General features: G+C 69.8%; 51 protein-coding genes and 3 tRNA genes (2 of these 54 cut by a window edge). 33 read left to right on the plus strand and 21 right to left on the minus strand.

Features of this window, described 5'->3' with window-relative positions; genetic code table 11:
• From ACZ68P_RS08550 to ACZ68P_RS08560, 3 genes are all read left to right on the plus strand, one after another.
• Positions 1 to 377: the 3' portion of a PadR family transcriptional regulator gene (locus ACZ68P_RS08550; RefSeq protein ID WP_356887272.1), read on the plus strand. It extends 313 nt beyond the left edge of the window; only the last 377 of its 690 coding nucleotides appear in the window; its start codon lies off the left edge, out of view; its stop codon occupies positions 375 to 377.
• Positions 378 to 426: 49 nt separating this feature from the next.
• Positions 427 to 1509, plus strand: coding sequence for an inositol-3-phosphate synthase (locus ACZ68P_RS08555; protein WP_365713304.1), 1083 nt, complete (start codon positions 427 to 429; stop codon positions 1507 to 1509).
• Positions 1510 to 1581: 72 nt separating this feature from the next.
• The gene (locus ACZ68P_RS08560; protein WP_471004231.1) at positions 1582 to 2850 is read left to right on the plus strand and encodes an MFS transporter; all 1269 of its coding nucleotides are present in this window, start codon (positions 1582 to 1584) and stop codon (positions 2848 to 2850) included.
• 86 nt (positions 2851 to 2936) lie between these two features.
• Here ACZ68P_RS08560 and ACZ68P_RS08565 read toward each other — a convergent pair whose 3' ends face one another.
• Positions 2937 to 4379: a CCA tRNA nucleotidyltransferase gene (locus ACZ68P_RS08565; protein ID WP_471004233.1), complete on the minus strand. Its 1443-nt coding sequence runs from the start codon at positions 4377 to 4379 to the stop codon at positions 2937 to 2939.
• A 181-nt stretch (positions 4380 to 4560) separates the two neighbouring features.
• Here ACZ68P_RS08565 and ACZ68P_RS08570 point away from each other — a divergent pair, with 181 nt between their 5' ends.
• From ACZ68P_RS08570 to trxA, 7 genes are all read left to right on the plus strand, one after another.
• Positions 4561 to 6849 carry a DUF6049 family protein gene (locus ACZ68P_RS08570; protein WP_471004235.1) on the plus strand — a complete coding sequence of 763 codons (2289 nt, stop codon included), beginning with the start codon at positions 4561 to 4563 and terminating at the stop codon, positions 6847 to 6849.
• 45 nt (positions 6850 to 6894) lie between these two features.
• On the plus strand, positions 6895 to 9084 hold the full coding sequence (murJ, locus tag ACZ68P_RS08575) for a murein biosynthesis integral membrane protein MurJ (RefSeq protein WP_471004237.1): 2190 nt from the start codon (positions 6895 to 6897) through the stop codon (positions 9082 to 9084).
• A gap of 117 nt (positions 9085 to 9201) precedes the next feature.
• Positions 9202 to 10908, plus strand: coding sequence for a protein kinase family protein (locus tag ACZ68P_RS08580; protein ID WP_471004239.1), 1707 nt, complete (start codon positions 9202 to 9204; stop codon positions 10906 to 10908).
• A 25-nt stretch (positions 10909 to 10933) separates the two neighbouring features.
• Positions 10934 to 11638, plus strand: a complete 705-nt coding sequence (gene sigM, locus ACZ68P_RS08585; RefSeq protein ID WP_471004241.1) for an RNA polymerase sigma factor SigM — start codon at positions 10934 to 10936, stop codon at positions 11636 to 11638.
• Positions 11635 to 12534: an anti-sigma factor gene (locus tag ACZ68P_RS08590; RefSeq protein ID WP_471004243.1), complete on the plus strand. Its 900-nt coding sequence runs from the start codon at positions 11635 to 11637 to the stop codon at positions 12532 to 12534. The genes sigM and ACZ68P_RS08590 overlap by 4 nt, the downstream gene beginning before the upstream one ends.
• Before the next feature lie 126 nt (positions 12535 to 12660).
• Positions 12661 to 13635, plus strand: a complete 975-nt coding sequence (trxB, locus tag ACZ68P_RS08595) for a thioredoxin-disulfide reductase (protein WP_365713288.1) — start codon at positions 12661 to 12663, stop codon at positions 13633 to 13635.
• Between the two features lie 50 nt (positions 13636 to 13685).
• Positions 13686 to 14030, plus strand: coding sequence for a thioredoxin (gene trxA / locus ACZ68P_RS08600; protein ID WP_471004245.1), 345 nt, complete (start codon positions 13686 to 13688; stop codon positions 14028 to 14030).
• Between the two features lie 104 nt (positions 14031 to 14134).
• Here the strand turns inward: trxA and ACZ68P_RS08605 are convergent, their stop codons facing one another.
• The 9 genes from ACZ68P_RS08605 to rpmH all read right to left on the minus strand — a co-directional run bounded on the left by ACZ68P_RS08605 (position 14135) and on the right by rpmH (position 20911).
• Entirely contained in the window at positions 14135 to 14752 is a 618-nt protein-coding gene (locus tag ACZ68P_RS08605) for a GNAT family N-acetyltransferase (protein WP_471004247.1), read from the minus strand.
• A gap of 173 nt (positions 14753 to 14925) precedes the next feature.
• Positions 14926 to 16032: a ParB/RepB/Spo0J family partition protein gene (locus ACZ68P_RS08610; protein ID WP_471004249.1), complete on the minus strand. Its 1107-nt coding sequence runs from the start codon at positions 16030 to 16032 to the stop codon at positions 14926 to 14928.
• Positions 16029 to 17105: a ParA family protein gene (locus ACZ68P_RS08615; RefSeq protein WP_365713644.1), complete on the minus strand. Its 1077-nt coding sequence runs from the start codon at positions 17103 to 17105 to the stop codon at positions 16029 to 16031. Before ACZ68P_RS08615 ends, ACZ68P_RS08610 begins: the two co-directional genes overlap by 4 nt.
• A gap of 267 nt (positions 17106 to 17372) precedes the next feature.
• Positions 17373 to 18089 (minus strand): 16S rRNA (guanine(527)-N(7))-methyltransferase RsmG, encoded by a 717-nt coding sequence (rsmG, locus tag ACZ68P_RS08620; protein ID WP_365713280.1) that lies wholly within the window; start codon positions 18087 to 18089, stop codon positions 17373 to 17375.
• 118 nt (positions 18090 to 18207) lie between these two features.
• Complete coding sequence (locus ACZ68P_RS08625; protein WP_365713278.1) at positions 18208 to 18720, minus strand: Jag family protein; 513 nt, start codon at positions 18718 to 18720, stop codon at positions 18208 to 18210.
• 13 nt (positions 18721 to 18733) lie between these two features.
• On the minus strand, positions 18734 to 20050 hold the full coding sequence (gene yidC, locus ACZ68P_RS08630) for a membrane protein insertase YidC (RefSeq protein ID WP_471004252.1): 1317 nt from the start codon (positions 20048 to 20050) through the stop codon (positions 18734 to 18736).
• A 3-nt stretch (positions 20051 to 20053) separates the two neighbouring features.
• Positions 20054 to 20380, minus strand: coding sequence for a membrane protein insertion efficiency factor YidD (gene yidD / locus ACZ68P_RS08635; protein ID WP_053640024.1), 327 nt, complete (start codon positions 20378 to 20380; stop codon positions 20054 to 20056).
• Positions 20377 to 20748 (minus strand): ribonuclease P protein component, encoded by a 372-nt coding sequence (gene rnpA, locus ACZ68P_RS08640; protein ID WP_471004254.1) that lies wholly within the window; start codon positions 20746 to 20748, stop codon positions 20377 to 20379. Before rnpA ends, yidD begins: the two co-directional genes overlap by 4 nt.
• A gap of 25 nt (positions 20749 to 20773) precedes the next feature.
• Positions 20774 to 20911 carry a 50S ribosomal protein L34 gene (gene rpmH, locus ACZ68P_RS08645; RefSeq protein ID WP_018489831.1) on the minus strand — a complete coding sequence of 46 codons (138 nt, stop codon included), beginning with the start codon at positions 20909 to 20911 and terminating at the stop codon, positions 20774 to 20776.
• A gap of 382 nt (positions 20912 to 21293) precedes the next feature.
• Here rpmH and dnaA point away from each other — a divergent pair, with 382 nt between their 5' ends.
• The 11 genes from dnaA (at position 21294) to ACZ68P_RS08700 (ending at position 35877) form a co-directional block, all read left to right on the plus strand.
• A complete protein-coding gene (gene dnaA / locus ACZ68P_RS08650) occupies positions 21294 to 23114 on the plus strand; it encodes a chromosomal replication initiator protein DnaA (RefSeq protein WP_471004257.1) in 1821 nt (606 codons plus the stop codon).
• Between the two features lie 817 nt (positions 23115 to 23931).
• Positions 23932 to 25062, plus strand: a complete 1131-nt coding sequence (gene dnaN, locus ACZ68P_RS08655; RefSeq protein WP_365713270.1) for a DNA polymerase III subunit beta — start codon at positions 23932 to 23934, stop codon at positions 25060 to 25062.
• 100 nt (positions 25063 to 25162) lie between these two features.
• Positions 25163 to 26041: a phosphogluconate dehydrogenase (NAD(+)-dependent, decarboxylating) gene (gnd, locus tag ACZ68P_RS08660; protein ID WP_365713267.1), complete on the plus strand. Its 879-nt coding sequence runs from the start codon at positions 25163 to 25165 to the stop codon at positions 26039 to 26041.
• A gap of 55 nt (positions 26042 to 26096) precedes the next feature.
• Positions 26097 to 27218, plus strand: a complete 1122-nt coding sequence (gene recF, locus ACZ68P_RS08665) for a DNA replication/repair protein RecF (RefSeq protein ID WP_471004260.1) — start codon at positions 26097 to 26099, stop codon at positions 27216 to 27218.
• Positions 27215 to 27763, plus strand: coding sequence for a DciA family protein (locus tag ACZ68P_RS08670; RefSeq protein ID WP_471004262.1), 549 nt, complete (start codon positions 27215 to 27217; stop codon positions 27761 to 27763). The genes recF and ACZ68P_RS08670 overlap by 4 nt, the downstream gene beginning before the upstream one ends.
• Before the next feature lie 511 nt (positions 27764 to 28274).
• Positions 28275 to 30320: a DNA topoisomerase (ATP-hydrolyzing) subunit B gene (gene gyrB, locus ACZ68P_RS08675; RefSeq protein ID WP_471004264.1), complete on the plus strand. Its 2046-nt coding sequence runs from the start codon at positions 28275 to 28277 to the stop codon at positions 30318 to 30320.
• Positions 30321 to 30361: 41 nt separating this feature from the next.
• Positions 30362 to 32989: a DNA gyrase subunit A gene (gene gyrA / locus ACZ68P_RS08680; protein ID WP_365713259.1), complete on the plus strand. Its 2628-nt coding sequence runs from the start codon at positions 30362 to 30364 to the stop codon at positions 32987 to 32989.
• A gap of 105 nt (positions 32990 to 33094) precedes the next feature.
• Positions 33095 to 33667, plus strand: coding sequence for a DUF3566 domain-containing protein (locus ACZ68P_RS08685; RefSeq protein WP_365713256.1), 573 nt, complete (start codon positions 33095 to 33097; stop codon positions 33665 to 33667).
• Positions 33668 to 33764: 97 nt separating this feature from the next.
• A tRNA-Ile gene (locus ACZ68P_RS08690) sits at positions 33765 to 33838 on the plus strand.
• Positions 33839 to 34054: 216 nt separating this feature from the next.
• Positions 34055 to 34189, plus strand: a complete 135-nt coding sequence (locus ACZ68P_RS08695) for a DLW-39 family protein (RefSeq protein WP_003958712.1) — start codon at positions 34055 to 34057, stop codon at positions 34187 to 34189.
• 287 nt (positions 34190 to 34476) lie between these two features.
• Positions 34477 to 35877, plus strand: coding sequence for a hypothetical protein (locus ACZ68P_RS08700; RefSeq protein ID WP_471004266.1), 1401 nt, complete (start codon positions 34477 to 34479; stop codon positions 35875 to 35877).
• Between the two features lie 153 nt (positions 35878 to 36030).
• On the opposite strand, the gene ACZ68P_RS08705 is transcribed toward ACZ68P_RS08700, so the two are convergent.
• Both ACZ68P_RS08705 and ACZ68P_RS08710 read right to left on the minus strand, forming a co-directional pair.
• Positions 36031 to 37416 carry a serine/threonine-protein kinase gene (locus tag ACZ68P_RS08705; RefSeq protein ID WP_471004268.1) on the minus strand — a complete coding sequence of 462 codons (1386 nt, stop codon included), beginning with the start codon at positions 37414 to 37416 and terminating at the stop codon, positions 36031 to 36033.
• A 133-nt stretch (positions 37417 to 37549) separates the two neighbouring features.
• Positions 37550 to 38098 (minus strand): helix-turn-helix domain-containing protein, encoded by a 549-nt coding sequence (locus ACZ68P_RS08710; RefSeq protein WP_365713250.1) that lies wholly within the window; start codon positions 38096 to 38098, stop codon positions 37550 to 37552.
• Between the two features lie 129 nt (positions 38099 to 38227).
• Between ACZ68P_RS08710 and ACZ68P_RS08715 the strand changes: the two genes are divergently transcribed.
• Positions 38228 to 38300 (plus strand) — tRNA-Ala (locus tag ACZ68P_RS08715).
• A gap of 595 nt (positions 38301 to 38895) precedes the next feature.
• Positions 38896 to 39270, plus strand: coding sequence for a DUF6344 domain-containing protein (locus ACZ68P_RS08720; RefSeq protein ID WP_471004270.1), 375 nt, complete (start codon positions 38896 to 38898; stop codon positions 39268 to 39270).
• Positions 39271 to 39281: 11 nt separating this feature from the next.
• Here ACZ68P_RS08720 and ACZ68P_RS08725 read toward each other — a convergent pair whose 3' ends face one another.
• Together ACZ68P_RS08725 and ACZ68P_RS08730 are read right to left on the minus strand one after the other, a co-directional pair.
• Positions 39282 to 39503 carry a hypothetical protein gene (locus ACZ68P_RS08725; protein WP_471004272.1) on the minus strand — a complete coding sequence of 74 codons (222 nt, stop codon included), beginning with the start codon at positions 39501 to 39503 and terminating at the stop codon, positions 39282 to 39284.
• A 4-nt stretch (positions 39504 to 39507) separates the two neighbouring features.
• Positions 39508 to 40254 carry a DUF5324 family protein gene (locus tag ACZ68P_RS08730; protein ID WP_471004274.1) on the minus strand — a complete coding sequence of 249 codons (747 nt, stop codon included), beginning with the start codon at positions 40252 to 40254 and terminating at the stop codon, positions 39508 to 39510.
• 159 nt (positions 40255 to 40413) lie between these two features.
• On the opposite strand from ACZ68P_RS08730, the gene ACZ68P_RS08735 reads away from it, so the two are divergent.
• Positions 40414 to 40947, plus strand: coding sequence for a peptidylprolyl isomerase (locus ACZ68P_RS08735; protein ID WP_471004276.1), 534 nt, complete (start codon positions 40414 to 40416; stop codon positions 40945 to 40947).
• Between the two features lie 125 nt (positions 40948 to 41072).
• Positions 41073 to 41939 (plus strand): rhomboid family intramembrane serine protease, encoded by an 867-nt coding sequence (locus tag ACZ68P_RS08740; protein ID WP_471004278.1) that lies wholly within the window; start codon positions 41073 to 41075, stop codon positions 41937 to 41939.
• Positions 41940 to 42223: 284 nt separating this feature from the next.
• On the opposite strand, the gene crgA is transcribed toward ACZ68P_RS08740, so the two are convergent.
• Complete coding sequence (crgA, locus tag ACZ68P_RS08745; protein WP_471004280.1) at positions 42224 to 42478, minus strand: cell division protein CrgA; 255 nt, start codon at positions 42476 to 42478, stop codon at positions 42224 to 42226.
• A gap of 140 nt (positions 42479 to 42618) precedes the next feature.
• Between crgA and ACZ68P_RS08750 the strand changes: the two genes are divergently transcribed.
• The 6 genes from ACZ68P_RS08750 to ACZ68P_RS08775 are packed head-to-tail and all read left to right on the plus strand — an operon-like array spanning position 42619 to position 46931.
• Positions 42619 to 43386, plus strand: a complete 768-nt coding sequence (locus ACZ68P_RS08750) for a DUF881 domain-containing protein (protein ID WP_365713240.1) — start codon at positions 42619 to 42621, stop codon at positions 43384 to 43386.
• Positions 43387 to 43423: 37 nt separating this feature from the next.
• Positions 43424 to 44137, plus strand: coding sequence for a class E sortase (locus ACZ68P_RS08755; RefSeq protein ID WP_471004899.1), 714 nt, complete (start codon positions 43424 to 43426; stop codon positions 44135 to 44137).
• A gap of 55 nt (positions 44138 to 44192) precedes the next feature.
• Positions 44193 to 44363, plus strand: coding sequence for a hypothetical protein (locus ACZ68P_RS08760; protein WP_365713669.1), 171 nt, complete (start codon positions 44193 to 44195; stop codon positions 44361 to 44363).
• Positions 44360 to 44998, plus strand: a complete 639-nt coding sequence (locus ACZ68P_RS08765; protein ID WP_471004282.1) for an aminodeoxychorismate/anthranilate synthase component II — start codon at positions 44360 to 44362, stop codon at positions 44996 to 44998. The genes ACZ68P_RS08760 and ACZ68P_RS08765 overlap by 4 nt, the downstream gene beginning before the upstream one ends.
• Positions 44995 to 46224: a class E sortase gene (locus ACZ68P_RS08770; RefSeq protein ID WP_471004284.1), complete on the plus strand. Its 1230-nt coding sequence runs from the start codon at positions 44995 to 44997 to the stop codon at positions 46222 to 46224. Before ACZ68P_RS08765 ends, ACZ68P_RS08770 begins: the two co-directional genes overlap by 4 nt.
• A gap of 29 nt (positions 46225 to 46253) precedes the next feature.
• On the plus strand, positions 46254 to 46931 hold the full coding sequence (locus tag ACZ68P_RS08775) for a class E sortase (RefSeq protein ID WP_471004286.1): 678 nt from the start codon (positions 46254 to 46256) through the stop codon (positions 46929 to 46931).
• An 87-nt stretch (positions 46932 to 47018) separates the two neighbouring features.
• Here ACZ68P_RS08775 and pknB read toward each other — a convergent pair whose 3' ends face one another.
• The 6 genes from pknB to ACZ68P_RS08805 form a co-directional block, all read right to left on the minus strand.
• Positions 47019 to 48983: a Stk1 family PASTA domain-containing Ser/Thr kinase gene (pknB, locus tag ACZ68P_RS08780; RefSeq protein WP_471004288.1), complete on the minus strand. Its 1965-nt coding sequence runs from the start codon at positions 48981 to 48983 to the stop codon at positions 47019 to 47021.
• Positions 48984 to 49137: 154 nt separating this feature from the next.
• Positions 49138 to 50604 carry a peptidoglycan D,D-transpeptidase FtsI family protein gene (locus tag ACZ68P_RS08785; protein ID WP_471004290.1) on the minus strand — a complete coding sequence of 489 codons (1467 nt, stop codon included), beginning with the start codon at positions 50602 to 50604 and terminating at the stop codon, positions 49138 to 49140.
• Positions 50601 to 52031, minus strand: a complete 1431-nt coding sequence (locus ACZ68P_RS08790; protein ID WP_471004292.1) for an FtsW/RodA/SpoVE family cell cycle protein — start codon at positions 52029 to 52031, stop codon at positions 50601 to 50603. Before ACZ68P_RS08790 ends, ACZ68P_RS08785 begins: the two co-directional genes overlap by 4 nt.
• A 25-nt stretch (positions 52032 to 52056) precedes the next feature.
• Positions 52057 to 53538: a Stp1/IreP family PP2C-type Ser/Thr phosphatase gene (locus ACZ68P_RS08795; protein WP_471004294.1), complete on the minus strand. Its 1482-nt coding sequence runs from the start codon at positions 53536 to 53538 to the stop codon at positions 52057 to 52059.
• A 176-nt stretch (positions 53539 to 53714) separates the two neighbouring features.
• Complete coding sequence (locus ACZ68P_RS08800) at positions 53715 to 54236, minus strand: FHA domain-containing protein FhaB/FipA (protein ID WP_471004296.1); 522 nt, start codon at positions 54234 to 54236, stop codon at positions 53715 to 53717.
• Between the two features lie 10 nt (positions 54237 to 54246).
• Positions 54247 to 55089, minus strand: a complete 843-nt coding sequence (locus tag ACZ68P_RS08805) for an FhaA domain-containing protein (protein WP_471004298.1) — start codon at positions 55087 to 55089, stop codon at positions 54247 to 54249.
• 624 nt (positions 55090 to 55713) lie between these two features.
• Here ACZ68P_RS08805 and ACZ68P_RS08810 point away from each other — a divergent pair.
• Together ACZ68P_RS08810 and ACZ68P_RS08815 are read left to right on the plus strand one after the other, a co-directional pair.
• Positions 55714 to 55800: transfer RNA gene (locus ACZ68P_RS08810), tRNA-Leu, on the plus strand.
• A 322-nt stretch (positions 55801 to 56122) separates the two neighbouring features.
• A protein-coding gene (locus ACZ68P_RS08815; RefSeq protein WP_471004901.1) for a sensor histidine kinase crosses the window boundary here: on the plus strand, positions 56123 to 57671 show its 5' portion. 128 nt of this gene lie beyond the right edge of the window; only the first 1549 of its 1677 coding nucleotides appear in the window; the start codon lies at positions 56123 to 56125; its stop codon lies beyond the right edge, outside the window.

Consider the following 57671-nt stretch of genomic DNA (forward strand, 5'->3'; position numbering starts at 1 on the left):
GGGAGGACGAGCACTTCGCCGCCCGCTTCGCCTTCTTCGGGCAGACCGAGCGCGAGGTGCGGATGCGGGTACTGGAAGGCCGCCGCAGTCGGCTGGAGGAGCGCCTGGAGAAGATGCGCGCCTCTCTGGCCCGTACGCGCGAGCGCCTCGACGACTACACGCTTGAGCTGCAGCGCCACGGAATGGAGTCCGTGGAGCGCGAAGTGCGCTGGCTGAACGAGCTCATCGAGAGCGAGCGGGCGGGGCGGGATCAGCGATCCGGCCCCGACGCCCCCGAGGGCGCCGCTCAGCAGGACAACGATTCTGGAGAAACGGGCGGCCTGCCCCGGCACGGGGGCAGTACCCGGCCGGATCCGTCCGACGACACCGCCAAGTGAATCCCCGCGCTGTGCGGGGATTCCACGATCACACAGGGAGCAACCGGAAATGGGTTCGGTTCGCGTAGCCATCGTCGGCGTGGGCAACTGCGCCGCCTCGCTGGTGCAGGGCGTCGAGTACTACAAGGACGCCGACCCGGCGGCCAAGGTGCCCGGCCTGATGCACGTCCAGTTCGGCGAGTACCACGTCGGTGACGTCGAGTTCGTCGCCGCGTTCGACGTCGACGCCAAGAAGGTCGGCCTCGACCTCTCCGACGCCATCGGCGCCAGCGAGAACAACACCATCAAGATTTGCGACGTCCCGAACAAGGGCGTCACGGTCCAGCGCGGCCACACCCTTGACGGTCTCGGCAAGTACTACCGGATGACGATCGAGGAGTCCGCCGAGGAGCCGGTCGACGTCGTCCAGATCCTCAAGGACAAGCAGGTCGACGTTCTCGTCTGCTACCTGCCCGTCGGTTCCGAGGACGCCGCGAAGTTCTACGCGCAGTGCGCCATCGACGCCAAGGTCGCCTTCGTCAACGCCCTCCCGGTCTTCATCGCCGGCACCAAGGAGTGGGCGGACAAGTTCACCGAGGCAGGCGTCCCGATCGTCGGTGACGACATCAAGTCGCAGGTCGGCGCCACCATCACCCACCGTGTGATGGCGAAGCTGTTCGAGGACCGTGGTGTCCGTCTTGAGCGCACGATGCAGCTCAACGTCGGCGGCAACATGGACTTCAAGAACATGCTGGAGCGCGACCGCCTGGAGTCCAAGAAGATCTCCAAGACCCAGGCCGTCACCTCGCAGATCCCGGACCGCGAGCTGGGCGAGAAGAACGTCCACATCGGCCCGTCGGACTACGTGGCCTGGCTGGACGACCGCAAGTGGGCGTATGTCCGCCTCGAGGGCCGCGCCTTCGGTGACGTCCCGCTGAACCTCGAGTACAAGCTCGAGGTGTGGGACTCCCCGAACTCGGCCGGTGTCATCATCGACGCCCTGCGCGCCGCGAAGATCGCCAAGGACCGCGGCATCGGCGGCCCGATCCTCTCCGCGTCCTCGTACTTCATGAAGTCCCCGCCGGTTCAGTACTTCGACGACGAGGCCTACGCCAACGTCGAGAAGTTCATCAAGGGCGAGGTCGAGCGCTAAGCACCGCCCGCACGACGCGGAGGGTCCCCGGGCTGTGCCCGGGGACCCTCCGCGTATGTGAGTCTTGCTGCCATGCCCGTCGTACGTGATCTGCGCGTACTCCTGCGCCTGACGAACTTCCGCCGCCTGCTCGCCGTCCGCCTGCTCTCCCAATGCGCCGACGGCGTCTACCAGGTGGCCCTCGCCACGTATGTCGTGTTCTCCCCGGAGAAACAGACCTCCCCCGCCGCCATCGCCTCGGCCATGGCGGTGCTCCTGCTCCCGTACTCGCTCATCGGGCCCTTCGCCGGGGTCCTCCTGGACCGGTGGCGGCGTCGCCAGGTCTTCCTCTACGGGAACCTGCTCCGGACCGGCCTCGCCTGCGGGACGGCGGCCCTCATGCTGGCCTCCGTTCCGGACTGGCTCTTCTATGCCTCGGCCCTCTCGGTGACCGCCGTCAACCGTTTCGTCCTGGCGGGGCTCTCGGCGTCGCTGCCGCGAGTCGTCGACGCCGAGCGGCTGGTCGTGGCCAACTCCCTGTCTCCGACGGCCGGCACTCTGGCCGCGACCCTGGGCGGCGGGCTCGCCTTCGTGGTCCGGTTCGTCTCGGCCGATTCCGATGCCGCTGTGGTGGCACTGGGCGCCGTCCTCTACCTGTGTGCGGCGCTGGCCTCCCTGCGCATGCCCCGCGACCTCCTCGGGCCCGAACCGGAGCTGGTACAGCCGCGGCTCGCCGCCGCGCTCGCGTCGACCGCCCACGGCCTGATGAGCGGACTGCGGCACGTGGGTGAGCGGCGCGCTGCCGCCGACGCGCTGGCCGCCATGACCCTCGTCCGCTTCTGTTACGGCGCCCTGACGGTCACCGTCCTGATGCTGTGCCGGTACGCCTGGAGTTCCACCGAGTCGGAAGGACTCGCCCTGCTCGGGCTCGCTCTCGCGATCTCGGGGGCGGGCTTCTTCGCGGCCGCGGTGATCTCCCCCTGGGCCGTCGGGCGGTTCGGCCCCTTCGGCTGGATGACCGCCTGCGCGGGAGCGGCCACGTTCCTGACGCCGGCCCTGGGCCTGTCCTTCGAGCCGGCCCCGCTCCTGATCGCTGCCTTCGCTCTCGGACTCATCACCCAGGGCACCAAGATCGCGACGGACACGGTGGTCCAGACGTCCGTCGACGACGGCTACCGGGGGCGGGTCTTCTCGCTCTACGACGTGCTCTACAACGTCGCCTTCGTCGGCGCGGCCGGAGTCGCGGCGCTGATGCTGCCACCGGACGGCCGGTCGGTACCGCTCATCCTCCTGGTCGCAGGCGTCTACGCAGCGACCACGCTCCTGCTTCTGGGACGGCGGCGGCAACAGAGCGAGGGGTGATGTTTCACGTGAAACATCACCCCTCAGCGTCCGACGGTCGATGTTTCACGTGAAACATCGACCGTAGAACCTCGCCCCCGCACGACTCAGTCCTGAGCCGCCCACCATTCCTTGAGCGCGGCCACGGCCGCCTCGTGCTCCATGGGACCGTTCTCCAGTCGGAGCTCCAGCAGGAACTTGTAGGCCTGACCGACGGCAGGGCCCGGTCGGATGCCGAGCAGTTCCTGGATCTGGTTGCCGTCCAGATCGGGCCGGATGGCGTCCAGCTCCTCCTGGTCCTGAAGCTGCGCGATGCGCTCCTCCAGGCCGTCGTACGCGCGGGAGAGCGCACCCGCCTTGCGCTTGTTCCGCGTGGTGCAGTCCGAACGCGTCAGCTTGTGGAGCCGCGAAAGCAGGGGGCCGGCGTCCCGCACATAGCGACGCACCGCCGAGTCGGTCCACTCGCCGGTCCCGTACCCGTGGAAGCGCAGGTGCAGCTCCACCAGCCGCGAGACGTCCTTGATCATGTCGTTGGAGTACTTGAGCGCGGTCATGCGCTTCTTGGTCATCTTCGCGCCGACGACCTCGTGGTGGTGGAACGAGACCCGGCCGTCCTTCTCGAAACGGCGGGTCCGCGGCTTGCCGATGTCATGGAGCAGGGCGGCCAGACGCAGCACCAGGTCCGGCCCGTCCTCCTCCAGATCGATCGCCTGGTCGAGGACCGTCAGGGAGTGCTCATAGACGTCCTTGTGGCGGTGGTGCTCGTCACTCTCCAGTCGCAGCGCCGGCAGCTCGGGCAGCACGTGGTCGGCGAGGCCCGTGTCGACGAGCAGCCCCAGACCCTTGCGCGGGTGAGCCGAGATCAGGAGCTTGTTGAGCTCGTCACGCACGCGCTCGGCGGAGACGATCTCGAGCCGGCCGGCCATCTCGGTCATCGCCGTGACGACCTCCGGTGCCACCTCGAAGTCCAGCTGCGCGGCGAAGCGCGCCGCACGCATCATGCGCAGCGGATCGTCGGAGAAGGACTCCTCGGGCGTGCCCGGAGTGCGCAGCACCCGCTCGGAGAGATCCTCGAGCCCGCCGTGCGGGTCGATGAACTCCTTCGCCGGGAGCGCCACGGCCATGGCGTTGACCGTGAAATCACGTCGGACGAGGTCCTGCTCGATGGAGTCGCCGTAGGAGACCTCGGGCTTGCGCGACGTGCGGTCGTACGCCTCGGAACGGTACGTCGTCACCTCGATCTGGTAGCCGCTCTTCTGGCAGCCGACCGTGCCGAAGGCGATGCCGACCTCCCAGACCGCGTCCGCCCAGGGCCGGACGATCTTCAATACGTCCTCGGGGCGGGCGTCGGTCGTGAAGTCGAGGTCGTTGCCGAGCCGGCCGAGCAACGCGTCCCGTACCGAGCCGCCGACCAGCGCGAGGCTGAACCCGGCCTCCTGGAAACGGAGGGCGAGGTCGTCGGCGACAGGGGACACACGCAGCAGTTCACTGACCGCGCGGCGTTGCACCTGGCTCAGTGCAGTCGGGGTGTCTTCGTTGGCGTTCGGCACAACAGAAAAGGGTACGTGCCCCGGCTCCCCCTGGCGTCCCTGATTTCCCGGCGGCCCGCCCCTTCGCCGCGATCACCTGGAGCAGTCCCCGGCACTTGGCCACAGCGTGCCTCGTTACCATGCGTGGACACAGCAACCGGGAACCACCGACACCACTGATACGACGAGGACGGGCGAACGCGTGGCCGAGGCGGCAGACATCCAGGGGACCGGTCCCTCACCTGCCCGTCGCTGGCTGCGGCGAGCGGCCTCCCTGATCGCCGGAACGCCCCTGCTGGCCGGAGTGCTCCAGGGCCCCGTCGCGCCCCCCGCGACGGCGGCCGAGGAACCGAGCGGCTCCAAGACGGTCAGTGTGTCCCTCGACACGCTCGCCCCGAGCGCGCCGCTGGAGAGCGACACCCTGACGGTCTCCGGCACGGTCACCAACCAGAGCCGGCAGGCCGTCACGGACGCCACGGTGGATCTCCGCGTGGGCCCCCGGATGACCAGCCGCAGCCAGATCGAGCAGGTCTCCGATCGCTCCGGCTTCCGGCCCGGCAACGACCCGGCGGCCCTCGGCGGCACCTACGCCGTCAAGATCCCGAGGCTGGCGGCCGGACTCAGCCACGAGTTCACGCTCTCCGTGCCGGTCGACAAGCTCGGGCTCAAGGACGGGGGCGTCTACCAGCTGGGAGTGTCCCTCTCGGGCCGGACGCCGGCCCAGCCCGGCGGGCGGGTGCTCGGTATCGAGCGGACCTTCCTGCCGTACCAGCCGGAGGCCACGGAGAAGCGGACCCAGCTCACCTACCTCTGGCCCCTGATCTCCTCGGCCCGGGTGTCGGCGGAGACGGGTTCGGACGACCAGCAGACGCCGGTCTTCGAGAACGACGACCTGGCCGCAGAGCTCGGCCCCGGGGGACGCCTGGAGCAGATGGTCGCGCTGGGCAGGGATCTCCCGGTGACCTGGGTCATCGATCCGGACCTGCTCGCCACCGTCGACGCCATGACCGGCACCTACCGCGTCAAGAGCGGCACGGACACGGTGCCCGGCACGAACCAGGCGGTCGCCGAGCGGTGGCTGGACTCCCTGGAGAAGGCGGTGGCCGACCGGAAGGTCGTCGCCCTGCCCTTCGCCGACCCTGACATCGCCTCGCTGGCCCATCGCGGCAAGGACGTGCCCGGGTCACTCAGCCACCTCCGGCTGGCCACGGAGCTGGCGCGGACGACCGTGGAGACGACGCTCCATGTGACGCCCTCCACCGACTTCGCCTGGCCCGTCGACGGAGCCGTCGACCCGTCGATCATGGGTGTGGCTACCTCGGCCGGCGCGCACAAGGTCATCGCCCGAAGCGACAGCTTCCGTGACGACCTCCCGTTCACGCCCACGGCCGCACGCGCGGTCGGCGGCGGCACGACGGCCGTCGTCAGCGATGCCTCTCTATCGACCGCCTTCGACGGCGACCTGCTCGGTACGGGGACGTCCACGCTGGCCGTCCAGGAGTTCCTCGCCCAGTCGCTCGCCGTCACCCTGGAGCAGCCCGACGAGCAGCGCAGCGTCGTGGTCGCTCCGCAGCGGGTGCCGACGACCACCCAGGCGCAGAGCATGGCGACCGCGCTCCGCGGGCTGGCGGCCCAGCGCTGGACACAGCCGTCCGACCTCATCACGGCCGCCGCGGCGAAGCCCGACCCGGGCGTCGAGACCAAGGTGCCCAGCGCCTCCCGCTATCCGCAGCGGCTGCGGGACCAGGAACTGCCGGTCTCCGCCTTCCGCGACATGAAGGAGACGCGCGACGCGCTCGACGACTTCAAGGTCATCCTGACCCAGGCGGACCGCGTCGTGACCCCCTTCGGCAACGCGATCAGCCGTGAGATGTCGACGTCCTGGCGAGGCCAGGCACCGGCGGCCTCGCTGTACCGGATCGAGGTGCGCGACTACCTTCGGGACCTCACCGAGGAGGTCCAGCTGATCGACAAGTCGGATCTCATGCTCTCCGGGCGCAGCGCGACCATCCCCGTCACCGTGCAGAACAAGCTGCTGCAGGGTGTGGACCACCTGGTGCTGCGGCTGACCTCCGGGAACAAGACCCGCCTGCACGTGAACGGTGGCGGTGCCGTCGCCGAGCTCCCCGTCAAGATCAACGGCGGGCACAGCCAGTCGGTGAAGTTCACGGCCTCCGCCAACGCCAACGGTCCGGTCCCGATGACGGCCCAGCTCTTCACCGAGGACGGCACGCCGTACGGGAAGCCGATGACCTTCACCGTGAAGGTCTCCGAGATCACCTCGACCGTGATGCTCGTCATCGCCGGAGGTGTGCTGCTGCTCGTCCTCGCCGGCGTGCGGATGTACACCCAGCGCAAGCGCGCGGCTGCCAGGAACGCCGAAGCGGAGGCCGCGGAGGACGGCGATCCCGAGCAGCCGAGTGACCCGACCCCTGACACCGGTCCCGAAAGCGGCGACCCGTCGGGCACGGGTGAGAAAGTGGACCGTTGAGCGATGTCGTGGCCGGTCGGCCGGGGACGATGAGGTGGGGTAACCATGAACGCGCCGTACGACGGTGACCGCGGCCAGGGCGCGGGCGGCACCGAGCCGTCCGGCGGGACGCCCGCGGCGCCCCCGGGCCCCGGCCAGGCGCCGGTTCCGCCTCCCGAGCAGCCCGACCCCTATGCCCAGGACCCGTACGTCCAGGACGCCTACACCCACGACCCCTACCGCGCACAGGACCTCTCCGCCCAGGACCCGGTGAGCGAGGCGCTCTACGACCGCGCCGCGCACCCCCCGCCGCCACCGGGCACCTACCCGGAGCCACAGCCGCTCTACCAGCAGCCGGCCGCGCCCCCGTACGCCCCGGACCCGAGGGTCTGGGCGCAGACACCGGCGCCCGAGCCCGACGGTCCCTCCCGCCATCTGCCCTACGGCGACGACGCCCGCACGGTCCAGTTCACCGGTGTGGACGACCTGGTCACCCGGGCCGGCGAGGACGGTCCCGAGGAGCCGGACGCCTTCGCGCACCTCTACCGGGACCAGCAGGCCCCGGGGCAGGTGCCCCCGCCCGCTCCGGAGGCGAACCCCATGCCCGCCCCCGCCCCGAAGAAGTCCGGCCGCGCCTCGGGGCTGCTGAAGTCGAGCGCGGTGATGGCGGCCGGAACCCTGGTCTCCCGCCTCACCGGCTTCGTCCGCAGCCTCGTGATCACCGGTGCCCTGGGCGCCGCCCTGCTCGGTGACACCTTCACCATCGCGTACACCCTGCCGACGATGATCTACATCCTCACCGTCGGAGGTGGCCTCAACTCCGTCTTCGTGCCGCAGCTGGTCCGCTCGATGAAGAACGACGAGGACGGCGGCGAGGCCTACGCCAACCGCCTGCTGACCCTCGTGATGGTGGCCCTCGGCGCGATCGTGGCGATCGCAGTCTTCGCGGCCCCGCTGCTGATCCGGCTGATGTCCAACACGATCGCCGACGACGCCGCCGCCAACAGCGTCGCCGTGACCTTCGCCCGGTACTGCCTGCCCACCATCTTCTTCATGGGTGTGCATGTGGTGATGGGTCAGATCCTCAACGCACGCGGCAAGTTCGGCGCGATGATGTGGACCCCGGTCCTCAACAACATCGTCATGATCGTCACCTTCGGCCTGTTCATCTGGGTCTACGGCACCTCGGCCGAGTCCCACATGGGTGTGCAGACCATCCCGGAGGACGGCATCCGCCTGCTCGGCATCGGCACTCTGCTCGGTCTGGCCGTCCAGGCGCTGGCTATGATCCCCTACCTCCGCGAGACGGGCTTCCGGTTCCGCCCGCGCTTCGACTGGAAGGGCCACGGCCTCGGCAAGACGGTCAAGCTCGCCAAGTGGACCGTGCTGTTCGTCCTGGCCAACCAGGCCGGTGTGCTGGTCGTGACCCAGCTCGCCACCGCGGCCGGCGAGGAGTCCGGCAAGAGCGGAGCGGGCTTCCTGGCGTACTCCAACGCCCAGCTGATCTGGGGCATGCCGCAGGCCATCATCACCGTCTCGGTCATGGCCGCGCTGCTGCCCCGCATCTCCCGCGCGGCACACGACGACGACCCCGGCGCCGTCCGTGACGACATCTCGCAGGGCCTGCGGAACTCCGCCGTCGCGATCGTCCCGGTCTCCTTCGCCTTCCTGGCCCTCGGCGTCCCGATGTGCACCCTGCTGTACGCCTCCAGCGGCATCCAGGCCGCCCAGGGCATGGGCTTCATCCTCATGGCGTTCGGCCTCGGCCTGATCCCGTACTCGGTCCAGTACGTCGTGCTGCGCGGCTTCTACGCCTACGAGGACACGCGGACGCCCTTCTACAACACGGTCATCGTCGCCGCCGTCAACGCGGCCGCTTCGGCCGCCTGTTACTTCGTGCTGCCGGCCCAGTGGGCGGTCGTCGGCATGGCCGCCTCGTACGGCCTCGCCTACGCCGTCGGTGTCGGCGTCGCCTGGCGTCGGCTGCGCAACCGTCTGGGCGGCGACCTGGACGGCGCCCATGTCATGCGAACCTACGCACGGCTCTGTCTGGCTTCGCTGCCCGCCGCGGTCGTGGCGGGAGCGGTCGGCTTCGGGCTTCTGAAGCTCCTGGGCGAGGATGCTCTGGGCTCGCTCGTGGCTCTCGTCATCGGCGGCGCGGTCCTGCTCGGTGTGTTCTTCGTGGCGGCCAAGCGCATGCGGATCGCGGAGCTGAACTCCATGGTCGGTATGGTCCGTGGACGCCTCGGACGCTAGGAGAGGCGTCCCGCACAACCATCGTCGGCCGCCGTGTGTCGTGCATAGCGGCCGACTGTGGGCACAATTGGCTTGGCTGTTGGATGTGGCGCAACGGATGGGGAGGCAGGAACGACGGTGGCGGAACGTAGCACGGCTGCCGTCGACGTGGCCGACAACAGCGGTGACGACCCGCTGACCGCCAAGGCGGGCAAGGCCGCGACCGACGGGGTGGCGAAAGCGCAGGCGCAGGCGGAGAAGTCCGCCGAAGACGCGGAGAACAAGGCCGACGATCGGCAGAACGGCGAACAGCCCTCCATCGAGACACCCGAGCTGCACAGCGGCCACAAACTGGCCAGGCGCTACCGCCTGGAAGAGTGCGTCACCCGTCTGGACGGTTTCAGCAGTTGGCGTGCCGTCGACGAGAAACTGCGTCGTGCGGTCGGCGTGCACCTCCTGCCCGCGGACCACCCGCGGGCCCGTTCGGTCCTGGCCGCGGCCCGCTCCGCGGCGCTCCTCGGCGACCCGCGTTTCGTCCAGGTCCTCGACGCCGTCGAGGAGAACGACCTCGTGTACGTGGTGCACGAGTGGCTGCCCGACTCCACGGAACTGACCGCGCTGCTCGCGGTGGGCCCGCTGGAGCCGCACGACGCCTATCAGCTCGTCAGCCAGGTCTCCCAGGCGATGGCCGCCGCCCACCGCGAGGGGCTCGCCCACCTCCGCCTCACCCCGAGCGCCGTACTGCGCAGCTCCACCGGCCAGTACCGCATCCGCGGCCTCGCCGTGAACGCCGCTCTGCGGGGCATCAGCGCCGAACGCCCCCAGCGGACCGACACCGAGGCGATCGGCGCCCTGCTGTACGCGGCACTGACCCAGCGCTGGCCGTACGACAACGATGCCCACGGGCTCTCCGGCCTCCCCAAGGGCGTGGGCCTGCTCGCTCCCGACCAGGTGCGGGCCGGGGTCCACCGCGGTCTGTCCGAGATCGCGATGCGCGCCCTCGCCAATGACGGCGCCACGGCCTCGCGCCAGGAGCCGCCCTGCACCACGCCGGACGAACTCGCCAAGGCCGTGGCGGCGATGCCCCGCATCCGTCCGCCGGAGCCCGAGTTCGCCACGCCTCCGGAGTACCAGCGCACCACCTACCAGCAGGGCACGTACGGCCGGCCCCCGCAGCGGCCGGGCATCACGGTCGCCCAGCCGGTGGCCATCCCTCCCGCCCCTCTGGAGAGCCGCACCGGCCGGGCCCTGAAGTGGGCCGTCTCCGCCCTGCTCATCGCCGCCCTCGGACTGGGCAGCTGGCAGATCGCAGATCGGCTGCTCGACCAGACCAAGGGCACCGAGACGCCCAAGGACCTGCCGTCGCAGGACATCCAGGACGAGAAGGCACCCGCGACGGGCAAGCCCGTCCGGATCGTCGGAGCACACGACTTCGACCCGCTCGGCAGCGGCTCGGAGAAGCCGGAGGGCATAAAGAACGCCTACGACGGCGACCTCAGCAGCTTCTGGAACACCGACGGGTACTACAGCGCCGACTTCGGCGGGCTCAAAGAGGGCGTGGGCATGGTGCTCGACCTGGGCGCACCGCAGCAGGTCGGCTCGGTCGACGTCTCCTTCGTGGGGCACACCTCCGTGGAGCTGCGGACCGCCCCGGCCGGAGACACGACCGCACCGACCAGTCCGGGCGCTTTCGCCACCCAGACGTCCGGCTCCGGCACCAAGGTGACGCTGAAGGCACCGAAGCCGGTGACGACGCGCTACGTTCTGATCTGGCTGACGGAGCTGCCCGCCAGCAACGAGGGCAACTTCCGCGGCAAGATCTCGGACATCAAGATCACCAGCTGACGCCCGAAGGGGAGGGGGCTCACCGTTGGACGACGCGATATACGGCGACATCAGCGACCAGGAACTCCTGGCGCGGCATGTGGCCGGGGAACCGGACGCCTTCGGTGAGCTGGTACGGCGCCACCGCGATCGCCTGTGGGCCGTCGCGCTGCGGACGCTGGGGGACCGCGAGGAAGCCGCTGACGCCGTCCAGGACGCCCTCGTCTCCGCGTTCCGGGCCGCCCACACCTTCCGCGGCCAGTCGGCCGTCACGACCTGGCTCCACCGCATCACGGTGAACGCCTGCCTCGACCGCGCCCGCAAAACCGCCTCCCGCAAGACCTCCCCTATGGACGACACCGCGCGCTTCGAGCAGCTCCTCGAACCCGCCGAGTCCGCCGAGGCACCTGCCGAGCGGCAGGATCTGCACCGGGAGCTGCTGGCAGCGCTGGCCAAGCTCCCGCAGGACCAGCGAGCGGCTCTCGTCCTGGTCGACATGCAGGGATACCCCGTGGCCGAGGCCGCCCGCATCCTCGATGTGCCCGCCGGAACGGTGAAAAGCCGGTGCGCGCGAGGCCGGGCGAAACTGCTGCCCATGCTCACCCATCTGCGGGCCGGGACGGTGGGTAACGAGGGTCCCGAGCGGGGAAGGAACCGGACGCCGGGGACATCCGTCCCACCGGTGGCGGGGCCAAGGGATACCGGACCGAATGGTCCGGCAGCTGTGAAGGGCGGAGGTGGGCGCGCGTGACTTCCTCGACCGACACGACCCAGCACCCGGACGTCTCGGAGATCTCCGACCTCACCGAGGGGCTTCTCTCCCCCGCCCGCACCACGGCCGTACGCCGTCATATCGACGGCTGTCCCCTCTGTGCGGACGTACGTACCTCGCTGGAGGAGATCCGTGGGCTGCTGGGCACCCTGCCCGGCCCGCCGCGGATGCCCGCCGACATCACCGGCCGTATCGACGCCGCTCTGGCGGCGGAGGCCCTCCTGGACGCGACCGCGCCCGAGCTCGACGGTCATGTTTCACGTGAAACAGAGAGCGTGCGCCGAGAAGCGCGTCCCTTCGCCCCGGGTGCGGACCGGCCGGTCGGCCGCCCTCGCGGTGCCACCGGCCCCGGCCGACCCGGCAAAGCGGGTCGGCGCCGGGTCGCGGCGCTGGGCGCGGCCATCGGAGCCGCCGCCTTGGGTCTGAGTCTGTTCTTCACTCAGGGGGGCGTCCAGACTCTCAGTGGCGAGTCCGGCGACACGAAGAGCGACGCGGCGGTCAGCGATACCGCCGGGGCCCGCTTCGCCGGGGAACCGGTCGAAGCCCGGGTCCAGGCACTCCTTCAGCCGGACGCCCCCCTCAGGGCGCCCAGGGACGGCAGCCCCGAGTCGATGTCCGCCCAGGGTGGCAACACACCCAAGCGAGGCATCACCGAAGCGGTCCCCGGGTGCGTCAAGGCCGGCACGGATCGGCCGGACACGCCCCTCGCCTTCCAGAAGGGCGAGTACGAGGGGACGCCGGCTTATCTCCTCGTCCTGCCTGACCGCTCCGACGCCACTCGGGTGGAGGCCTTCGTCCTGGACGCCTCCTGCGCGGAAGGCTCCGGAGAGGGCAAAGCGAAGCTCTTGTTGACGGAGTCCTACCCTCGCTCCTGACGTACCGCCGCGCCGGGGGGCAAACTCGGGAATGCTCGCCCCGTAGGATCCGTTGGGTGGGGTGAGAGTCACCGACCCGATCGCCCCGTAGGCAGTAGGCAGTCTTCAGAGACGAGGAAGAAATCCGTGAGCGACGTCCGTAATGTGATCATCATCGGCTCCGGTCCCGCGGGTTACACCGCAGCGCTCTACACGGCGCGTGCGTCGCTGCAGCCGCTCGTCTTCGAAGGTGCTGTCACCGCTGGTGGCGCCCTGATGAACACGACCGACGTGGAGAACTTCCCCGGCTTCCGTGACGGCATCATGGGCCCGGACCTGATGGACAACATGCGCGCGCAGGCCGAGCGCTTCGGCGCCGAGCTGATCCCGGACGACGTCGTCGCCGTGGACCTGACCGGCGACATCAAGACCGTCACGGACACCGCCGGCACCGTGCACCGCGCCAAGGCCGTCATCGTCACGACCGGCTCCCAGCACCGCAAGCTCGGCCTCCCCAACGAGGACACGCTCTCCGGACGCGGTGTCTCCTGGTGCGCCACCTGCGACGGGTTCTTCTTCAAGGACCAGGACATCGCCGTCGTCGGCGGCGGCGACACCGCCATGGAGGAAGCGACGTTCCTCTCCCGCTTCGCCAAGTCCGTCACCATCGTCCACCGTCGTGACACCCTGCGCGCTTCCAAGGCGATGCAGGAGCGTGCCTTCGCCGACCCGAAGATCAAGTTCGCCTGGGACAGCGAGGTGGCCGAGATCCACGGTGATCAGAAGCTCTCCGGCCTGACCTTGCGGAACACCAAGACGGGCGAGACCAGCGAGCTCCCGGTCACCGGTCTCTTCATCGCCGTCGGCCACGACCCGCGTACCGAGCTGTTCAAGGGGCAGCTGGAGCTGGACGAGGAGGGCTACCTCAAGGTCGAGGCTCCGTCGACGCGGACGAACCTGCCCGGTGTCTTCGGTGCCGGTGACGTCGTCGACCACACCTACCGTCAGGCGATCACCGCTGCCGGTACGGGCTGCTCCTCCGCGCTCGACGCCGAGCGCTTCCTGGCCGCCCTCGCCGACACCGAGAAGCTCGCCGAGCCGGAGAAGACCCCGGCGGTCTGACCTCGCCCGGCATTCCCCACCCCACACCCCGCGAAGTTAAGGAGGTCGCCGTGGCCGGCGCCCTGAAGAACGTGACCGACGCTTCCTTCGAGGACGACGTCCTCAAGAGCGACAAGCCCGTCCTGGTGGACTTCTGGGCCGCCTGGTGCGGACCCTGCCGCCAGATCGCCCCGTCGCTGGAGGCCATCGCCGCCGAGCACGGTGAGATCGAGATCGTGAAGCTGAACATCGACGAGAACCCGGCCACGGCTGCCAAGTACGGCGTCATGTCGATTCCGACGCTGAACGTGTACAAGGACGGCGAGGTCGTGAAGACCATCGTCGGTGCCAAGCCGAAGGCCGCGATCCTCCGCGACCTGGAGGAGTTCGTCTCCGACGAGGCCACCAAGGCCTGACGCCTCTCGTTTCACGTGAAACACGAACGGCCCGCCCCCACGAGGGGGCGGGCCGTCGTCGTCGTCACCGCGCATCGCTTCCTCAGGGAGCGCCGAGCCGGACACTAGAGGGGGCGGAGCGCCGGCTCCTTCTGTACCGCGCCGAGGAGCCGGTCCAGTGCCATCTCGACGTCCTCCTTCCAGGAGAGCGTCGTCCTCAGCTCCAGCCGCAGACGCGGATGGGCCGGATGCGGCCGCACGGTCTTGAAGCCCACCGCGAGAAGGTGATCCGCCGGCAGGACACAGGCCGGTTCCTTCCACCGGGCGTCGCCGAACGCCTCAATGGCCTTGAAGCCGCGCCGCAGCAAGTCCTTCGCGACGGTCTGCACCATCGTCCGCCCTAGTCCCTGCCCCTGGTAGCCCGGCATGATCCAGGCAGTCATCAGCTGCACCGAGTCTGCCGAGACCGGGCTCGTGGGGAACGCCATGGAGCGCGGTACGTAAGCGGGAGGCGCGTACAGGACGAAGCCGACGGGGACATCGTCGACGTAGACGACCCGGCCGCAGGATCCCCACTCCAGGAGAACGGATGAGATCCAGGCTTCCTTCTCCAGCTCCGGTCTGCCCGACTTCACCGCGGCCTCGCCACTCACGGGGTCGAGCTCCCAGAACACACAGGAGCGACACCGCTGGGGGAGGTCCGGCAGGTTGTCCAGCGTGAGCGGTACGAGCCGACGCCCCACGGCGATTCCTCGCTTCCCTCGGCCAACGCAGACGGATACGCCCCTCTCAGAATCGTATCGATGGGGCGATCAGGGCGATACCGTCGGCAGGCAAAGGGCGGGCCGTGTTCCGGTCTGCACCGGAATACGGCCCGCCCTGGAGACAAGCAGCTGGGGACAAGCAGCAGGACGGATCAGCCCTCGGCGTCTTCCTCGCCCTGCTCGGCATGAACCTGGTCCAGAACGCGACCCTCACCAGGAGCCAGGGTCGACAGGATCCGGTCGAGGTCGTCCACCGAGGCGAACTCGACGACGATCTTCCCCTTCTTCTGACCGAGATCGACCTTCACCCGCGTCTCGAAGCGGTCCGAGAGCCGGGCGGCCAGGTCCGTGAGCGCCGGGGAGACACGAGCCCCTGCCCGCGGCCCCTTGGGCTTGGTCGTGGAGGTGGGCTCGGAACCCATCAGGGTGACGATCTCCTCAACGGCACGCACGGAGAGCCCTTCGGCCACGATCCGGTACGCCAGCTTGTCCTGCGTCTCCGGGTCGTCCACCGAAAGCAGGGCGCGGGCGTGGCCGGCCGAGAGAACACCGGCGGCGACCCGCCGCTGAACCGGAGGCGAGAGCCTCAGCAGACGCAGCGTGTTGGAGACCTGGGGCCGGGAGCGGCCGATCCGGTCGGCCAACTGGTCATGGGTGCAGTTGAAGTCCTTGAGGAGCTGGTCGTACGCGGCAGCCTCCTCCAGAGGGTTCAGCTGCGCCCGGTGAAGGTTCTCCAGAAGCGCGTCCAGGAGAAGCTTCTCGTCGTCCGTGGCCCGCACGATCGCGGGGATGCGCTCCAGGCCGGCCTCACGGCAGGCCCTCCAGCGACGCTCACCCATGATCAGTTCGTAGCGCTCGGCCCCGAGCTGCCGTACGACGACGGGCTGTAGCAGACCGACCTCCTTGATGGAGGTGACCAGCTCCGCCAGCGCGTCCTCGTCGAAGACCTCACGAGGCTGCCGCGGGTTGGGGGTGATGAAGTCGAGCGGCAGCTCGGCGAAGTGAGCCCCGGCGGGGGAGTCCACCTCGGCGACCGGCTCGGGCTCCGCCGTCGACACCACCGAATCCGGCGACTGAGGGCTCTGCGGAAGGGTCGCCACCTTCGCGGCGGCCACCCCTCGCTCGGACGACATGGGCGGGATGGCCCCCGCGGAGGCCGCTACCGATCCCGCACCGACAGTCGGCGCCTGCCGCTCCTGGGGAGCAGCGGGGATCAGCGCACCGAGCCCACGCCCCAATCCTCTACGTCGCTCGCTCACTGGATACCCTCCGACATGTTTCGCTGGCTGTTCTGGTGACCCGCATGAGCCTGCTGGGCGTCGTACTGGAGCCCGACTCCCCGCAGGGCGATCTCACGGGCCGCCTCGAGGTACGACAGCGAACCACTGGAGCCCGGGTCGTAGGTGAGCACGGTCTGCCCGTAGCTCGGTGCTTCGGAGATGCGTACCGACCTCGGAATGCTGGTCCGCAGCACCTCCTCGCCGAAGTGGGTGCGCACCTCGTCGGCGACCTGAGAGGCGAGCCTCGTCCGGCCGTCGTACATGGTGAGCAGAATCGTCGAGACATGGAGCGTGGGGTTGAGATGCCCCCGCACCAGGTCGACGTTCTTCAGGAGCTGCCCCAACCCTTCCAGCGCGTAGTACTCGCACTGGATGGGGATGAGCACCTCGGCGCCCGCCACCATGGCGTTGACGGTCAGCAGACCGAGTGACGGCGGGCAGTCGATCAGGATGTAATCCAGCGGCTGCTCATACGCCTGGATCGCTCGCTGCAGTCGACTCTCCCGCGCTACCAGCGACACCAGCTCGATCTCCGCACCGGCGAGATCGATGGTGGCTGGAGCACAGAAGAGGCCTTCGACGTCCTGGACGGGTTGCACCACGTCGGAGAGCGGCTTGCTCTCCACCAGGACGTCATAGATCGAGGGGACTTCGGCATGGTGGTCGATGCCCAGAGCGGTTGAAGCATTGCCCTGGGGGTCGAGGTCGATCACCAGCACCCGGGCGCCGTGCAGCGCCAGCGAAGCGGCGAGGTTGACCGTCGTGGTCGTCTTCCCGACTCCGCCCTTCTGGTTGGCGACCACCATCACGCGTGTCTGGGCAGGCCGAGGGAGGCCCTCACCGGCACGCCCCAGCGCCTCTACTGCCAGCTGGGCAGCGCGACCAATGGGGGTGTCGTCCATCGGGGGCGGTGTTTCACGTGAAACATCCTCCCCCACCGATTCGGTTCGGGGACCGGGGACCGGATCGGTCATCGGTCCCGCGATGTTGGCGTTGGACCGCAAGGATTCACTCTCCTCGGCTTCAGGCTCGCGATGAATAGAGCCTGCCATGCATTCGGGGTCGTGAACCAGCGAGGCCCGTGGTTCTGTGGAGGATTCCACCTCTGTGGACAATCCCCTCACCCTCGCGGGGGGCTTCACGGACGGCTTGCGGTCCCGGGGCGTGGCAGCCGCGCGGCCGCGGCTGATGATCCCCTGCAGCAGTGAGCGACGTTTCACGTGAAACACGATGCACGCGCTGTCGACCCAGGACCGCTCGACACTCCGAAATACGTACGTATGGCAGCTTTTACGGATCAGTTGCGCCGCGTTGACGGCTCAGCGGCGCCGACGGGTACGGCTCGGACGGGCCGCCTTGGCCCGCTTGGCGGCGAACCGCACACCGCCCGGGCTCTCCCCGACCTCTACGCGCACGACGGTCGACAGGGGATCCACGATTCCCTCGCCGACCTGGAGCACCGAGGTCTCCACCACGCCGAGCTTGGAGAGCGCGGCGCGGGCACCGTTGATCTCCTCCTCGGCGGTGTCGCCCTTGAGGGCCAGCATCTCTCCGTACGGACGCAGCAGGGGAACGCCCCAGCCGGCCAACCTGTCGAGCGGGGCCACGGCGCGGGCCGTCACCACGTGCACGGGCGGGAGCTTCCCCAGAACCTCTTCGGCTCGGCCGCGGACGACCGTCACATGGTCGAGACCCAGCAGCTCCACGACTTCTTGGAGGAAGTTGGTACGGCGCAGCAGCGGCTCCAGGAGCGTGATCTTCAGATCAGGCCGGACCAGAGCCAGGGGGATACCGGGAAGCCCGGCGCCCGAGCCAACATCGCAGACGGTGACGCCCTCAGGGACCACCTCGGAGAGTACCGCGCAGTTCAGCAGGTGGCGCTCCCAGAGGCGGGGGACCTCACGAGGACCGATCAGCCCTCGCTTGACGCCCGCGTCCGCGAGAAGCTCCGCGTACCGGACGGCCTCCGCGTAGTACTCACCGAATACCGTCCGCGCCTGCTCAGGCGCGGGGGGAAGCTCCGCTGCCTCCGTCACGGGGAACCGTCCTTCCGTACCGCACGCATAGGTGCGAGCGCACTCTGATGGCTGACTATCAGGCTGACAAAGATCGGCCCCGCCTGCGAACAGACGGGGCCGACACTGCGAGGAGGGGTCAGGCAGGGAGAACGACGACGAAGCGCTGCGGCTCCTCGCCCTCGGACTCACTCCGCAGACCGGCGGCGGCGACCGCGTCGTGGACGACCTTGCGCTCGAACGGCGTCATCGGGTCCAGCTTGACCGGAGCACCCGTGGACGTCGCCTCGGCCGCGGCCTTTGCGCCGATCTCCGCGAGCTCCGTGCGCTTCTGGGCGCGGAAGCCGGCGATGTCGAGCATCAGACGGCTGCGGTCGCCGGTCTCCCGGTGCACGGCCAGGCGGGTCAGCTCCTGGAGAGCCTCCAGCACCTCGCCGTCGCGGCCCACGAGCTTCTGCAGCTCGCGGCTGCTCGAGTCGCTGATGATCGAGACCGCGGCCCGGTCGGCCTCGACGTCCATGTCGATGTCGCCGTCGAGATCGGCGATGTCGAGGAGACCCTCGAGGTAGTCGGCCGCGATCTCGCCCTCCTGCTCCAGGCGGGTCAGGGTGTCGCCACCCTCAGCGGCGGCGGAGGTGGTGCCTTCCGTCACGGATCGACTCCTTCTACTTCTTGGACGACGGGTGCTTGGGCCGCTGCTGGCCCTTGCGCTGACCGGACTTTGCCTGGCGGGTGGCACCGGAAGTGGCGCGGCTCGGGCGCGCGGGCTTGTCGCCCGGCGCCGTGTCCTTCGCCGCGTCGGTGGCCGGACCCTCCGGCTTCTTCTCCAGCGAGGTCTTGGGCTCCTCGGCGCCGGCCGGGGAGCCGGCGGCGTCCTCGGCGCTCTTCGCAGCGGCGGTCTGACCCAGGGCCGCCTGGCGCTGCGCCTTGGTCTGGCGCTTGGGCTGCTGCCGCTTGGCGGCGGCGCCACCCTCGGCCTCGGCCGCGACGGTGTCGCTCTTGATCACGGTGCCGTCGGCCTGGGCGGCGAAGCCGGCCTTGGCCAGGCCCGCGAAGAAGCGGCGCTCGTTCTCGTTGCGGTCGCTGCCCTTGGCGACGATGGCCTTGACGATGTTCTTCCGGCGACGACCCCGGACCTCACCGTGCGAGGTCACGCTCTTCAGCAGCCGCTGGAGGTAGGAGTCCTGCGCCTTGCTGCCCGGCGTCGGGTTCTGGCTGATCACGTACATCTGCTGACCCATGGTCCACACGTTCGTGGTCAGCCAGTAGACGAGGACACCGACGGGGAAGTTGATGCCCATGACGGCGAAGATCACCGGGAAGATGTACATGAGCATCTTCTGCTGCTGCATGTACGGCGTCTTCACCGAGAGGTCGACGTTCTTCATCATCAGCTGGCGCTGCGTGTAGAACTGCGACGCCGACATCAGGATGATCATGATCGCGGTGACGATGCGGACCGACGTGATCGAGGCGTCGAGGGAGGCGACCTTCTCGGCGCTGTCGGTGAAGGTGGCGGCCAGCGGGGCGCCGAAGATGTGCGCCTGACGGGCGCTCTCCAGCAGCGGCTGGTCGATGACACCGATCGTCTTGCCCGAGGCGATGCTGGACAGCACGTGGTACAGAGCGAAGAAGAACGGCGACTGGGCCAGGATGGGCAGGCACGAGGAGAGCGGGTTGGTGCCCGTCTCCTTGTACAGCTTCATCATCTCTTCGGACTGACGCTGCTTGTCGCTCTTGTAGCGCTCCTGGATCGCCTTCATCTTCGGCTGGAGCGCCTGCATGTTCCGGGTCGACTTGATCTGCTTGACGAACAGCGGGATCAGACAGATCCGGATCAGCACCACCAGGGACACGATGGACAGACCCCAGGCCCAGCCCGTGTCAGGGCCGAAGATCGCCCCGTACAAGGTGTGGAACTGGACGATCACCCATGAGACAGGTGTGGTGATGAAGCTGAAAAAACTGGCAATCGTGTCCACTAATCAGGCTCCTTGAGCATTGGGCGAGGTCTCTGCGGCCGGGCTCGTCTCGGCGGTGGACCCGCCCTTGTCGCCGCGCAGTGCGTTCCGCAGCATTTCGTGCCAGCGAGGACGCTTGCGCGGAGGCACGTGGTCCACGCCGCCGGGCGACCACGGATTGCACCGCAGGATGCGCCAGGCGGTCAGGGCAGTGCCCTTGATCGCGCCATGCCGGTCGATGGCCGTGAATCCATAGCGGGAACACGACGGGTAGTACCGGCAGACGGGCCCGAGGAGCGGGCTGATCGTCCACTGGTACAGCTTGATGAGAGCCAGCAGCGGGTACTTCATCGCGTGCCCCCTCCCAGGAGCCGCTGAAGTGCGGCTTCCAGGTCTCGGGCCAGCTGTGCGTGATCGGCGTCGCCGGCTCCGGGCAACGCCCGTACGACCACCAGGCTACCGGGGGGCAGCTCGGACAGCCGTTCGCGGACGAGATGGCGCAGTCGTCGCTTCACCTGGTTGCGTACGACGGCACCGCCCACGGCCTTGCTCACGACGAAACCCGCACGCGTCGGGGGAGCGCTCTCCCCAGGCGCGTGCGGGTCCGTTGCACCGCTGCTCAGGTGGACGACGAGGAGCGGGCGACCGGCCCGGCGCCCTCGGCGTACCGCGGTTGCGAAGTCCTCGCGCCGCCTCAGCCGATTCTCGGTAGGCAGCACGTCATGACCTGTTTTTTTACGCGGATCAGGCGGACAGGCTCGAGCGACCCTTGGCACGGCGGTTCGCCAGGATGGCGCGACCGGCACGCGTGCGCATGCGCAGGCGGAAGCCGTGGGTCTTCGCGCGACGACGGTTGTTCGGCTGGAAGGTGCGCTTGCTCACTCGGGGGCTCCAGAAATGATGTGTGTGGTGGCGGGACATCGCCTGGCTGTCACCGTGCGCCCACGAGTAGCTCGCAATACGCCCGAGTGCACCGCTTCACGATCACTGACCGTGATCTTTGCCCATCGGAGGCAGGCGGCAGCAGCCATCGACAACTCGACCTGGTTACGGTACGCGCGGCTACGCCATCCGGTCAAACCGGCCGATCGCCGGGGTCCATTGTGCACAGGCTGTGGACAACAACTTGAACCACGTCAGCCGCCGCGACTACCGTGGCTGGACCCCTAGATGTTTTTCCGTTCTGTCCTTACCTGTCCTGACGGACATCGACCCACCGTCCCGAGAACCACACATTCGTGGGACCTGCGAGGAAGCGTGCCCTGTGGCTGACGTACCTGCCGATCTTGCCGCAGTGTGGCCACGCGTGCTGGAGCACCTCCTCAGAGAAGGCCAGCAGGGCATCGAGCCCAAGGACAAGCAGTGGATCGAGCGCTGCCAGCCTCTCGCACTGGTGGCCGACACCGCACTCCTCGCCGTCCCCAACGAATGGGGCAAGCGGGTCCTCGAAGGACGTCTGGCGCCGCTGATCAGCGAGACACTGAGCCGTGAGTGCGGCCGGCCCATCCGGATCGCGATCACCGTCGACGACTCCGTGGGCGAGCCGACGCCCCCCGCGCCGCCGATCCACCCGCAGCAGCACCAGCAGCACCAGCAGTCCCCGCAGCAGGGGCGCTACGACGAGCGGCCGCCCGCGGACGCGTACGAGAAGTACGACGAGTACGGGCACCGGCCGGCGCACGACGACGGGCTGCCGACCGCCCGCCCCGCCTACCCGGACTACCAGCAGCAGCGCCCCGACCCGGGCGCCTGGCCGCGTACCCAGGAGGACCTCTCCTGGCAGCAGCCCCGGCTCGGCGGCTACCAGGAGCGCGACCCGTACGCCGGGCCCCGCCACCCCCAGTCCCAGCAGCCGCGCTACGACGAGCGCCCGTCGGCGTACGAACAGCCGCAGCGGCCCGAGCGCGCCGATCTTCCCGAGCGGCAGGGGCCGGGCGGCGGCCAGGGACCCCGTCCCGGCGGTCCGGTGGCGGGTCCCGGAGGCGGCGGTCCCGGCGTCGGGCGCCCCGGCTCCTCGTCCGGGCAGGGCCCGTCGGGCGCCCCCGGCGAGCAGCACGCGCGTCTCAACCCCAAGTACCTGTTCGACACCTTCGTCATCGGTTCGTCGAACCGCTTCGCGCACGCGGCCGCCGTCGCCGTGGCCGAGGCGCCGGCGAAGGCGTACAACCCCCTCTTCATCTACGGGGAGTCGGGTCTCGGCAAGACCCACCTGCTGCACGCGATCGGGCACTACGCGCGGAGCCTCTATCCCGGCACGCGCGTGCGGTACGTGAGCTCGGAGGAGTTCACCAACGAGTTCATCAACTCGATCCGCGACGGCAAGGGCGACACCTTCCGCAAGCGTTACCGCGATGTGGACATCCTTCTGGTCGACGACATCCAGTTCCTCGCGAGCAAGGAGTCGACGCAGGAGGAGTTCTTCCACACCTTCAACACCCTCCACAACGCGAACAAGCAGATCGTCCTCTCCTCGGACCGGCCGCCCAAGCAGCTGATGACCCTGGAGGACCGGCTGCGCAACCGGTTCGAGTGGGGGCTCACCACGGACGTGCAGCCGCCGGAGCTGGAGACGCGTATCGCGATCCTGCGCAAGAAGGCGGTGCAGGAACAGCTCAACGCCCCGCCGGAGGTGCTGGAGTTCATCGCCTCCCGGATCTCGCGGAACATCCGTGAGCTGGAGGGCGCGCTGATCCGGGTCACGGCGTTCGCGAGCCTCAACCGGCAGCCGGTGGACCTCGGACTGACGGAGATCGTCCTCAAGGACCTGATCCCGGGGGGCGAGGACGCCGCCCCGGAGATCACCGCCGGCGCGATCATGGCGGCGACGGCCGACTACTTCGGTCTCACCGTGGAGGACCTCTGCGGCTCGTCCCGCAGTCGCGTCCTGGTGACCGCCCGCCAGATCGCGATGTACCTCTGCCGTGAGCTCACGGACCTGTCTCTGCCGAAGATCGGCGCGCAGTTCGGCGGCCGCGACCATACGACGGTGATGCACGCGGACCGGAAGATCCGCGCGCTCATGGCCGAGCGGCGCTCCATCTACAACCAGGTCACCGAACTCACCAACCGCATCAAGAACGGCTGAGAGGCCCCCTCCGCCCACGGGCGGACGGCTCCGAAGGGCGCTCCGGGACACCTCCCGGGGCGCCCTTCCCGTCTTCCCGGCGCCTGCGGGCCACCCCGGCTGTTCGATTAACGGGGGCGGACGGTCGGTTCTCCACAGATTGCGGGATGATCTTCCGTCCACAGGGTGGGGACCACCGAGTTATCCGAATCGTGTCCACAGGCCCGCTGGGTGGGAGATCATCACACCAGGTCAGACGGTTGGGGATTTGTTGGCAACCTTGATCCACAGCCTGTGGACAAAACTTTCGTCCACAGGGGCCCCTCCGGGTTGTCCACTGTCGGCCCACAGGGAGGCGGCAGTTGCCCACAGCTTCTCCACACCGCTGTCCACTGTTCGGCAACGAAACGCCCCCGCTCACTGCGTCGAGTGAAAGCGGTCACACCAAGGGAGACGATTGGGCTGTGGGGAACGTGGGTAAAGCTGGGGACATCACTGGGGAGAAGTCGGGTCCGCCTGTGTACCGGGTGTGCAGAACTTTCCGGCGTCCACAGAACACCCTGGTTGTCCACCGACGTCACCCACAGGGGCAGTGGACAAAAAAGCGGGGCTGACCTGCGAAAACGGGGTTATCCACGGTTTCCACAGGCCCTACTACTACTTCCACCTAGAGTTAGCCCGGAATCCGCTTCGAAGTGGGACCTGTGCACAACTCGAGCCCGGACCGTTGGCGGCCTCTCGTCGCGACTTGACCCCGAGCCGCACCGAGTGTCGGTGGCGTGCGTCAGACTGGTTCCCGCAGTCGACGAAGAGCCAGCAACAGCAGGAGGCGGTTCCGGTGAAGATCCGGGTGGAGCGCGATGTACTCGCGGAGGCGGTGGCCTGGGTGGCCCGCAGCCTTCCGGCCCGTCCGCCGGCGCCCGTTCTCGCGGGCCTTCTGCTGAAGGCCGAGGACGGCGCGCTGAGCTTCTCCAGCTTCGACTACGAGGTCTCGGCCCGGGTCTCCGTCGAGGCCGAGGTCGAGGAGGACGGCACCGTCCTGGTCTCCGGCCGCCTGCTCGCCGACATCTGCCGCGCCCTGCCCAACCGGCCGGTGGAGATTTCCACAGACGGTGTACGGGCGACCGTGGTCTGCGGCTCCTCCCGCTTCACCCTCCACACTCTGCCTGTGGAGGAGTACCCGGCGCTGCCCGAGATGCCCACCGCCACCGGCACGGTCCCGGGTGAGGTCTTCGCCTCGGCCGCCGCCCAGGTCGCCATCGCAGCGGGCCGCGACGACACGCTGCCCGTCCTCACCGGTGTGCGCATCGAGATCGAGGGCGACACGGTCACCCTGGCCTCCACCGACCGCTACCGCTTCGCGGTCCGCGAGTTCCTGTGGAAGCCGGAGTCCCCGGACGCCTCCGCCGTCGCCCTGGTGCCCGCCAAGACCCTCCTGGACACCGCCAAGGCGCTCACCAGCGGGGACACCGTCACGCTGGCGCTCTCCGGCTCCGGCAAGGGCGAGGGCCTCATCGGTTTCGAGGGCGCGGGCCGCCGCACCACCACCCGGCTCCTCGAAGGCGACCTGCCGAAGTACCGGACGCTCTTCCCGACCGAGTTCAACTCGATCGCGGTGATCGAGACCGCCCCGTTCGTCGAGGCCGTCAAGCGCGTGGCCCTGGTGGCCGAGCGCAACACCCCGGTGCGGCTCAGCTTCGAGCAGGGTGTGCTGATCCTGGAGGCCGGTTCCAGCGACGACGCACAGGCTGTGGAGCGCGTGGACGCGCAGCTGGAGGGCGACGACATCTCGATCGCCTTCAACCCGACGTTCCTGCTCGACGGCCTGAGCGCGATCGACTCCCCGGTCGCCCAGCTCTCCTTCACGACCTCCACCAAGCCCGCGCTCCTGAGCGGCCGGCCCGCGGTCGACGCGGAGGCGGACGAGGCGTACAAGTACCTGATCATGCCGGTGCGTCTGTCGGGCTGACGGGCGTCGACTGAGCGGCCGACCCCACAGGTGTGCAACGGGGTCCGGGCGTAGGCTCGGACCCGGGTACGAACCGCACACGACGCTTAAGGAATCTCTGATGGAGCTCGGTCTCGTCGGTCTCGGCAAGATGGGCGGCAACATGCGCGAGCGCATCCGCCGCGCAGGCCACACCGTCATCGGATACGACCGCAACCCGGACCTCGCCGATGTCCACAGCCTGGAAGAGCTTGTGGGCAAGCTCAAGGGTCCGCGGGTCGTGTGGGTGATGGTCCCGGCCGGTGCCGCGACCCAGTCCACCATCGACGAGCTGGGCGAGCTGCTCTCCCCCGGCGACATCGTCGTGGACGGCGGCAACTCCCGCTGGACCGACGACGAGAAGCACGCCGAGGAGCTCGCCGCCAAGGGCATCGGCTTCGTCGACTGCGGCGTCTCCGGCGGCGTGTGGGGCCTGGAGAACGGCTACGCCCTGATGTACGGCGGCGCCGCCGAGAACGTGGCGAAGGTCCAGCCGATCTTCGACGCGCTCAAGCCCGAGGGCGAGTTCGGCTCCGTCCACGCCGGCAAGGTCGGCGCCGGCCACTTCGCCAAGATGGTCCACAACGGCATCGAGTACGCCATGATGCAGGCGTACGCCGAGGGCTGGGAGCTCCTGGAGAAGGTCGACTCCGTCACCGACGTGCGCGAGGTCTTCCGCTCCTGGCAGGAGGGCACGGTCATCCGTTCCTGGCTGCTGGACCTCGCCGTCAACGCGCTGGACGAGGACGAGCACCTGGAGCAGCTCCGCGGCTTCGCGCAGGACTCCGGCGAGGGCCGGTGGACCGTCGAGGCGGCCATCGACAACGCCGTGCCGCTGCCGGCGATCACCGCGTCGCTGTTCGCGCGGTTCGCGTCCCGTCAGGACGACTCCCCGCAGATGAAGATGATCGCCGCGCTGCGCAACCAGTTCGGCGGTCACGCGGTCGAGTCCAAGAAGTAATCCACAGGCTGTGCACCCGGCGGTGCACGGCAGCCGGGGAAGGTCGGCGCACACCATGCACGTCACGCATCTGTCGCTGGCCGACTTCCGCTCCTACGCCCGGGTCGAGGTTCCGCTCGACCCGGGCGTCACCGCTTTCGTGGGGGCGAACGGCCAGGGCAAGACGAACCTCGTCGAGGCCGTGGGGTACCTCGCGACCCTGGGCAGCCACCGCGTCGCCTCCGACGCGCCTCTCGTACGGATGGGGGCGGACCGGGCGATCATCCGCGCCGCCGTCACCCAGGGCGAGCGCTCGCAGCTGGTCGAGCTCGAACTCAACCCCGGACGGGCCAACCGCGCCCGCATCAACAGGTCCTCGCAGGTCAGGCCCCGTGACGTGCTGGGGATCGTACGCACCGTGCTGTTCGCGCCGGAGGACCTGGCCCTGGTGAAGGGCGACCCCGGGGAGCGCCGGCGCTTCCTCGACGAGCTGATCACGGCGCGTGCGCCGCGCATGGCCGGCGTGCGCTCCGACTACGAGCGGGTGCTCAAGCAGCGCAACACGCTCCTGAAGTCCGCCGCCATGGCCCGCCGACACGGGAGCCGTGGCATGGACCTGTCGACGCTTGAGGTGTGGGACCAGCACCTCGCGCGCGCGGGAGCCGAGCTGCTGGCCCAGCGCCTGGACCTGATCGGTGTGCTCCAGCCGCTCGCCGACAAGGCGTACGAGCAGCTGGCGCCCGGCGGCGGACCGATTCTGTTGGAGTACCGCCCGTCCGCGCCCGGCCCCGGGCACACCCGCGAGGAGCTGTACGAGCAGATGATCGCGGCGCTCGCCGAGGTCAGGAAGCAGGAGATCGAGCGCGGTGTCACGCTCGTCGGCCCGCACCGCGACGAGCTGCTCCTCAAGCTCGGCGACCTGCCGGCCAAGGGGTACGCGAGCCACGGGGAGTCCTGGTCGTACGCGCTGTCGTTGCGCCTCGCCTCGTACGACCTGCTGCGGGCGGAGGGCAACGAGCCGGTCCTGGTGCTCGACGACGTCTTCGCCGAGCTGGACGCGCGGCGCCGGGAGCGGCTCGCGGAGCTGGTGGCACCCGGCGAGCAGGTCCTGGTGACGGCGGCGGTGGACGACGACGTGCCGGGGGTGCTGGCCGGGGCGCGGTACGGGGTCGCGGAAGGCGTGGTGGAGCGGCTGTGAGCGGGAACGAGAACCCGGAGACCGGAGCGAAGGCTCCGGAGCCCTCGGGCGTCGACCTGGCGCGGGTCGCGCTGCGCGCCGCCAAGGAGCAGGCGAAGGCGCGAGGGGCGGCCGCCCAGCAGAAGAAGCAGGCGCGGCGGGGCGGCGGGCTGCGGTCCGGCGCGCACGCCGACGGGCGGGACCCGATGGCGCTCGGCTCCGCGATCAACCGGCTGATCACCGAACGCGGCTGGGAGGCGCCGGCGGCGGTGGGCGGGGTCATGGGCCGCTGGCCGCAGATCGTGGGCGAGGACCTGGCCAAGCACTGCGAGCCGCTGAAGTACGACGACGCCCCGGAGGAGCGGGTGCTCACCGTGCAGTGCGACTCGACGGCGTGGGCGACGCAGCTGCGGCTGCTGGCGCCGAGGCTGGTGGCCCGGCTGAACGAGGACCTCGGCCACGGGACGGTCCGGGTGATCAAGGTGCTGGGCCCGGGAGGCCCCCGCAAGGGGTACGGGCCGCTCAGGGCGCCGGGCTCCGTGGGGCCGGGCGACACGTACGGCTAGGGGGCCTGGCGCCCGTGGGGCGCGAGGTGCGGGCGTGGTGCCTGTAGCGCGATCGCGGCCCCCAGCCCGGCCCCGCGGCCCCCCCAGCTCCCCAGCTCCCCATCCCAGCCCTCCATCCCTCCAGCCCGGCACCCTCCGGCTCCCCCCGCCCCTCGGCCCGGAATCCCCGACCCGAGGCCCCTGCCCCGAGTGCCCCCGGCCCCCCGCATCCGCAGCCCTCCCCACGCGCCCCAGGCCTCCCGAGGCCCCCGCCACCCCCACCGATCCACCTCCCGTATCGGTTGCCCACAACCGGTCACTGCCCGAAGCGCTGGGTGGCCGTCAGAGCCCTTTGGAGCCCCCGTCCGGATATGGGGAGTCGTCTCGCTCCCGCCCAGGGCGGCACATGCGGACGCAGGTACCGGCAAACCCCCATTCGTGTCAGCGCTACCGGTAGACTGATAGAAGATCCCGCCACCCTGCGGAACATGTCGAACGACGCAGCCGCTCCCGTATGCCCGGAGAACGGCCTGTGCTGTGCCAGAAAGGGCGCTTCGTGGCCGATTCCGGCAACCCCAACGAGAACACTCCGTCCGCCAAGCCCGCGTCGTACGACGCCAGCGCCATCACCGTCCTCGAGGGTCTGGACGCGGTCCGCAAGCGACCTGGCATGTACATCGGCTCGACCGGTGAGCGCGGACTCCACCACCTCGTGCAAGAGGTCGTCGACAACTCCGTCGACGAGGCCCTGGCCGGCCACGCGGACACCATCGACGTCACGATCCTGGCCGACGGCGGTGTACGCGTCGTCGACAACGGCCGCGGCATCCCGGTGGACATGCACCCCGTCGAGAAGAAGCCGGCCGTCGAGGTCGTGCTCACCGTCCTGCACGCGGGCGGCAAGTTCGGAGGCGGCGGCTACGCCGTCTCCGGTGGTCTGCACGGCGTCGGCGTCTCCGTCGTCAACGCCCTCTCCACCCGGCTCTCCGTGGACATCAAGCGCGACGGCCACCGCTGGACGCAGGACTACAAGCTCGGCGTCCCCACCGCGCCGCTCGCCCGCCACGAGGAGGTCGAGGACTCCGGCACCACCGTGACGTTCTGGGCCGACCCCGACGTCTTCGAGACCACCGAGTACTCCTTCGAGACGCTCGCGCGCCGTTTCCAGGAGATGGCCTTCCTCAACAAGGGCCTCACCCTGACGCTGACGGACGAGCGCGAGTCCGCGAAGGCCACGGTCGGCGCCGACGACCCGGACGCGGAGGCGGCGGAGCCCGTCGCGCGCACGGTGGAGTACCACTACGAAGGCGGCATCGTCGACTTCGTGAAGTACCTCAACTCCCGCAAGGGCGAGCTGATCCACCCCACCGTCATCGACGTCGAGGCCGAGGACAAGGAGCGCATGCTCTCGGTCGAGATCGCGATGCAGTGGAACTCGCAGTACACCGAGGGCGTGTACTCCTTCGCCAACACCATCCACACCCACGAGGGCGGTACGCACGAAGAGGGTTTCCGCGCCGCGCTCACGGGCCTGGTGAACCGGTACGCGCGCGACAAGAAGCTGCTGCGCGAGAAGGACGACAACCTCACCGGTGAGGACATCCGCGAGGGCCTGACGGCGATCATCTCCGTCAAGCTGGGCGAGCCGCAGTTCGAGGGCCAGACGAAGACGAAGCTGGGCAACACCGAGGCCAAGACCTTCGTCCAGAAGATCGTCCACGAGCACCTGAACGACTGGTTCGACCGCAACCCCGTCGAGGCCGCGGACATCATCCGCAAGTCGATCCAGGCGGCCACCGCGCGCGTGGCGGCCCGCAAGGCCCGTGACCTGACCCGTCGCAAGGGCCTGCTGGAGTCGGCGTCCCTGCCCGGCAAGCTGAGCGACTGCCAGTCGAACGACCCCACCAAGTGCGAGATCTTCATCGTCGAGGGTGACTCCGCCGGCGGCTCGGCCAAGTCCGGCCGCAACCCGATGTACCAGGCCATCCTGCCCATCCGCGGCAAGATCCTGAACGTCGAGAAGGCGCGGATCGACAAGATCCTGCAGAACACCGAGGTCCAGGCGCTGATCTCGGCCTTCGGCACCGGGGTCCACGAGGACTTCGACATCGAGAAGCTCCGCTATCACAAGATCATTCTGATGGCGGACGCCGACGTCGACGGCCAGCACATCAACACCCTGCTCCTGACGTTCCTCTTCCGCTTCATGCGCCCGCTGGTCGAGGCCGGTCACGTCTACCTCTCCCGCCCGCCGCTCTACAAGATCAAGTGGGGCCGGGACGACTTCGAGTACGCGTACTCGGACCGTGAGCGGGACGCGCTCGTCGAGCTGGGCAAGCAGAACGGCAAGCGGATCCGCGAGGACTCGATCCAGCGCTTCAAGGGTCTGGGCGAGATGAACGCCGAAGAGCTGCGCATCACCACGATGGACCAGGACCACCGTGTGCTCGGCCAGGTCACGCTGGACGACGCGGCCCAGGCCGACGACCTGTTCTCGGTGCTGATGGGCGAGGACGTCGAGGCCCGGCGCTCCTTCATCCAGCGCAACGCCAAGGACGTTCGCTTCCTCGACATCTGAGTCGGTCTCAGCTGACCGTACGAAAGGACTGACGACCAGCAATGGCCGACGAGAACCCCCCTGTCACGACCGAAGAAGAAGAGCCGGTGCTGCGGATCGAGCCCGTCGGGCTCGAGACCGAGATGCAGCGCTCGTACCTCGACTACGCGATGTCCGTCATCGTCTCGCGAGCGCTGCCCGACGTGCGGGACGGCCTCAAGCCCGTCCACCGGCGTGTGCTGTACGCGATGTACGACGGCGGCTACCGGCCCGAGAAGGGCTTCTACAAGTGCGCCCGCGTCGTCGGTGACGTCATGGGTACGTACCACCCGCACGGCGACTCCTCCATCTACGACGCCCTGGTCCGCCTGGCCCAGCCGTGGTCGATGCGGATGCCGCTCGTCGACTCCAACGGCAACTTCGGTTCCCCGGGCAACGACCCGGCCGCCGCCATGCGGTACACCGAGTGCAAGATGATGCCGCAGTCGATGGAGATGCTCCGGGACATCGACGAGGAGACCGTCGACTTCCAGGACAACTACGACGGCCGCAACCAGGAGCCGACGGTCCTGCCGGCCCGCTTCCCGAACCTGCTGGTCAACGGCAGCGCCGGTATCGCGGTCGGCATGGCGACCAACATCCCGCCGCACAACCTCCGCGAGGTCGCGGCCGGCGCCCAGTGGGCGCTGGAGCACCCCGAGGCCACGCACGAGGAGCTGCTCGACGCGCTCATCGAGCGGATCAAGGGCCCGGACTTCCCGACCGGTGCGCTGGTCGTGGGCCGCAAGGGCATCGAGGAGGCGTACCGCACCGGCCGTGGCTCCATCACGATGCGCGCGGTCGTCGAGGTCGAGGAGATCCAGAACCGCCAGTGCCTGGTGGTCACGGAGCTTCCGTACCAGACCAACCCGGACAACCTCGCGCAGAAGATCGCCGACCTCGTCAAGGACGGCAAGATCGGCGGCATCGCCGACGTCCGCGACGAGACCTCGTCCCGGACCGGCCAGCGGCTCGTGATCGTGCTCAAGCGCGACGCCGTCGCCAAGGTCGTGCTCAACAACCTGTACAAGCACACGGACCTCCAGACGAACTTCGGCGCGAACATGCTGGCGCTCGTCGACGGTGTGCCGCGCACCCTCTCGCTGGACGCGTTCATCCGCCACTGGGTGACGCACCAGATCGAGGTCATCGTCCGCCGGACGAAGTTCCGCCTGCGCAAGGCGGAGGAGCGGGCGCACATCCTGCGCGGTCTGCTCAAGGCGCTCGACGCGATCGACGAGGTCATCGCGCTCATCCGCCGCAGCGACACCGTCGAGGTCGCGCGCGAGGGCCTGATGGGCCTGCTCCAGATCGACGAGATCCAGGCCAACGCCATCCTCGAGATGCAGCTGCGCCGGCTCGCCGCTCTGGAGCGCCAGAAGATCGTCGCCGAGCACGACGAGCTCCAGGCCAAGATCAACGAGTACAACGCGATCCTCGCCTCCGAGGAGCGCCAGCGCGGCATCGTCAGCGAGGAGCTGGCGGTGCTCGTCGAGAAGTTCGGCGACGACCGCCGCTCCAAGCTGGTGCCCTTCGACGGTGACATGTCCATCGAGGACCTGATCGCCGAGGAGGACATCGTCGTCACCATCACGCGTGGCGGCTATGTGAAGCGGACGAAGACCGAGGACTACCGCTCGCAGAAGCGCGGCGGCAAGGGCGTGCGCGGCACGAAGCTGAAGCAGGACGACATCGTCGACCACTTCTTCGTGTCCACGACCCACCACTGGCTCCTCTTCTTCACGAACAAGGGCCGGGTCTACCGCGCGAAGGCGTACGAGCTCCCGGACGCCGGCCGGGACGCGCGCGGCCAGCACGTGGCCAACCTGCTGGCCTTCCAGCCGGACGAGCAGATCGCCGAGATCCTCGCGATCCGCGACTACGAGGCCGCGCCGTACCTGGTGCTCGCCACCAAGGCCGGCCTGGTCAAGAAGACCGCGCTGAAGGACTACGACTCGCCCCGCTCGGGCGGTGTCATCGCGATCAACCTCCGGGAGACGGAGGCGGGCGCCGACGACGAGCTGATCGGGGCGGAGCTGGTCTCCGCCGAGGACGACCTGCTGCTCATCAGCAGGAAGGCGCAGTCGATCCGCTTCACCGCGACCGACGACGCGCTGCGCCCGATGGGCCGTGCCACGTCCGGTGTGAAGGGCATGAGTTTCCGCGAAGGCGACGAGCTGCTCTCGATGAATGTCGTCCGGCCCGGTACGTTCGTCTTCACCGCCACCGACGGTGGGTACGCGAAGCGGACCAACGTCGACGAGTACCGCGTCCAGGGTCGCGGTGGCCTGGGTATCAAGGCCGCCAAGATCGTGGAGGACCGCGGGTCGCTCGTGGGCGCGCTGGTGGTCGAGGAGACAGACGAGATCCTCGCCATCACGCTGTCCGGTGGTGTGATTCGCACGCGAGTCAACGAAGTCAGGGAGACCGGCCGTGACACCATGGGCGTCCAGCTGATCAACCTGGGCAAGCGCGATGCCGTCGTCGGCATCGCACGTAACGCCGAGGCGGGCAGCGAGGCCGAAGAGGTCGACGGTGCCGAGGCCATCGACGGTGCCGAGGGTGTCGAGGACACGGAAGGCGCCGAGGTCGCTGCCGCGGTTGAGGCAGCCGAGGGCACCGAGCCCTCGGCCGGGGAGCACGAGGAGTAGAAAGTGAGTGGAGCCACGGGCGCCGGATCGGCGGCTGCCGGAGCTTCTGCTGGTGCCGGAGCGGACGGTGCCCGTGGTTCCGCCACGGACTCCCAGGGGGTTGCGGTGACGGACACTCGAGGGCCCAAGCCCTCGTACGACACGTACAACGGGCCGCTGCCCGGCGAGCGCGCGGGAGCGCAGCAGCCGGGCGGGCCCTACCACCCGCCGCAGGCGTACGGCGCTCAGGCGCCGGGCGCGGGCGGCACGGGCGGTCAGGACGCGGCGGCGGTGCGCCGGCCGCGTACGGGGGCACGGACCACCCCTCGTACGCGCAAGGCGCGGCTGCGGGTGGCCAAGGCCGACCCGTGGTCGGTCATGAAAGTGAGCTTCCTGCTCTCCATCGCGCTCGGCGTCTGCACGGTGGTGGCGGCGTCGGTGCTGTGGATGGTCATGGACGCCATGGGCGTCTTCTCGACCGTCGGCGGCACGATCAGCGAGGCGACGGGCTCGAACGAGTCCAACGGTTTCGACCTGCAGTCGTTCCTCTCGCTGCCGCGGGTGCTCATGTTCACGTCGGTGATCGCGGTCATCGACGTGGTCCTGATGACCGCCCTGGCGACGCTGGGCGCGTTCATCTACAACCTCTCGGCCGGTTTCGTGGGCGGTGTGGAGCTCACGTTGGCGGAGGACGAGTAGGCCGCCCGGGGGCCGTCCGGAACCGATTTTGGGACTGGCCCCCAGGTGCGCTAATCTTCAGAGGTCAGCGCGCGGGACACACACCGCAAAGCGCGGCGGGGCTATAGCTCAGTTGGTTAGAGCGCATCCCTGATAAGGATGAGGCCACAGGTTCAAATCCTGTTAGCCCCACAGTGACGATCGGCCCGGACGGATTTCTCCGTCCGGGCCGATCGCTTTGGCGTACCGCGGTGACGCGGGGCTGTGATCAGGCACGCGGCGAGCGTCGTGACGCATCGCTTCGCCGGGGAAGCCGGAAGACCGGAGAGTAGGTCACCGATCGGTATCGGTCGATGTGTAGAGTGGGCGTCAGAAGTCTCCTACGTCAACGAAAGACGAGGTCGCGCGGTGAAGAAGCTTCTCCTGGTCGCACTGGCCGCCATCGGCGGGCTCCTCGTGTACCGCCAGATCCAGGCGGATCGCGCCGAGCAGGATCTGTGGACGGAGGCGACCGACTCCGTGCCCGCAGGTTCGGGTGTGTGAGACGAAGATCGTCTGTGGACGAAGCCCCGGCCGCGCTTGAGCGGCCGGGGCTTCGTGCTGTGTCGGGACCGTGACGGGAACCCCTTGAGTTCACCCCTGCGAATCACTAGGTTGCGAGAGCAAAATCGAGTGGTCGTCGTGGCGGTGACCCGGCCTGGGTGGTGCGGCGGCCGTCCCCGCGTACGGGGCGCAGACAGCACCGGTACGGGCGGGGCAGGATGGAACGGCGCCACGGGCGCCGAGGCGCCGGGGGGCGGTGTCGTCGGGTGGGAGACGAGGAGAGGCGCGTGGAGACGCAGCGCGGGCGGGGCGGGCTCCGCACGGGAGGCACGGCAGGCGTCACAGTGGCCCGAGCGCTGGCCGGTGCCCTGGCGGCGGCGGTCTGCGCGGCCGCGCTGCCCGGTCAGGCGTGGGCGGCCGGTGCGCTGCCCGGCCGGGCGGGGGAGCCCGGTACGAGCCCGTACACGTTCGACGGCGCGGCCCAGCGGGTGCGCGGCGCGGCCACCAACCTGGACGCCGAGCGGCTGAAGCCCGGCGGGACGTACCGGGACACCATCAAGAAGGACGGCAAGCTCTACTACCGCGTCGACCTCGACGCCCTGCAGAACGCGTACGTGTCCGTGGTCGCCGTCCCCCGGACGGGCGGCAAGGCGGAATACGGCGACGGCATCAAGGTGAGCATGCGGGACGGCTCCAACTCCCAGTGCGGCTACCAGGACGCCCGGTTCGGATCCGGCGGCTTCACCCGGCCCGTCACCGCCTACGCCCACCGCACGATCGAGGCCGGCAGCTCCACGTGCCAGCACGCCGGCGCGTACTACGTGCTCGTCGAACGGACCTCCGAGGCCGCCTCCCCGGCCGAGGACTGGGATCTGGAGATCCGTCACCTCTCCGAGCCGGGCGTGCGCCGGACGGGCCCCACCGAGCTGCCGGAGAGCTGGCCCTCGTCGACACCCCCGCCGCCCGCGGGCGGCCCGCAGAAGCGCCAGGGCGGTGCGGGCTTCCACGACGCCACCTCGCTGCGCCAGGGCGAGTGGCGCGCCGACATCAAGCCCGGCCAGACCCTCTTCTACCGGGTGCCCGTCGACTGGGGCCAGCAGATCCACGCCAGCGCCGAACTGGGTACGAGCCCGTCCGGCGACACGTACGTCGGCAACGCGCTGGTGCTGTCGCTCGACAACCCGGCCCGAGGCCACGTCGACGAGGACACCGTCAGCTACGACGGCGAACCGGCGACACTGTCGCTCGACCCGCACCGGCCGGTGGCCTTCGAGAACCGCTACGCCTCCAACAGCTACACCAACGCCCTGCGGTTCGCCGGCTGGTACTACCTGTCGGCGACGCTCAGCCCGGAGGTCGCCAAGGCGTACGGGGACGAGCCGGTGCCGCTGACCCTGCGGGTGAGCGTCACCGGTACGGCGAAGTCCGGACCCGCCTACACCGGGGACGCCGGGCCGTTCCAGGTCACCGGGGACGACCGGGACGCGGCGGCCAGCGGCCAGAGCGGGCCCCAGGCGGAGAAGAGCGACGGCATGCGGCTGGTCGCGGCCGCGGGGATCGGCTCCGGGACCGTCCTCGTCCTGATCCTCGGCGCGTGGACGGTCCTCGCCCGGCGCCGGGCGGCCCGGGCGCCGCAGGTGGCTCCGCACCCCGGGACGGCGGGATTCGGGCCGCCGACGGCATGGTGAGGGCGGCCCGGTGAGGGCGGGCTGGTGGCGACGGCATGATGACCGGCCGGTGGCGAGGGCCCGGTGAGCGCGTCCCGGTGAGGGCGGCCCGGGACCGCCCGATGACGGCGGTCCGACGCGCTGCGGCCCGGCGTCAGGGCTCGCGGGACGTCGTCAGGACTGGGCGAGCGCCCAGAAGCCGACCGCGAAACAGATCAGCGCCACGACCAGCATCGGGACCGCGACCTTCGGGGGCGGTCCCGGCCGCTTCACGGCGTCCGTGCCGACGGGCGCGCCGGGGGCGCTCGGGGTGCTTCCCGGGGCGGTCTGCGGGACGTGCGCGGTGTACGGGCGGGTGGCGGCCTGGTCGTATGGCACGGCGGCCGTCGGGGCCTGGGCGAAGTCCGTACGCACCGGGGCGATGGGCGCCTGCGGCTGTGCCAGCGCGGGGGCCGGCCGCGGGGGCGGTGGCAGGTGGAAGCTGCCCGTCTCGGAGGGGTGCGGCGGCGGTGGCTGGGGGGTCGCGTGCTGCGGCTGCTGCCCTACGGGAGCGGGAGCGGGAGAAGATACGGGAGAGGGCCCCGGCACGGAGGCGGGCGCCGGTGCGGCGGCGGTGGCGTGACCGGCGGCCGTGGGACCCGTGGCCGGGATCGTGGGCGCCGGGGCCGTGGGCGCAGGGTTCTCCGGGCCGTTCGGGCCGAAGCCGGCCGGCAGCGGGCCGATCTGGTCGAAGACCTCGACCGGCTCCTCGTCCGGGCCCGCCTCGGGCAGCATCTCGACCGCCGAGGTGAGCGCCTTGCGTACGCCCGTGGCCGTCCGGAAGCGGGCCTGCGGGTCCGGCTGCAGCAGACCGGCGAGAACCTGCCAGAGCGGCTCGGGAATGCCCTCCGGCGCGCCGGGGGTGCCGTGGGCCATGAAGTACTCGATCAGGGCCCGGGAGTCGGGCTTGCGGCCTTGCAGCAGATAGAGCGCGACCAGGCCGACCGCGAACAGGTCGGCCGGGAAGTCCGGCTCCGCACCCATCATCTGCTCCGGCGCGAAGTAACCCGGCGTTCCCACCACGTAGTTGGTCTCGGTGAGGCGGGGTTCGCCCTTGCGCATGGAGATGCCGAAATCGGACAGCCGCAGGTGCGGCCGCCCGGCCCCGGTCACGTCGAGCAGGATGTTCGCCGGCTTGATGTCACGGTGCACGACCCCCTCCGCGTGCACCGCGGCCAGACCGGCCAGCAGCTGGTCGAGCAGCGTGCAGACGAAGCGCGGCGGCAGCGGGCCGTAGTCGCCGATCACGTGCGCCAGCGAACCGCCGGCCACCAGGTCCATGGTGAACAGGACCTTGTCGTCGTCCGCGGCCCAGCTGGCCGGGGCGAGCACATGAGGGTGATCGATGCGCAGCGCCTGCTCGCGCACGAAGCGCAGCAGCGTGTGGGCGTCGCTCTGCTGGAGCACCTTGGCCGCGACGTAGCGGCGGCGCCGGTGGTCCCAGGCGCGCCACACCGCGCCGACCCCACCCCGTCCGATCGGGTCGATCAGCTCGTACCGACCAGCGAAGACCTCACCCATCGCTCTGCGCCCGCTCCCCGTCGTGCCGTTTGCCTTCCGCCGTGCCGGCCGTGGCCACGGGATGTGCACCGCGGCCCCCGGGCCCGGCGCGCCGCCGTCGAGGGCATGGCCGCGCCGGACCGGCGGTTCCGCGTCAGTTCTGGTGCGACTCGTAGTGCGCGACCGCGTCGGCGGTGCGCCCGGCGCCGTACACCCGGAGGAACTCTGCCAGTTCCGGGTGGGCCGGGGCGAGGGAGTCGGCGGCGTCGATGATGTCACCGGCGGCCGCCACCGAGCGCAGCAGCGACTGGATCTCCCGGACCACGCGGCGCACGGTCGGCGCGCCCGAGCTGTTGGCCGTCTGGCTGGTGCCCGTCAGCACCGAGCCGCCCTGCGACTTCTTGATCTCGTCCATCCGGTCCGTGGCCTCGGCCGCGCTGACGCTGCCGTCGGCGACCAGGCCGGCGAGCTCCTGCAGGGCCTGGACCCGCTGGACGACGGCGGGATTGCCGATCTTGGCCCGTTGGCCGCTCATCAGCTGGGAGAGCATGGGTGCCGACAGTCCGAGCACGGCCGCGAGCCTGGCCTGATTGAGCCCGAGATCGTCGATGAGCCGACGGAAGAGCGCCCCCAGCGGCTCTCCGTACCAACTGCGCTGAAGCTCTCTGGCTCTTGCCGTGGCTTCCTGCTGCGCTGCGTCCATTACTTCTCCCCATCCCTGCGGTTCGCCACTGCGAACCTCGGTCAGCATCTTACGGAGCGTGGTCGCCGACCGGGAGTCCCAATCCTTTTGCGAGATAGAGGGGGAGACCCGGTACTCTGTTCTCGTTCCGGGGCCTTAGCTCAGTTGGTAGAGCGCTGTCTTTGCATGGCAGATGTCAGGGGTTCGACTCCCCTAGGCTCCACTCCACAAGAACACCCCCTCCGACCTGCGGTGACGCGGTCGGAGGGGGTGTTCTGCGTGTCAGGGGCCCGGTCGTGCGCATCGGCCGGGCGGAAGGCTCGGCGGGGACGCGCTCGGACCGCGGCCTCGCGAAGACGTCCCGCCGGGCGATGCACCGGTGACGGACAGGGGCGCGGTTGCCCGGCCCGCGTCGGCGAGGCCGGAGCCGGGATGCGTCAGGCCCGTCGACCGAGGGGCGAGCGCCTGGCGGGCCCGCGGCTCACAGCCGACTCGTACCGGGCCGGCCCCGCGCGGGTGCGCGCACGCTCGGCCGAGTGCTGGGCACGGATTCGCGGCTGACACGCCCTCACATCGCGTTCTTTCGGCTCCGGGTGGGCGTCACCGCCCGGTTCGCGGTGGTGAAGTGCGGTTCTCGGGGGGCGTTGCTGCGGGGCCCGTCACCGCGTACTGAGCCGTACGGGTGGTGTTCATCGGAAGAACTGCGCGGGGACGGCGTCGCTCCGCGGTTTCCAGGGGTGCGTACACATCATGAGAAAGGTATGTAAAGCGCGCAACCCGAAATGCACCATCCGAGAACGTCACGAAAGTGAGGGGCCATGGCCACCGCCAAGGTCAAGCAGTTCTGGACCGCCTTCATCTCCGTACTCTTCGCCCTGCTCGCCTCCGTGGGCCTGGCGAGCACCGCCACCGCCGCGCAGGCCCCCGCCGTGCAGCAGCCGGAGGAGCCGGCCGCCAACGGCAGCACCGCCGCCCGGGAGGCCCGTACCCGCGCCGCGGTACCCGCGCAGCGAACGCATCGGTGGACGCCGGTGCGGGACCGCTCCCTGCCGCCCACCATCAAGCAGCGCATCGGCGCCGAGGCGCACGGCTCCTCGCCCTCCGTACGGCAGCGGCGTACCGGCACCCCGGCCGAGACGGGCCCGGCCGAGCAGTCGGAACTGTCGGGTCTGGCGCTTGCCTCGGCCGCGTAGGGCGCGGGGAGTCACTTCCCTCCCCACGCCCTGCATCCGTGCCGGTACATCCGCTGTCGGCTCGTCGTCGCGACGGTCGCCCCGGAGAAGCCCTTCTCCTGGGATTCCGCCTCATCGACACTCGTCCGGTCGGGGACGGGAATCCCGTCAGGGGCACCCCTCTCCGCGAGGACACTCGTCTCTTCGGCGACACGCGTCGCTTCGGGGACTCTCGTCTCCTCCGCGACGCTCATCTCATCAAGGACGCTCGTCCCGGTCCGTGGTCTCGTCCTCGGCCGTGCCGGCTTCCGCGGCGGTGGTGTCCGCCGCATCGGCCTCGGCCTGCTTGGCCGCCATCTCGTCGTCGACGGACGACAGCACCGACTCCTCGTCGATCTCGGTAGGCGCGGGCGGTTCGACCAGCCAGTCCGGATTGGCCTGCTTGTCCCACCACCTCCAGGCGGCGTAGGCGCCGCCGGCCAGAACACCCAGGACCGCGAGTCCCTTGGCAAGGCGTCCGGCCTTCGCCCGACGCTCGTGCTTCCTCACGATCTTCCGAATTTCCTTCGGCGTCACCTGACCGCGGAGCGCGGCCCAGGCAGCGACCGAACGCGCGCCGGCCTCGTCGAGGACAGGACCGGTCGCGGCGACCGCGTGCTCGACACGCGGAACGGTGTAGTCGGCCGCCTGACGGGCGGCCTTGCGGGTCCGCACCGCGGCACGATGTGCGGCGGCGTCGACCCGCGGCGGTACGTGCGGTGCGACATGGCAGTTGTACTGCAGACGAGCTTGGTTACGTGCCTGACGCGCGGCCTTCTCGACCTTCGGCGCGAGCCGGACGCGTGCCTCGTGCGCGTAGAGAGCGGCGTGGTCCTTGGCCGTGCCCGCGTACACCACGGCCTGGTCCTTGGCCGTGGTCGCATAGGGCGCCACCACTTCCGCCGCGTGCAGCACGCTGTCCTTGGCCGAATCGGTCGCGGTGCGCACGCTGTCCATCCGGGTCACGGGATCCTCCTACTCGGTGGCGGTGTCGGTTTTTCGCCTTTCCACCCTTTTCGAAATCATGCCTGTCGTATCGCGGTCCGGCATGTGGGGCGGGCATCCGGGGCATGCGAGGATCGACCCGCCAGGGGAGACCCCGAGGAGATCGACGGAAGGCGGATCGTGGCCGAGCAGCTGTACGCCACTCTGAAGACCAGCCAGGGCGACATCGAGATCCGGCTGCTGCCGCATCACGCGCCGAAGACGGTCCGGAACTTCGTGGAGCTCGCCCAGGGCGAGCGGGAGTGGACCCACCCCGCGACCGGCAAGGTCTCCACGGACCGTCTCTACGACGGCACCGTCTTCCACCGGGTCATCAAGGGGTTCATGATCCAGGGCGGCGACCCGCTGGGGAACGGCACCGGCGGTCCGGGGTATGAGTTCGCGGACGAGTTCCACCCCGAGCTGTTCTTCGACCGTCCCTACCTGCTGGCCATGGCCAATGCGGGGCCGGGGACCAACGGGTCGCAGTTCTTCGTCACCGTCGGTGCCACGAGCTGGCTCAACCGCAAGCACACGATCTTCGGCGAGGTGGTGGGCGAGGCGAGCAAGAAGGTCGTGGACGCGATCGCCACCACGGAGACCAATCCGCGCACCGAGCGCCCGGTCCAGGACGTGGTCATCGAGTCCGTCGTGATCGAGACCCGCCAGAGCTGACCGCCCCGGAGCCTGCCGCGTCCGGGAACCTTTTCGCCCCGCCCGTCCGTCAGGAGGGCGGGGCGGTGCCGTGCGTCGCCCGCGCGCGTACATCCCAGCCGCCCCCTGTCCTCGGGAGGGACCCCATGGAGCCGGAGTCCGGCCCGCCGCGCTGTTACCGTCACCCGGACGTCGAGACCGGCATCCGCTGCACCCGCTGCGAGAAGCCGATCTGCCCCCGGTGCATGGTCTCCGCCTCCGTGGGCTTCCAGTGCCCCGACTGTGTGCGCGGCGGCTCCGGCACGGGCCACGCGCCCGACGCCAACCAGCCGCGGACCCTGGCCGGCGGCCGGGTGGCGTCCGACGGGCGCCTGGTCACGAAGATCCTCATCGCGATCAACCTGGCGCTCTTCATCGCCGTCCAGGTGGCCGGCGACCGCCTCGTGGACGAGCTGTCGCTGATCGGGTACGCGTACAGCCCGGCGCTGGCCGAGGTGGTGGGGGTCGCCGACGGCGAGTGGTACCGGCTGGTGACGTCCACCGTCCTGCACCAGGAGATCCCGCACTTCGTCTTCAACATGCTGGGCCTGTGGATCATCGGCGGGATCGTCGAGCCGGAGCTCGGGCGGATCCGCTACGCCGTGCTGTGCCTGCTCTCCGGGCTTTCCGGCTCGGCTCTGGCCTTCCTGGTCGCCGCCCCGAACCAGCCGTCGCTGGGCGCCTCGGGCGTCGTCTTCGGCCTGATCGGCTCGTGGGTGGTGCTGGCCCGCCGCCGGCGGTACGACATGCGGCCGGTGATCCTGTTCACGGCGCTGTCCCTGCTGCTGACCTTCACCCGGCCGGGCATCTCCTGGGAGGCGCACATCGGCGGCCTGGTCGGTGGCGCGCTGGTGACGTACGGACTGGTGCACGCGCCCCGGGCCCGCCGGGCGCTCGTCCAGTACGCGGCCTGTGGACTGGTACTCGTGATCGACCTGGGTCTGGTCCTGGCCCGCTCCGCCGCGCTCACCTGAGCAGCCGTGGCTGTGGATGAGCCTCTGAGGAGAGCTTTCCCCAGAGTTATCCACAGGTTGAGGGTCAGGGTGTGCGTTTCCTGGGAACAACTGTGCCCCTTGTCTCTGAGCTGGGACTTTCCCGTCAGAGCAAGGGGCCTGCCACCCTCTGTCACCAGGGCGGCGCAGTCACACCGGCGTCAACCTACCGGTGGGTTATCCACAGATCTTCGTAAGTTATCCAGTGCTGTGCACAACGCTGTGGATAACCTCAGGGCAAGGCTTGACGGCCGACCCGGGGGCGGCTACTTCCACTGGGTGGAGACGCCGAACCCGGCCGCGATGAACCCGAAGCCCACGACGATGTTCCAGTTGTTGATGGACTTCACCGGCAGCGACCCGTCGGTGACGTAGAAGACGACGATCCACACCAGCCCGATCAGGAACAGCGCCAGCATCACGGGTGCCACCCAGCTGCGATTGGTCAGCTTGATGGCGGTGGCCTGCTTGGCGGGCGGGGGCGTGAAGTCGGCCTTCTTGCGGATACGTGACTTCGGCACGAGGGACTCTCCTGTCGATGCGCTGCGTGACCGCGCAGGGAACTGTGGCTGGCGCCGGGATGTGACGTAGGAGGACCACTGCGTCCCCCGGGCGTCCGTTAGCGTAGTGCTTCCGTGGCACCGAAGGGGATCAGGGTACGTTGAGCAATTCCGCCGACTCTCCCACCGGGCCGGGCCGATCATCCCAGTGGCGGCCCGTCCGGGTCCTCACCGCTGCCGTTTTCGCCCTCGCCGGGCTGATCTTCGTCACCAGTTTCAACACTGCCAAGGGCACCAACATCCGCACGGACGCCTCGCTGCTGAGGCTCTCCGACCTGATCGAGGAACGCAGCCACAAGAACGCGGGCCTGGACGAGTCCACCGCCGCGGTACGCCGCCAGGTCGACGCCCTCGCCGCCCGCGACGACGGCTCCACCCGGGCCGAGGACGCCAGGCTGCGAGCCCTCGAGACGGCCGCCGGCACCACGGAGACCTCCGGACCCGGGCTGACCGTCACCCTCAATGATGCCCCGCAGAACGCCCAGGCGGCCCCTGGATACCCCGAACCGCAGGCCAACGACCTCGTGATCCACCAGCAGGATCTCCAGGCCGTCGTGAACGCCCTGTGGAAAGGCGGCGCCAAGGGCATCAAGGTGATGGACCAGCGGCTCATCTCCACCAGCGCCGTCCGCTGCGTCGGCAACACCCTGATCCTCCAGGGCCGGGTCTACTCCCCGCCGTACAAGATCACCGCTGTGGGTGACCGGGACGCGCTGAACAAGGCGCTCACCGACTCCCCGGCGATCCAGAACTACCAGCTCTACGTGAAGGCCTACGGGCTCGGCTGGAAAGTGGACGAGCACCGGGCGGTGACTCTCCCCGGCTACTCGGGCACAGTGGACCTCCACCACGCGAAGCCGGTGAGCTGACCGACCACGAGCCGACCGCAGGGAGGGCCGGGTGGGGCTGTCCGTACGACTGGTCGTGAGAACCCTCAGCGAGGTCTGCGTCACCGCCGGAACGGTGATCCTCCTCTTCGTCGCGTACGTGCTGTTCTGGACCGGTGTCGAAGCCGGCAGCGCCACGGCCGGCGAGGTCGACCTGCTCCAGCGCGCCTGGGTCGAGCAGCCCCTCCCCGGGCCTTCCGGGACCGGGAAGGGCACCGGGCCCGGCCCGGACACCGCCGCACCGCCCGCCCCCCGGCCGTACACGGCCGGCAAGGGCATCGCCGTCATGTACGTCCCCCGCTTCGGCGAGGACTGGGAATGGCCCGTCCTGGAAGGCACCGCCCCCGGCACCCTGAAGAAGGGGCTCGGCCACTACGCCTCCACCGCCCGCCTCGGCGGGACCGGCAACTTCTCCGTGGCCGGCCACCGCCGCACGTACGGAGATCCCTTCAAGGACGTCCCCCGGCTGCGCCCGGGCGACCCCGTCGTCCTCACCGACGGGACGACCTGGTTCACCTACCGCGTCGCCCGCGCGCCCCTCCGGACCGTGCCGACCGACATCGGCGTGATCGACCCGGTGCCCCGCGGATCGGGCTTCGAAGGACCCGGCCGCTACCTCACCCTCACCACCTGCGAGCCGGAGTGGGGCAGCAGCCACCGCCTGGTCGTCTGGGCGAACCTGGACGCCACCCGGCCTGTGACGCACGGCAAGCCACCGGCTTTGCACGGCTGACCCCTCGTGGGGGCCATCGCCCCGTACTCTGGTCCCCAGACGAACGGAAGGGGCAGTGGACGGCATGTACGGCTGGATCTGGCGGCATCTGCCGGGCAACGCGTGGGTGCGGGGTTTCCTGTCCCTCGTGCTGGTCCTCGCGGTCGTCTACGCCCTCTTCCAGTATGTGTTCCCCTGGGCGGAGCCTCTGCTTCCGTTCAACGATGTGACGGTGGACGGCCAGTGAGCGCGCGGATTCTCGTCGTCGACAACTACGACAGCTTCGTCTTCAACCTCGTGCAGTACCTCTACCAGCTCGGTGCCGAGTGCGAGGTGGTGCGCAACGACGAGGTCGAGCTGAGCCACGCCCAGGACGGCTTCGACGGCGTCCTGCTCTCCCCCGGCCCCGGCGCTCCCGAACAGGCCGGCGTCTGCATCGACATGGTGCGCCACTGCGCGGACACCGGCGTGCCCGTCTTCGGTGTCTGCCTGGGCATGCAGTCCATGGCCGTCGCCTACGGCGGCGTCGTCGACCGGGCCCCGGAGCTGCTGCACGGCAAGACCTCCCTCGTCCGCCACGAGGGCACGGGCGTCTTCGCCGGCCTGCCCTCGCCCTTCACCGCGACCCGGTACCACTCGCTCGCCGCCGAGCCCACGCGCCTGCCGGACGAGCTGGAGGTCACCGCCCGGACCGACGACGGCATCATCATGGGGCTGCGCCACCGTGAACGGGACGTCGAAGGGGTGCAGTTCCACCCGGAGTCGGTGCTCACCGAGCACGGCCACCTGATGCTCGCCAACTGGCTGGAGCGGTGCGGCGACAAGGGGGCGGTCGGGCGGTCGGCGGGGCTCGCGCCGGTGGTGGGCAAGGCCGTCGCGTGACGGCGGGGTCGCCGTGGTTCCGGGCGACGAACCCGCCGGAGCCGCAACCCGAGCCCGCGCCCGTACCCGTACAGCACCCCGCGCCGGACTCCGAGCCGGATCCGCTGACATACGCGGGACCGCAGGCGGTGCCTCATCCGGTCCCGGACGCGGTGCACGACCCCGTCACCGCGCCGCGGTACGAGGAGACGGCCTACCCGCCCTCCTACGGGACGACGGCGTACGCACCCGTACGGAAGCCCCAGGTGCCCCAAGCACCCCAGGAGACCCCCTTCCAGGGCCCGTACGAGGCCACCTACGACGCCCCGTACGCGTCCTACGACGAGACCGTGGCCCTGCGGTCGGTCGACACCGACCCGGAGCCCGCGCCGACGCCCTCGCCGAGACCCTCCCCGACGCCCGACCTGGGGCCCGGCAGAGCCGAGCGCCGCCGCGCCGCCAAGGGCAAGGGCAAAGGCAAGGGGCGCCGAGGGGCCACCACCCCCGCGCCGGCCCCCGCCGCGCCCGCCGCCCCCCTCTCCCGCGTCGAGGCCCGCCGGGCGGCGCGCGCCCGCAAGGAGAGCGTCGGCGTCGTCGCCAGCCGCGTCGTGGGCGAACTGTTCATCACCTTCGGCGTCGTCATGCTGCTGTTCGTCACCTACCAGCTGTGGTGGACGAACGTCCGCGCCGGCCAGCAGACCGACCAGGCCAAGGAACAGATCGAGGACGCCTGGACGAAGGGCCGCGCCCCGGAGGCGTTCGAGCCCGGGCAGGGCTTCGCCATCATGTACATCCCCAAGCTGGACGTCGTCGTCCCCATCGCCGAGGGCATCAACAAGCCCAAGGTCCTGGACCGGGGCATGGTCGGCCACTACGCCGAGGGCAGCCTGAAGACGGCGATGCCCTCCGACAAGCAGGGCAACTTCGCCGTCGCCGGCCACCGCAACACGCACGGCGAGCCGTTCCGGTACATCAACCAGCTGCGCCCCGGGGACCCGATCGTCGTCGAGACGCAGGACGCGTACTACACCTACGAGATGGCGAGCATCCTGCCGCAGACCTCGCCGTCGAACGTCGCCGTCATCGACCCGGTGCCCCAGGGGTCGGGCTTCACGGCCCCCGGGCGGTACATCACGCTCACCACCTGCACCCCCGAATTCACCAGTACGTACCGCATGATCGTGTGGGGCAAGATGGTCGAGGAACGCCCGCGCAGCAAGGGGAAACCGGACGCGCTCGTAGGCTGAGACCCCATTCCTCAAGACGGGACGACGTAGTGGCAGCACGTGCGCGCAGCAGGATCGCCGGAATCATCAGCCTCTTCGGTGAACTCCTCATCACCGCCGGTCTGGTGCTCGGACTCTTCGTCGTCTACTCGCTGTGGTGGACCAACGTCCTCGCCGACCGCGCCGCCGACCAGGAAGGCGATCAGGTCCGCGACCGCTGGGCCGGCGGACCGGGCGCCCTCGACACCAAGGACGGCATCGGCTTCCTGCACGTACCCGCCATGGACGACGGCGAGATACTGGTCAAGAAGGGCACCGACACCAAGACCCTCAACAACGGTGTCGCCGGCTACTACACCGACCCGATCAAGTCGGCCCTCCCGCAGGACAAGCAGGGCAACTTCACGCTCGCCGCGCACCGCGACGGGCACGGGGCGAAGTTCCACAACATCCACAAGTTGAAGAACGGCGACTCGATCATCTTCGAGTCCCAGGACACCTGGTTCGTCTACAAGGTCTACAAGACCCTGCCGGAGACGACGAAGTACAACGTGGACGTCATCCAGCCCGTCCCCGAGGAGTCGGGCAGGAAGAAGCCGGGCCGCTACATCACCCTGACGACGTGCACCCCGATGTACACCTCGGACCACCGCTACATCGTCTGGGGCGAACTGGAGCGGACGGAGAAGGTGGACCGGGACCGCACACCGCCGGCCGAACTGCGCTGACGGGCGGCCCGCGTCGCCCACGAGTCATGACGAAGGCCCCGGCATCCTCGAGGATGCCGGGGCCTTCGCGTGGTACGTCCGCCGAGGCTAGTCGAAGAAGCCGCCGCCGTCGTTTCCGCCCGCGGTGTAGACGGTGATCGTCTGGCCCGGGGTGACCTGACTGCCCTCCGGCGGGTTGGTGCCGAGGACCGTGGCGTTGTCCCTGTCCGAGCCCTGAGGCGTCACGACCAGGCCCAACGCCTCCAGCTGTTGCTTCACTTCCTGGTACTTCTTGCCGGCGAGGCCGCCCGGGATCGTGGCCGGAGGCTGCTGCTGCGGGCCCTTGGAGACCTTCAGCGTGATCTGGACGTCCTTGGGCTGGTCCGTGTTCCCCCGCGGGGTCTGCTCGATGACCGTGCCCGCGGGCTGGTCCGAGTCGACGTCCTGGCGGGCGATGTTCGTGAACCCGAGGGTCGACAGCTGCTGGACGGCCGCGTCGTACGACTTCGTGGTGACGTCGGGCAGCGGCGTCTGCTTCTTCTTCGCCACCGTGATCGTCACCTCGGTGTTCTGCTCCGCCTTCGAGCCACCGGTCGGGTTCTGGCTCAGGACCCGGCCCGGCTCCTCGTCGGACTCCTCCTTCACGACCTTCACCTGGAAGCCCTTGGCGCGCAGCTGTTCCTCCGCGCTCTCCTGGGACTTCTCGGTGACGTCCGGCACCTCGATCTGCGGGGCGCCCTCGGAGACCACGACCGAGATCGTCTCGTTGACGTTCATCTTCGCCGTGCCGTCGGCCGCCGGAGTCTGCCGGCAGATCGTGCCCTTGGGCTGGTCGCAGCGCTCGGCGCCCGACTGCGCGACCTTCACCTGGGCGTTGGTCGCGAGGCCCTCGGCCTCCTGAAGCGTCTTGCCGACGAACTGCGGCACGACCACCTGGTCCGTGCCCTCCTTGCCGTCGAAGATGGAGCGGCCGATCAGGATCGCGCCGACGAGCACCAGGATGCCCGCGAGGACCAGCAGGATCGTCGAGGTGTTCGACTTCTTCTGCTGGCGGCGGCGGGCCGGGCGGTCGTCGTAGCCGTATCCGCCGTCGTCGGGGTTGACCGGCGGCAGCATGGAGGTCTGGCCCGCCGCGTCGGTCTGGCGCAGCGCCGCCGTCGGCTGGTCGTCCGGCGGGTAGCCGCCGTAACCGCCGTACCCGGCCGCGCCCATCCCGGCGGCCGCGGCGACCGGCTGACCGTCGAGGCAGGCCTCGATGTCGGCGCGCATCTCGTCCGCGGACTGGTAGCGGTAGTCGGGGTCCTTGACCAGCGCCTTCAGGACGATGGCGTCCATCGAGGGCGTGATCTCGGGGTCGAAGTTGCTCGGCGGCTGCGGCTCCTCCCGTACGTGCTGGTAGGCGACCGCGACCGGGGAGTCGCCCACGAAGGGCGGCCGGACGGTCAGCAGCTCGTACAGCAGGCAGCCGGTGGAGTACAGGTCGGAGCGGGCGTCGACCTGCTCGCCCTTGGCCTGCTCCGGGGAGAGGTACTGCGCGGTGCCGATGACCGCGGCGGTCTGCGTCATGGTCATGCCGGCGTCGCCCATGGCTCGGGCGATGCCGAAGTCCATGACCTTGACCTGGCCGGTCCGCGTCAACATGACGTTCGCCGGCTTGATGTCACGGTGCACGATGCCGGCGCGGTGCGAGTACTCCAGGGCCTGGAGGATGCCGACGGTCATCTCGAGGGTGCGCTCGGGCAGCAGCTTGCGCCCGGAGTGCAGCAGCTCACGCAGGGTCGAGCCGTCGACGTACTCCATCACGATGTACGGGATCGAGACCCCGTCGACGTAGTCCTCGCCCGTGTCGTAGACCGCGACGATCGCAGGGTGGTTGAGCGAGGCGGCAGACTGGGCCTCACGGCGGAACCGGGCCTGGAAGGACGGGTCACGGGCGAGATCGGCCCGCAGCGTCTTCACGGCGACGGTGCGGCCGAGCCGGGTGTCGTGGGCGAGGTAGACCTCGGCCATGCCACCACGGCCGAGCACCGAGCCCAGCTCGTACCGGCCGCCGAGGCGACGCGGCTCTTCCATAGCTAATCCAGCCCTCTCCGTCTGTCCCGACCGCACCCGTGTGTGGTCCGGCGGTGTGCTGTTCGCGCATACGCTACCGGCCGCGGGGAAGGCGTTCCGCCCGCGACCGGCACCTGATACCTGACCGGTATCCGGCCGGAACCCGGCCGTACGGTCAGCTCCTGGTCTTCAGTACCGCCTTCATCACGGCCTTGGCGATCGGGGCGGCGAGGCCGCCACCGCTGATGTCCTCGCGGGAGGTGCCCTCGGAGTCCTCGACGATGACGGCGACGGCGACCGGGGAGCCCTGATCGGTCTTGGCGTAGGAGATGAACCAGGCGTAGGGCCGCTTGGCGTTCTTCTCGCCGTGCTGGGCCGTACCCGTCTTGCCGCCGACCTTGACGCCGTCCATGTCCAGGTCGGCGTTGCCGCCCGTGCCGTTCTCGACGACGTTCTCCATCATCGTCTGGATCAGCTGGGCGTTCTGCTGCGAGACCGGACGGCTCATCTCCTCGGGCTCGTTCCGCTTGAGCACGTCGAGATTGGGCGCGCGCAGCTCCTCGATCATGTACGGCTTCATGAGCTTGCCGTCGTTGGCGATCGCCGCGGTGACCATCGCCATCTGGAGCGGGGAGGTCGCCGTGTTGAACTGGCCGATGGAGGAGAGGGCGTTCCCGCCGCGGTCCATCTTCTTGTCGTAGACGGAGGCGGCCGAGCGGACGGGGGTGAACTGCTCGGCGTTGAAGCCGAACTTCTCGGCCGTCTCGACCATCTTCTCGCGGCCGACCTCGTCACCGAGCTTGGCGAAGACGGAGTTGCAGGACACTTCGAGCGCACGGTTCAGGCTGGCGTTCTCGCAGCCGTTCGCGTGGTTCTTCATGTTCGTCGTGGACAGCGGGATCTTGTACGGCTCCGGCGTGTCCGTCGGCGCGTTGATGTCCGTGACCTTGCCGTTCTCCAGCGCCGCGGCCGCCGTGACGACCTTGAAGACGGAGCCCGGAGGGTAGATCTCGCGCAGCGCGCGGTTGAGCTTCGGCTTGTTCTTGTTCTGCTCGAGCGCGACCCACGCCTTCTCGTCCTTGCGGGAGTAGCCGGCGAAGGACGACGGGTCGTACGAGGGGGTGGAGGCGAGCGCCAGGATCTTGCCCGTCTTGGGCTCGATGGCCACGACGGCGCCGGTCTTCTTGCCGAGCCCCTCGAAGGCGGCCTTCTGCGCGGCGCCGCTCAGGGTGGTGACGACGTCGCCGCCCTTCTTCTTGTCGCCGGTGAACATCGCCAGCGTGCGGTCGAAGAAGAGCCGGTCGTCGTTGCCGGTGAGGATGCCGTCCTCGATCTTCTCGATCTGGTTGGCGTCGTAGGCCTGCGAGGCGTACCCGGTCACCGGGGCCCACATGGGGCCGTCGGTGTACGTCCGCTTGAAGCGGTAGTACGGGTCCTGGGAGTCGACCGAGCCCGTGATGGGCTTGCCGTCCACGATGATGTTGCCGCGGACGTTGGCGTACCGCTCGATCTGCACCCGCTTGTTACGGGGGTGGGCGTTCAGCTCGTCGGCGCGGACGTACTGGATCCAGTTGTCCCGGATCAGCAGGGCGAGGACCAGCAGGCCGCAGAAGATCGCGACCCGGCGCAGGGGCTTGTTCACGGACGGACCACCTGGGTCATCTCGGCGTCGGGGGACGGGGCGGGGGCGGGCGCCGGGCGGCGCGCGGTGTCGCTGATCCGGATGAGGATGCCGATCAGGGCCCAGTTGGCGATCACGGAGGAACCGCCGTACGCGAGGAACGGCATGGTCATACCGGTCAGCGGGATGAGGCCCATCACACCGCCGGCGACGACGAAGATCTGCAGCGCGAACGCGCCGGACAGGCCCATCGCGAGCAGCTTGCCGAACGGGTCGCGGGCCGCGAGGGCGGTGCGGACACCGCGCTCGATGATCAGGCCGTACAGCAGCAGGAACGCCATGACACCGGTCAGCCCGAGCTCCTCGCCGACCGTGGCGAAGATGAAGTCGGAGTTGGCGGCGAAGCCGATCAGGTCGGAGTTGCCCTGGCCCAGGCCGGTGCCGAGGATGCCACCGGAACCGAAGGACATCAGCACCTGGGACATCTGGTCACAGGCCGCCGCCATGTTGGACCCCTCGGGAGCCGTCTTCAGACAGCCGAAGGGGTCGCTCCACGCCGCCACACGGGACTGGACGTGCCCGGCGAACGAGGCGACACCGGCCGCGCCCGCGATGGACATCAGCAGACCCATGACGATCCAGCTGGTCCGCTCCGTCGCCACGTACAGCATGATCACGAACATGCCGAAGAACAGCAGTGACGTGCCGAGGTCGTTCTCGAAGATCAGGATGAGGAGGCTCACGGCCCAGATCGTGAGGATCGGTCCGAGGTCGCGGCCGCGCGGCAGGTAGAGGCCCATGAAGCGGCGGCTGGCCAGGGCCAGCGCGTCCCGTTTCACCATCAGGTAGCCGGAGAAGAACACCGCGAGAACGATCTTCGCGAACTCGCCGGGCTGGATGGAGAAGCCGCCGACGTTGATCCAGATCTTGGCGCCGAAGACGTCCGCGCCGAGCCCCGGCACCAGCGGCAGCAGCAGCAGGACGAGGGCGGCGACCATCGAGATGTACGTGTACCGCTGCAGGACCCGGTGGTCCTTCAGGATCAGCAGCACGCCCACGAACATCGCGATGCCGATCGCCGAGTACAGCATCTGGTTCGGGGCGTCCGGGCTGAAGGTCTTGTACCGGGCGATGATCCGCGGCGACTGGTCGAGCCGCCAGATCAGCACCAGACCGAGGCCGTTGAGCAGCGTGGCCAGCGGCAGCAGCAGCGGGTCGGAGTACGGGGCGAACTTCCGCACCACGAGATGCGCGACGCTCGCGAGCAGGCCGAGACCGAGGCCGTACCCGAGCATGCCCGAGGGCACCTCGCCGTCCAGCGCCAGGCCGACGTTGAGGTACGCGAACACCGGGATGACGACGGCGAACGCGAGCAGCGCCAGCTCGGTGTTGCGGCGGCTCGGCGCCTCGATCGCGCCGATGGTGGTCGTGTTGGTGACAACGCTCATGGTGGTGAAAGGCCCCCTACGGGTCTTACTGCTTGCCGCAGTTCGAGGCCAGCTCCTTCTCGTCCTGCGAGAGGGTGGGACCCGGTGAGGGAGCGGCTGTGGTGGGCTTGGGGTCGGGCGAGGTCGAGCCGTCCGCGGGCGGCTTGCTCGCCTGGTCCGCGGCCTTCTCCGCGGCCGCGCGGCGCTGCTCTTCCTTCTTGCAGGCCGAGGCCTGCGCGGCGAGTCCCTGGATCTTCGCCTCCGCCTTGCCGAGGCTGCCCCCGGCGATCGTCTCCTCGACCTGCTTCCGCTGGTACGGCGGCAGGTACTTGAGTTCGATCTCGGGGTGGTCCTTCTCCACCTTGGAGAGCGAGATCCAGGCCAGGTCCTGGCTGATGCCCCGGTACAGCGCCACGTGCTCGTCCTTGGAGCCGACGTAGTACTGCGTCTGCGTCCAGCGGTAGCCGCCGTAGGTGCCGCCGCCGAGCACGGCGAGCGCGAGGATCAGGAGGAAGCTCCGCTTCAGCCACTTGCGGCCGGTGCGCGGCTTGTCGAAGTCCTCGTCGCTGTAGGCCCCGAAGGAGCCCTGCGGCGGCATCCCGCCATAGCCGTGGTCGTCACCGCTGCCGGGCGGGCCGAAGCCACCCGCGGGCGGCTGCTGGTGCGCGCCCGCGCGGCCGAGCCCGGAGGCGCGGCCGGCGGGGGTCTGCATCGCTCCGCCGTCGTTCAGCTGTGCCTGGTTCTCCGCGACCGCGCCGACGATGACGGGGGTGTCGCTGAGCTGCCCGGCGAGGGTGTCGCCGCCGTCGACGTCGAGGACGTCGGCGACGATCACCGTGATGTTGTCGGGGCCGCCGCCGCGCAGCGCGAGCTGGATCAGCTCCTGCACGGTCTCCTGCGGGCCCTGGTAACTGGCGAGGGTGTCCTCCATCGTCTGATGGGAGACGACCCCGGACAGCCCGTCGGAGCAGATCAGATAGCGGTCGCCCGCCCGGACCTCACGGATCGACAGATCCGGCTCGACGTGGTCGCCGCTGCCCAGCGCGCGCATCAGGAGGGAGCGCTGCGGGTGGGTGGTGGCCTCTTCCTCGGTGATCCGGCCCTCGTCGACCAGCCGCTGCACCCACGTGTGGTCCTGGGTGATCTGCGTCAGCATCCCGTCGCGCAGGAGGTACGCGCGGGAGTCGCCGACGTGCACCAGGCCGAGGCGCTGGCCCGTCCACAGCAGGGCGGTGAGCGTGGTGCCCATGCCCTCCAGCTGGGGGTCCTCCTCGACCATCATGCGCAGCTGGTCGTTGGCCCGCTGCACGGCGGCACCGAGCGAGGTGAGGATGTCCGAGCTGGGGACGTCGTCGTCGAGCGTGACGAGCGTGGAGATCACCTCGGAGGAGGCGACCTCACCGGCGGCCTGGCCGCCCATGCCGTCGGCGATCGCGAGCAGCCGCGGCCCGGCGTAACCGGAGTCCTCGTTGCCCTCGCGGATCATGCCCTTGTGCGACCCGGCGGCGAAGCGCAGTGACAGACTCATGCGCACCTGCCCTGTCGACGCCGCCTCGGGGTACAGCCGGTCTCGAGCCACACTGCCCACCCTCCGGTCGGGAGCCCGTGCCGGTACGCGGCCCGGGTGTGCCGGTCCACCGCGCCGTCCGTCGTGGGGACCGCCTCGGCCCGCTCGCTCCGCTCGCACTCATACATGACGTAGCACTACTTCCGCAGCTCGATGACGGTCTTGCCGATGCGGATCGGCGCGCCCAGCGGAATCGGTGTGGCGGTGGTGAGTCGGGTCCGGTCCAGATACGTGCCGTTGGTGGACCCGAGATCCTCGACGATCCACTGGCCGTCCCGGTCCGGGTAGATCCTGGCATGCCGGCTGGAGGCGTAGTCGTCGTCCAGCACGATCGTCGAGTCGTGGGCCCGGCCCAGCGTGATGGTCTGCCCCTGGAGGGCGACCGTCGTGCCGGTGAGGGTGCCCTCGGAGACGACCAGCTTCGTCGGGGCGCCACGGCGCTGGCGCCCACCGCCCGCGTTCTGCTGGCCGCGCTGCTGGGGCGGCGCGGCCCCTTGGCGCGCGTTCTGCTGCGGCCTGGCGTCCTGGCGCCGCGAACCGCGCTGCGTGACACGTGTGCCGAACAGATCGCTGCGGATGACCTGGACGGCCACGATGACGAACAGCCACAGAACGGCCAGGAAACCCAACCGCATGACCGTAAGGGTCAGCTCTGACATTGCCCCCGCTTCACCCTTCGGCTTGCCGGTAAACGATGGTGGTGCTGCCCACGACGATCCGCGAGCCGTCGCGGAGCGTAGCGCGGGTGGTGTGCTGCCCGTCCACCACGATGCCGTTGGTGGACCCGAGATCCTGGATCGTCGAGGGCGTTCCGGTCCTGATCTCGCAGTGCCGGCGGGACACGCCGGGATCGTCGATCCTCACGTCCGCGTCGGTGCTGCGGCCAAGGACCAGGGTCGGGCGGGAGATCTGATGGCGGGTGCCGTTGATCTCGATCCACCGGCGCACCTGGGAGCCGGCGGAAGGCATGGGGCCGGGCGCACCGGCGGCGGGGCGGCCGGCGGGCGCGGAGCGCTGCGGACCGCCCGGCGGCGGGGCCGCGGGCATCGGAGGGGCACCGACGGGAGGGTAGCCGTACCCGGGGGCGCGGCCCTGGGCGGAGCCGCCGACCGGCGGCTGCGGCTGGGACTGTGACGTACTCGATGCGAGCGTGCGGCTGCGCACCCGGTACAGGCCGGTGTCGAGGTCGTCCGCCTTCTCCAGATGGACCTTGATCGGGCCCATGAAGGTGTAGCGCTGCTGCTTGGCGTAGTCCCGGACCAGGCCGGACAGCTCGTCGCCGAGCTGGCCCGAGTAGGGGCTGAGGCGCTCGAAGTCCGGCGTGCTCAGCTCCACGATGAAGTCGTTCGGGACGACGGTCCGCTCGCGGTTCCAGATCGTCGCGTTGTTGTCGCACTCACGCTGGAGAGCGCCCGCGATCTCGACGGGCTGGACCTCGGACTTGAAGACCTTGGCGAAGGTGCCGTTGACCAGGCCTTCGAGCCGCTGCTCGAAACGCTTCAGGACTCCCATGGGGCACCTCCTCCGTCGTTGCCGTCCTGGTACTGCTTACTGATCGTATCCACGCGTCGGGAAATCGGCTGGTTCCCCTTCTCTGCCCTGTGGACGAGTGTCACCTCTCACACGGATCGTAGAGGCGGCCTGTGGACAGTGTCCCGCACCCGGCGGGTGCGCAGGGAGAGCGGGGCGAAGCGGCGGGATCGCCGGCGGGCGGTCCGTCCCCTTCCTCCCCTTCCGGTACGGATCCGACGCGTGCGTTCTCCTTCTTACCGCGCCGACTCGTCCTGCGGCTCGCTTCAGGGCTTCTTCCCTGTCTTCGTCCCGGTCTTCCGTCTTCCTGGGTCCCGGTGTCGGCTTGGGCGTCCGGTCGCGCGTCCGTCTCGGTGTCGACTGCCGGTCGGTGGTGCCCTCGAATCCGCCCCGCCTCCTCGGCTCTGCTCGGACTTTCCTTGCCCCGCCCCGCCTTTCGTCGGTCTTCGCCGGCTTCGTCGGGCTCTTCCCGGGCCTCCCCGTCTCTCCCTGTTCGCTGGACGGGGGGCCGAAACAACGGATGTGAATCCACCGTCTGCGACGTGCTAATCTTCAGATGTCGCCAGGCGCTCGCACCGAAAGGTGAGGGCCGGAGACACACCCAATGCGCGGGTGGCGGAATAGGCAGACGCGCTGGATTCAGGTTCCAGTGCCCGAAAGGGCGTGGGGGTTCAACTCCCCCCTCGCGCACCAGACGGAAGCCCCGTAGGTCATCGACCTACGGGGCTTCCGCGTTGTACAGCTCACATGACGCGTCGGTCACACGGCGGGCGTGGCCCGGCATCGCGAGCGCCGGGGACCCCGGTCCCACGTCCCACGTCCCGCCGGGCCTGCGGTCTGCCGGCCGCAGGGCGGGTCACCCGGCCGCCTGGTGCGTGCGACGTTCGTCGCACGACGGCGAGACGAAAGAGAGCCGCGGGCGGGCCGGGGCGCTGCCTAGGGTGCGAGCGTGGAAGCGTCTTCGAAGATCAGAACCGGGATCGCCGCCGGGTGGCGGTGGTTCGCGGCGCCCGGCATGTGGTCGCGGCGCAGGACCGCCGGCGAGGCGGTGCTCGCGGTGGTGCTGGCACTGCTGGCCGCCGGGACCGAGGAACTGCTCGGCGGCGAGGGATGGCAGCTCGCCGGCGTCGCCCTGGCCGCCGCCGTCCTGTCGCTGCTCCGGCGCCGGCTGCCCGCCAGCGTGCTGATCGTCACCGGGGCACTCGCGCCGCTCCTGCCGGGCTTCCTGGTCCTGCTGATCGTGGTCGGCTGGTCGGCGGGCCGCCGTATCGCCGGCGCCGGACGGGCCCTGGTGGCGTACAGCGTCGCGTACGTACTGAACGTCGCGACGACGCTCGTGGAGTCCTGGGACCAGCACCGGGTGCTGAGCCTGGTGTTCCTCTCCACGCTGTACTACCTGGCGACGACGCTGGCCCCCGGACTCGCCAACCGGTACTGGACCCAGCGCCGGACCCTGCTGCACGCCCTGCAGGAACGCAACGCCCAGCTGCTGCGGGAGCGGGTCATGGTGGCCAGTCAGGCCCGACTGCGGGAGCGGCAGCGGATCGCCCAGGACATGCACGACAGCCTCGGTCACCAGCTGGCGCTGATCTCCGTGCACACCGGCGCCCTGGAGGTCGACAGGGAGCTGACCGACCGCCAGCGCCAGGCCGTGGGCGTCCTGCGCAACGCCTCGGTGACCGCGATGCACGAGCTGCGCGAGGTCGTCGGCATCCTGAGCGACGGGATCGAGGCGCCGGACGCGGGGCCGCCCGCGCCTGTGCGGGCCGGAGACGAGTCGGGACGGGCGGCGCGGGGGACCGCCGGTATCGAAGGGCTCGTGGAGGCGGCCAGAGCCGCGGGGAACCGGGTGGAACTACGCCGGACCGGCGGGCCCCAGGCGCTGCCGCCCGCTGCGGACCACGCCGCGTACCGGATCGTCCAGGAGGCGCTGACCAACGCCTACAAGCACGCTCCCGGCGCCCTCATAGGCGTCGAACTGCGCTACGAACCTGACTCCTTCGTCGTGGAGATCGTCAACGAGCCGGCCGCGTCCCCTCCACGCGACGTCGTCAGCGGCGGCCAGGGCCTGACCGGGCTGCACGAGAGGGCCCGGCTCGTCGGCGGCATGGTCCACGCCGGCCCGGTGGACGGCGGCGGCTTCCGGGTCGCCGGAGTCCTGCCCTACGGGGTGGGAGAAGCAACGCCTTTGGTCGATGTCGCCGACGACTTCCGGCAGCAGTCGACGGCGCCCGTGTTCGACGACGGTGGACCGGTCGCGGTCGGACCGGCCGACTGGACGTTCACGGAGCGGGAGCTGGCGATGGCGTTGCGCGGGGGCAGGAGCAAGGCGAACGGGTTCGCGCTGGGATGCGGGATCGCCTTCGCGGCGCTGGTGCTGCTGATGGTGGCGGCCGGCTTCGGCATCTACTTCCTGGTGGGATCCATGAAGGAAGGAATGATCGACCCCGGCGAGTACGAGGCGGTGAAGGTCGGCACCGCCGAGCAGGAGGTCCGCGACCGGCTTCCCTCCGGCGACACCATCGCCACCACGGGGCTGCACGGCAGAGGACCCGCCGAGCCGG

The organism is Streptomyces sp. NPDC036822 (assembly GCF_055609145.1).

Bases quoted from the DNA above. Each gene is read 5' to 3' on its own strand.
- ACZ68P_RS08555 (WP_365713304.1), top strand. From the start codon at position 427: ATGGGTTCGGTTCGCGTAGCCATCGTCGGCGTGGGCAACTGCGCCGCC.
- ACZ68P_RS08560 (WP_471004231.1), top strand. From the start codon at position 1,582: ATGCCCGTCGTACGTGATCTGCGCGTACTCCTGCGCCTGACGAACTTC.
- murJ (WP_471004237.1), top strand. From the start codon at position 6,895: ATGAACGCGCCGTACGACGGTGACCGCGGCCAGGGCGCGGGCGGCACC.
- ACZ68P_RS08615 (WP_365713644.1), bottom strand. From the start codon at position 17,105: ATGGCAGGCTCTATTCATCGCGAGCCTGAAGCCGAGGAGAGTGAATCC.
- yidD (WP_053640024.1), bottom strand. From the start codon at position 20,380: ATGAAGTACCCGCTGCTGGCTCTCATCAAGCTGTACCAGTGGACGATC.
- gnd (WP_365713267.1), top strand. From the start codon at position 25,163: ATGGAGCTCGGTCTCGTCGGTCTCGGCAAGATGGGCGGCAACATGCGC.
- recF (WP_471004260.1), top strand. From the start codon at position 26,097: ATGCACGTCACGCATCTGTCGCTGGCCGACTTCCGCTCCTACGCCCGG.
- gyrA (WP_365713259.1), top strand. From the start codon at position 30,362: ATGGCCGACGAGAACCCCCCTGTCACGACCGAAGAAGAAGAGCCGGTG.
- ACZ68P_RS08705 (WP_471004268.1), bottom strand. From the start codon at position 37,416: ATGGGTGAGGTCTTCGCTGGTCGGTACGAGCTGATCGACCCGATCGGA.
- ACZ68P_RS08710 (WP_365713250.1), bottom strand. From the start codon at position 38,098: ATGGACGCAGCGCAGCAGGAAGCCACGGCAAGAGCCAGAGAGCTTCAG.
- ACZ68P_RS08720 (WP_471004270.1), top strand. From the start codon at position 38,896: ATGGCCACCGCCAAGGTCAAGCAGTTCTGGACCGCCTTCATCTCCGTA.
- ACZ68P_RS08725 (WP_471004272.1), bottom strand. From the start codon at position 39,503: ATGAGCGTCGCGGAGGAGACGAGAGTCCCCGAAGCGACGCGTGTCGCC.
- ACZ68P_RS08740 (WP_471004278.1), top strand. From the start codon at position 41,073: ATGGAGCCGGAGTCCGGCCCGCCGCGCTGTTACCGTCACCCGGACGTC.
- pknB (WP_471004288.1), bottom strand. From the start codon at position 48,983: ATGGAAGAGCCGCGTCGCCTCGGCGGCCGGTACGAGCTGGGCTCGGTG.
- ACZ68P_RS08790 (WP_471004292.1), bottom strand. From the start codon at position 52,031: ATGAGCGTTGTCACCAACACGACCACCATCGGCGCGATCGAGGCGCCG.
- ACZ68P_RS08795 (WP_471004294.1), bottom strand. From the start codon at position 53,538: ATGAGTCTGTCACTGCGCTTCGCCGCCGGGTCGCACAAGGGCATGATC.
- ACZ68P_RS08800 (WP_471004296.1), bottom strand. From the start codon at position 54,236: ATGTCAGAGCTGACCCTTACGGTCATGCGGTTGGGTTTCCTGGCCGTT.
- ACZ68P_RS08805 (WP_471004298.1), bottom strand. From the start codon at position 55,089: ATGGGAGTCCTGAAGCGTTTCGAGCAGCGGCTCGAAGGCCTGGTCAAC.